Genomic DNA, 57,671 nt, shown 5'->3' on the forward strand with positions numbered 1-57,671 from the left:
ACCGATAGAAAAAGAAGAAAACGGCATTACGATCATTTTTGATCCTGCTGAAAAAATAAAAGCAAGTGAGCTTGAATCAAAGCAAACAGCCATCGCATTATTAAAAGAAAAAGCAGTGATTGCCATTGATGGCCAAATGACAGATATCCCGTATCAGCTGCTTGGTGGGACGCTGACAAAAGACGAACTTGCCCGCGTCACAAATCAGAATCAAGCGATTATTATCCCAGTCATCTGTGTGCTGCTATATCTATCAACTGCGGCTCTCATGTTCATTAGCGCAACTTTCCTTGCGATGCTTGGTACATTTATTAAACGCATGCAGCAAAAAGAGCTGTCTTTCCAAATGCTTTGGAAACTCTCTGCTTATTCACTCACATTAACAACGGTCTTTTTCGCCATCATGAGTGCATTAAACACGCCTGTTGCGAATTCATTTTTATTAAATTGGGTCATTAACTTTATCTTCTTATACCTTGTCGTAAAGGAAATACCCGCTAAACATAAACCACTTGTCAAAAGTTAATGAGTAAATGAAAGCTCCCCCAACTTGGAGGAGCTTTTTATGTATGTTCATGCTCTATGATTCATCTGGATGAATCATCGCAAACAAATAATGATCCTCCCACACGCCATTAATCTTTACTTTTTTACGGTTCAGTCCCTCATTTTCAAAACCTGTCTTTTCAAGCACACGAATGGAACCTATATTACCCGGCTTTACTCCAGCCTCAATACGATGAAGGTGCAGTTCATCAAAGGCATAATCGATGATTAAACGAATGGCTTCTGTCATATACCCTTTCCCGCCATGCTTTTCATCAAGTACATACCCCAGCCAAGCTCCTTCTATTGGGCCTCTTACGACAGAACTTAATGAGATCGTCCCAATTAAGGCATCTGTTTCATTTAAGAAAATACCATGCATGTAAGCTTCATCCCGTGCACATCTTTCCACACTGCGCTGAATTCGTTCAATTTGACGAGATAACGTGAAAAAATCATCTTTGACCAAAGGTGTAAATTGCTGAAAATATGAGCGATTCTCAAGTTCAAGTGTGAATAGTGATTGTGCATCATTTTCTGTTAGCGTTCTCACATATATATGCTGACTTAGTTTCTTCATAAACTCCCCCTTCTTTTATTTTATCATAATGGTCATAGAAGCTTGAAAAAAGCACCGCCAAGCGTAAAACAAAGTGTTTTTTCAATTCATTACAAGACTCACTAGAACTAACTAGAACCACGCTTTCCAGCTTTTCTCCTCATTTTGGTTCTATCATTTCAGGACATGCATAGACTGAAGTAAACTCTTAAAAGCGGTGAGTGAAATGCGGCGTATTATTTTTTTGCTAATCAGTTTGTTTGTCCTTTTTATTATCTTTTTTGATTTAAAAAATGGCACCATCCCTGTTGAAGAAGGTCCAGCTGTCCCTGCAAATGCCTTTCAAACACCTGAGAAAAAAGCATATAAGAATGTGACTGTGAAACAAGGTGAAACCGTCGTCTCTATCGTCCATACAAGCAAGCCACTTGATGAAGTCATTGAAGATTTTGAAGAGCTGAATCAAGGCGTCAAAGCAAACGAAATTCGGGCAGGCAGCACATATAAGTTTCCGGTGTATAAGAGATAAAACGTTAATTCCTTGTCATTCATACAAAGAGACTGTTACAATATGAACTGTAAAACAAGACGTACATGGCAAATGATTGCTTGTACACTAAGGAGCGATTGACAAGTGAGTGAAGTCACACATCGTACTAAAACGCGTCCCGTCAAAGTGGGACCTTTAACTATAGGTGGAAATAATGAAGTTGTCATCCAAAGTATGGCAACAACCAAAACACATGATGTCGAAGCGACAGTAGCTGAAATTAAGCGTCTTGAAGAAGCAGGCTGTCAAATCGTGCGTGTCGCATGCCCAGACGAGCGTGCAGCAAATGCGATTGCGGATATTAAAAAACGAATCAACATCCCGCTTGTTGTCGATATTCATTTTGACTACAAGCTTGCACTGAAAGCCATTGAAGCAGGTGCAGACAAAATTCGAATCAACCCAGGGAACATCGGAAGACGAGAAAAAGTCGAAGCTGTTGTGAAAGCAGCAAAAGAAAAAGGCATTCCAATCCGTATTGGGGTAAACGCCGGTTCATTAGAGAAAAAAATTCTTGATAAATACGGCTACCCAACAGCAGATGGTATGGTCGAAAGTGCACTGCACCACATTAAAATTCTAGAAGATCTAGATTTTCATGATATCATCGTCAGCATGAAAGCATCTGATGTTAACCTAGCAATTGAGGCGTACGAAAAAGCGGCAAAAGCGTTTGATTACCCTCTTCACCTTGGGATTACTGAATCAGGTACATTATTTGCAGGTACAGTCAAAAGTGCAGCTGGTCTCGGCGCTATTTTGAATATGGGGATTGGGAATACACTCCGCATTTCATTAAGTGCTGATCCAGTTGAGGAAGTAAAAGTAGCACGTGAACTGTTGAAATCATTTGGTCTTGCAGCAAATGCAGCCACACTGATCTCTTGCCCAACTTGCGGCCGAATTGAAATCGACCTCATAAGCATTGCAAATGAAGTCGAAGAATATATCTCCACGATTAAAGCACCGATTAAAGTAGCTGTTCTTGGTTGCGCTGTAAACGGTCCAGGTGAAGCGCGCGAAGCTGATATCGGAATTGCTGGAGCTAGAGGCGAAGGCCTATTGTTCCGTAAAGGTGAAATTGTTCGTAAAGTGCCAGAAGAAACAATGGTTGAAGAACTGAAAAAAGAAATCGATAAAATCGCTGAAGAGCATTATGCAAAAATGGAAGCTGAAAAAGAAAAAGCGAACGCATAACAAAAAACGCCTGACGTCACTGTCAGGCGTTTTCCTGTTCTTGTTAAAAGAACGGGGTGATAAATATGCCAAGGATGACGGAAACAATTCCGATCCCGATTGACCATGCGCCAAGCGCATGTGCTCCTTTTCTTCTTGCAATATAACCAACGACGATTGCCGCTACTCCTAATAGCACCGGCAAGACAAATAGTGAGATAATCGCAATTGCGAGTGCTGTATAGCCTATCCCCTTACTGCCTGAATCGTCACCTGCTTGGTCACGTTCTCGTCTGTCTACTCGATCTCTTGAAGCCTGATATGGCTCTGCAATTTCAGCAGCTGTTTCCTCTAGATAGCCATCATCATTACTAAAGTTTGTGTCGATTTCACGATCATTTCTTCTGAAATCTTCGTCTCTTTCCATGATCAATTCCCCCTTTTGGTTAATAGAAAGGAGCTTTTTTAGTATGAGCAAAAATGTCTGTTTCATGTTTGCTAAAACTTGCTGGAATTGTGAATTGATTATGTTACACTTTAAGAGTATAAAAATGAGGAGTGTGGGCATGTTACGTTTAGGAATTGATATAGATGGCACAGTGACGGCGCAGGACACCTTTGTTCCCTATTTAAATAAGTCGTTTCGATGTGCCATGACACTAGATGATATGACAGAATATGATTTGACGAAGCTTTTAAATATTTCTCAAGAAGAATTTTGGGGCTGGATGAATGAGCATGAGCCTCTTATATATAAACAGGCAAAGCCTGCTAAGGATGCAAAAGAGATTCTTGATCAAATGAAACATCAACACAGGCTGATTTATATTACAGCAAGAAGGCAGCATCACGCGGATATCACCTACGAGTGGTTTCACAAACACCACGTGCACTATGATGACATTGAGCTGGTTGGCGGTCATCATAAGCTCGAAGCTGTTCAAAAGCACAAGATTGATGTGTTTTTCGAGGATCATCATGGGAATGCTACGATGATTGCAAAAGAGGCTGACATTCCGGTTATTCTTTTTAACTCCCCTTATAATCAAATGCCCCTTGACGACAGGATTATACGCGTCAACAACTGGCAGGAAGCATCTCAATGGATCAAACAATACGAGCAGCGTTTGGAAACTGCTTATTAATGTAGAAAAGCCGATACTTTAATATATCGGCTTTTGATTGTGGACAAAGAATGCAAGGGTTTGTCTACATGCTGAAACCGATACGTTTAATGTATCGGCTTTTTTGATGGAACAAGCTGACCTTCTTTCATGAGAAAATGGTACAGTGCTCCCTTCATGCCTGCCTGATTCAAGTAGTAGCACGTTTCCAGCTTCACCTGAATGTTCTTCCATGCATGCAGTGCATGTAAATGTTTCTCAATGCTTGATAGTAAATCCGGTCTTGCACTTACGCCGCCGCCTATGAGGATTTTCTCTGGATTAAGGACAGTTGCTACATTGTAAATGCCAATGGCGATTCGCTTATACCACTGATCCACCAGCTTCTCAATGGACGGATCGTGCTTTGCCTTTTCAAAAATTTCTTGACCGTCTATTTGAGTACTTTGCGGAATTCCTTGCTTTTCTTTATAGCTGCGAATTAATCCAGCCGTTGAAGCACTGCTGTTGAGTGTTGTAAATTGTCCATTTTCTGTCTCTGTCAGCATCATGCCAAATTCACCGCCGCGGAAGGAAGCCCCGCGCACAAGCTGACCGCCAGCGAAAAGACCACCGCCAACACCTGTCCCAATCGTCATACAAATAAAGCTGTCACAATCTTTCGCATGGCCACTATATTTTTCTGCAAGAGCTGCACAATTCGCATCATTTTCAACTTCAACACGAAGAGATGTTTTCTCTTCTAGCAGTGTTTTTACATTTTGACCATTTAAGGCGATGATGGCTCCTGCAAATTCTGTATAACCTGTTTCACTGTCCACAAAACCCGGAAGACTAATAGCGATTCCGCTGACATCCGACGTTCTTTGATATTGCTTGACCACATCCGCCATAGCTTCTAAAAACGGTTCAAGCTGCCGGCAGTTCGTTTGATAGTCACCGCTCGTGACCAGCTCCCCATCCTGATCCATTAATCCATGTTTTGTTCTCGTCCCGCCTACATCGAACACGACATAATACGCCACTTTTGACCCCTCCCTTTACTCCAAAAGACGCAAATTGCTGCATCGTACCTTGTTCTCATTTTAATGAAACAGCCGCCCTTTGTAAAACGTTTTCAAAAAGACAAAAGAAAAAGCCAGCTCTGCGGCTGGCTTTTTCATGAGTGCACTTCCTTCGGTTCGCAGGAAGGACACGTTCCGTAGATTTCGAATTTATGTCCGCTAATGTGATAATCCTCTAAATCGGCGTCTAGCTTGTCCATAGGACAGGCATCGATCTCCTTTGTTTTACCGCATGCAAGACAAATAAAGTGATGGTGGTGATGAGAAAATGAGCATTTAAAACGAAAAAGCTTCTCCCCTGACAATTCCGTTGTTTCTAATATACCTAAGTCTTCATATAGCGATAAGTTTCGATATATCGTATCAAAGCTAAGACCTGGGTAGTCTTCACTTAGTGCCGTTAGCACATTTTTAGCGGTCAAATATTTATCAGAATCAGAAAACAATTGAAGCATATCTTCACGTTTGCTTGTATATTTGTAGCCTTTTTCCTTTAATAAATCAAGCGCTTCTTGTACGTTCATGATGATTCCCCCTTCTGAATTTTCCAATACTAATACATCCGATTAAAATCAAAATGGACAGCATCACAATGGTTCCGCCTGGCGCTAAATCTAGATAATAGCTTAAGATTAATCCGGCCAATACAGACAATTCACCGAACAAGATCGAAAGGAAGATCGCCTGTTTAAATCCTTTGGCAATGCGGATACTTGCCGCAACAGGAAGTGTCATGAGCGCGGAGACAAGCAGTGTGCCTACGATACGCATTGATGCCGCAATGACAAGTGCGACGACTAAGATAAAAATAAAATGAATCCATTTCGCTGAAATACCAGAAGCCTTTGCATGCTCTTCATCAAAAGAAAGTAAAAACAATTCTTTATATAAAAGCACGACAACTAACACAACAACGAGTGAAATCCCAACAATAATCCAAAGATCTAATCTCGAAACCGCACTGACACTTCCGAACAAATAACTAAACAAATCGGTATTAAAGCCATTCGCTAGTGAAATGAAGATGACGGAAATCCCGATACCACCTGATAAAATAATAGGAATCGCAAGCTCCTGATAATGCTTATACACGGAGCGCAGACGTTCAATAAACAATGAACCGGCAACAGAAAACGCCATCCCTAAGTACAGCGGGCTCACCCCTGTCAAGAGGCCAAACTTTTTATCAAGGAATAAGCTTGCTGCAATACCGGCAAGTGATACGTGACTGAGGGCATCTGCAATCAGCGAGAGCCTTCTCACGACGATAAATACACCAAGTAAGGGCGCAATAAAGCCGATCAGCATTCCTGCGATAAACGCATTTTGTAAAAATTCATAATGAAAAAATGGAAATAGCATTATTCATGTCCCCCATGATGATGATGGTCGTGATGAATCACTTGAATGTCATGTCCGTAAAATTGAGATAACGCTTGATCATCCATTGAATCAAACGTTTCTGCATCCCCGTGGAAATGAAGTGTCTGATTTAAGCAAGCCACATGGGTGACTTTATCAGAAACGGTGCCAACGTCGTGTGTGACGAGAATTAAAGACATTCCTTTTTCTTTGTTCAATGTTTCAAGCAGCTGATAAAAGCCTTCTACTGTCCGCTGATCTACCCCAACCGTCGGTTCATCTAAAATGAGCAGCTTTGGCTGACTGACGAGCGCACGGGCAATAAAAGCACGTTGCTGCTGACCGCCTGAAAGTTCACCGATGTTTTGGTGCTTTAAATCTTGTATGCCAACTGAGCGAATGGCATCCTCAACTTGCCATTTGTCCTGCTTGCTCATTCGTTTGAATAAACCAATTTTCGCCGTCAATCCACTTGCAACGACCTCGTAAACAGAAGCAGGGAAACCCGTATTAAAACTATTCGCCTTTTGAGAAACAAATCCAATTTGATCCCAGTCTCTAAATTTTGACGCAGGCGTGCCAAATAGCTTTAATTCACCTTGCTGTGGTTTAATGAGCCCAAGCAGGCATTTCAATAAGGTTGTTTTACCAGATCCATTCGGTCCAACAAGTGCTAGAAAGTTCCCTTCCTCTACTGTTAAATGAATGTGATCAATGACATTTCGCTGTCCATACGAGTACGAAATGTCCTTCATTTCAATAATTGGCTTTGCCATGAATCTTTCCACCTTTAATCAATATAAAAAGAATGATTACGATTTATACAACAAAAAGAAAATGGCTTTTGCCATTTTCTCTGTCCATACATACATTTCATTATATAAAAGAAAGATTAAAAAGTAAAATAAAAGCTAATGAATGGCTGTTTTGAACTTACCGCCTTTTGTTTCATGCGTATCCATAATCGTAATAAATGCTTGACCATCAATTTCAAATACAATGGATTTTAGCTTTGTAATTTCAAGTCTTGTGACAACGGCGTAGATGACATCCTTTTCTTCATCTGTATAGCCGCCTTTCCCTCTCAGCTTTGTCGTTCCCCTGCCAAGTCGATGAAGAATCGCATCTGAAATTTCATCATAATAATCTGACACGATAATGACAGCTTTTGTTTCATCAAGCCCTTGAATGACAGCATCAATTGTTTTCATTGCCAAATAATATGTCATGACAGAATACATAGCCTGCTCTGGTCCGAAGACAAAGCCTGCCCAAATAAAAATGAACACATTGACGATCATGACAAACTCACCGACGGAGAAAGGAATTTTTTTCGTCAGAAGAATTCCTAAGATCTCTGTTCCATCCATTGAGCCTCCATTACGGATGACAAGTCCAACACCAAAACCAAGTAATAGCCCGCCAAATACAGTAGCTAAGATCGGCTGATTTGTAAATGCCTCTACATGATGGAGTGAAGATTCAATCACGGCTAAGCTGACAATCCCAATCATTGTGGAAACCAGAAAGGTTTTCCCAATATGTTTGTATCCTGATATCATAAATGGAATATTTAAAATGACAACAATCGTCGCAAAATTGATGAATGGGTTATCTGTAAAGAGATAATCCAAAATAAGCGAAATACCGATGATGCCTCCATCAATAATATTGTTTGGCACTAAAAATAATTCAATGCTGACTGCTGCGCATGCAGCTCCTACTAGAATCAGGAAAATTCTCAAAATAAAATGAGGCACTGATTCCTTTCTATGCTGTTTACTATTTGCCATACGTTCTCCCTTCTACACATGTTAAATTTTCAATGAACATTTTATTCACTTTACTATTTTATCATTTCACAGGATAAAATAAAATTTTTTGCACATTTTCCGTTTTCGCCCATACATTGTTACAGAGGGGAGGAATGGAATTGATTTTAATTCAAAAAATTGTCCTGCAGCGGCTCAATCAGATCACAGCAAATGATCTGTTAAGGTATGCGAAACAGTATGGTGTCAGTTTAACGTCAAACCAAGCTGCCGAGGTGGCCAAACTCATGAATGGGAAAAACGTCAATATTTTTAATGATGCAGAGCGTAACCGGCTTCTTAAGCAAGTGGAAGCGATTACTTCTAAACAGACAGCTCAGACTGTCAATGATCTGTTTAATCAGTTTACAAGTTAAGCAAAAAAGGGCCGCATTAGCGGCACCTCATGATGTTGTATGCTTTTTTACTGACCCTTAATTTTATCTAGTAAGCCTTCGTCAAATTGCTTTTCTTTCAGCATCGCAATTTCGAATTTGTAAGGTGGTTTTTTGTTCTTTTTATCTTCACCTACATAAGGCGTTTCTAAGATTTTGGGCACATCTTGAAGCTGCGGGTGATGCACAATATAGTTCAGTGCATCGAAGCCAATTTCACCAAAGCCGATATTTTCATGTCGGTCTTTTCTTGCGCCTTGTACATTTTTACTGTCATTAATATGAAGAACCTTGATTCGGTCAATACCGACGATTCGATCAAATTCTTCTAACACCCCATCAAAGTCAGTTACAATCGGATAACCAGCATCGTGTGTGTGACACGTATCAAAGCAGACAGAAAGTGCTTCGTTATGTGTCACTCCGTCGATAATTTGGGCAAGCTCTTCAAAGCTTCTTCCGCACTCTGATCCTTTGCCTGCCATTGTTTCAAGTGCAATTTGAACCTTTTGCCCTTTTACGATGACTTCGTTTAAACCTTCAATGATTTTTTGGATTCCTGCTTCTGGTCCTGCTCCGACATGTGCACCTGGGTGGAGAACAATCTGCCCTGCACCTAGCGCTTCTGTACGTTCAATCTCAGAGCGAAGGAAGTCCACGCCAAGCTCAAATGTCGCTGGATTGACGGTGTTCCCAATATTAATAATATACGGTGCATGTACGACGATATCTGTCATACCATGCTCTTTCATATGCGCTTGTCCAGCTTCAATATTGAGGTCTTCAATTTTTTTGCGGCGCGTATTTTGCGGTGCACCTGTATAAATCATAAACGTATTCGAACCATAAGAGGCAGCTTCTTGACTCGCTGCAAGAAGCATATGTTTTCCGCTCATGGATACATGTGAACCAATCTTCAACAATGTTTCCCCCTACTTTCCATTACGCTTTGACTTTCTACGTTCCTGTCTCTTGATTTTGTCCATCTCACGTGTCATTTTCTTTTTATATCCAGGTTTGACGGCTTTCGGTTTTCTCACAAGACGCTTTGCTTTTTCTTCAATTTCATTAGGTGCTTTTTTACGTCTTTGACGCTTCAAGCGGTCATCTGCATCTCGCCATTCGCCATGAACAATGGTTTTGTTTTCAAACACAACGCCCATTTTCTCGATTTGAATGAGTGCATCCTCATCAGCAAGCTCATAAATAGTCATCGCAATTCCAGATGAACCAGCTCGAGCTGTTCTACCAACACGGTGAACATAAAAATCAAGATCAGATGGAAGTTCATAGTTGATCACGTGGCTGACGCCTTTAATATCAATTCCGCGGGCTGCAAGATCAGATGCCACAATATAAGTGAACTCTAAATCATCAATTTGTTTCATTACTTTTTTACGTTCGCGCGGCGTTAATCCGCCATGAAGCACTCCAACTTTCATTCCTTTTTCTTGTAGGAATAATGCGATTTCATCAACGGTTGTTTTTGTATTGGCAAAAATGATGCCTAAATAAGGCTGTACATTCGTCACCATTTCATGAAGCAATTTTAGCTTGTCACGCTGTTTAGATGGGACTAAAATATGCTGAATGTTTTCAGCTGTAATTCGTTTTGGTTCAACATGGGCATATTTTGGATTGTCCATATATTTTTTCAGGAACGGCTTTAGTTTTTCTGGAATAGTTGCTGAGAACACAAGCATTTGCAGCTGTTCTGGCATTTGTGAACCAATACGGTCCACATCTTCTAAAAATCCCATATCCAGCATTAAATCCGCTTCATCAATGACAAGAGATGTCGCTTTGTAAACATTCAGCGCCTGCTCATGAATGAGGTCAGCAATACGTCCAGGTGTACCGACGACCAAATGCGGCTGGGTTTTTAGCTTTTGAATGGATTTCTGCTTGTCCGTTCCGCCAATGTAAAGCTTTGCTTTCATCTCTTCTTCTGGAGAGGCATTCTTTAAAATCGTTTGGGCTTCTTTGAAAATTTGATTGGCTAATTCTCTTGTAGGTGCAGTAATCACAACTTGTACTTGCTCTTTGCTTGGATCAATTGAATGAATAAGCGGCAATAAGTACGCGTGAGTTTTTCCTGTTCCTGTTTGTGATTGACCAATCACGCTTTCTCCTTTTAACACAGCAGGGATGATTCTTTTTTGAATATCAGTTGGCTCATAAAAGCCCAGTTCATGAATAGCATCTATAATAAAAGGCTTTAATTCATATGTCGTAAATTTTGTTTCGTTCATGTTTTCACTCCTTAAGGCAATGCCTTTTTGCTCATCTCCTCATTATAGCTGATTTTCAGCAAAAAAACCATGTCCGCTTTTCTTACAGGAAACCAATTGATGCTTCCTTGCATAACCTATGAAGAGAAAGAGAATGCAGTAAGGGAGGTACAAGTATGTTAGGGCAAAAGCCTATGGGCGATTTTCAGCCGCACCGTCCCTCACGCCGGCATCTTGGAAATGGCGGACAACCCGGGATTTTTCAAAGAGGGCAGCAGCCTCCTATCGAACAGCCTTTTCAAGGGCAAGGCAATCAATTTCAGCAAATGATACCTCGCTCCCCGTCTGTACAGGGAGGCGGTATACGCGGAATGGGCGGAATGCCAGGAGGCGAAAGCCGTGCACTAGGCGGCGGCACAGGAATGAAAGGCATGCTCGCTAAATTTCTTCCTGGCGCAGGGGGAGCAGGGGTCTCTGGAGGTGGTGCGGGATTACAAGGAATCCAGAGCTTCACAAATCCTGCGACCCTCTCAAGCATGTTAGGAAATGTACAAAAAGTGCTCGGTATGGCGCAGCAATTTACGCCAATGATTCAGCAATACGGTCCTTTAGTAAGAAATCTGCCTGCGATGATTAAGCTGTACAGTCAGCTCGGCAGTGCGGATGATGAAACAGGCGAAGATGAAGAACCTAAAGAGATCGGCGAGGAAACAGAAGTGCCGCAAGAAGAAGCAGCACGAGATGATGAAATAGAAGAAAACAAAGAACCAGAGGACATCCTCGTCAAAAAAGCAGCTCCTCACACATCATCTGCTCCTGAAGCAAAACCGAAAAAAAGACCTGGCAGTTCTGTTCCAAAACTATATGTCTAGTGATCTTTTAACGGCGAAGTGTTCACTGCGTATAACAATCTTTGATATATGCGCTTACTTTGGCTATAATGGAAGCTAGAGAATGATAAAAAGCCGTTTTTTACGGCTTTTTATATTGTTCTTCTCTAGAAGCACTTCCCTACAGGAGGACGAATAAATGAATGTAATTAAAATTTCGCCGCGTGGCTATTGCTATGGCGTTGTGGATGCAATGGTCATTGCTAAAAATGCCGCACTTGATAAAAACTTGCCACGCCCAATTTATATATTAGGTATGATTGTGCACAACAAGCACGTGACAGATGCCTTCGAAGAAGATGGGATCTACACACTGGACGGACCAAACCGCATGGACATTTTAAAGCAGGTTGAAAGCGGAACAGTCATTTTCACCGCTCACGGCGTTTCACCTGAGGTTCGTCAAATTGCAGAAGAAAAAGGCCTTATCACCATTGATGCAACCTGTCCCGATGTAACGAAAACACATGAACTCATTTCAGAGAAAACAGCCGATGGATATGACATTATTTATATTGGGAAAAAGGGTCATCCTGAGCCAGAGGGAGCTGTCGGAGTAGCTCCTGACAAGGTGCATCTTGTCGAAACAGAAGCCGACATTGAGGCGCTCGATTTAACATCAGATAAACTGCTCATCACCAATCAGACGACGATGTCTCAGTGGGATGTTCACGATCTAATGGAGCTGATTAAAGAGAAATACCCTCACGTCGAGTACCATCAAGAAATTTGTCTTGCGACACAGGTACGTCAGGAAGCTGTTTCCGAGCAAGCTGGCCAAGCTGATCTTACCATTGTTGTCGGCGATCCAAAAAGTAATAACTCCAACCGTCTGGCACAAGTGTCCATGGAGATTGCTGGAACGCAGGCTTACCGTATTGGTGACCTAAGTGAGCTCAAGCTGGAGTGGCTGCAAGGCGTAAATACCGTTGCCGTTACTGCTGGTGCTTCAACACCAACACCTATTACAAAGGAAGTCATACGTTTCTTAGAAAACTACGAGCCGGATGATGAAGCAACTTGGAAGATTGAACGGTCGGTTCCTCTTTCGAAAATACTACCGCGCGTGAAAACAAAGAAATAAAGAAAACGTCAGAGCATAGCAGCTCTGACGTTTTTTTGTTTACATAAATTGAAATGGGTTTGTGTTCGATTCAGAAACAAAGAGCTGTACATCATACTTTTTATCTGAACATAGCGATTGAAGCTTCGCCTTTACGCCCTCTTTCATAATCTTTTCTGCATAATGCCCTGGGTCCACTACGTTCAGCCCGAGCATCATGGCATCATGGGCGACATGGAAATAAAGATCCCCTGTCACATACACATCAGCACCCATTCTTTTCGCTTGATGAATGTATTTATTTCCGTCTCCGCCAAGCACAGCCACTTTTTTCACAACAGCGTCCTGATCACCTACAAAGCGAGCACCATTTACATCCAGCTTTGTCTTCACAAATCGTGTAAAATCTCCAAGGGTCATAGGCTCTCTTAGCTCCCCTATACGGCCAAGGCCTTTTTGAATAGGAGGAAGATCTGTCGTGTGTACACTATAAGCGACTTCTTCATAAGGATGTGCTTTGATCATTTCACGAATCACTTGTTTTTCTATACTTGCCGGGAAAATGGTTTCAATCCGCACTTCTTTGACAAATTCCAATTGACCGCTCTCACCAATGAACGGATCCGCATCTTCTGATGGCAAAAAGCTGCCTGTCCCCTGATTTGAAAACGCGCAATGGCTGTAGTTGCCAATATGGCCTGCGCCTGCATTTCCTAAAGCTGTACGGATGGCTTCTTCAAATTCCTGCGGGACATACAGGGCAAGCTGTTTGATTTGATCTTCATATGTCGGGACTAACACACTTGTTTCTTCAAGCTCTAAAGCCTCCGCAAGCAAGTCATTGACTCCTCCATCAGCCACATCTAAATTCGTATGTGCCACATATACCGCAATATCATGTTTGATGCATTTCTCAATGATCCGTCCAGCTGGCTGATCTGTCGCTACATGTTTTAACGGACGGAAGATCGGTGGATGGTGAGCAATAATGAGATCCACATTTCTTTCGATCGCCTCATCTACCACATTCTCTAATACATCCAAGGTGATCATGACATTGTTTACCTTTTTATTTAACGTCCCAATCTGGAGACCGATTTTGTCACCTTCTACGGCATATGCCTTTGGTGAAAATTGTTCAAATAATTGGATGATTTCATGTCCGTTTACTGTTTTAGCCAACAGTCAAAACCTCCTTTAGAATCTTTATTTTTACATGCAGCTCTTCAAGGCGCTCCTTATTCTCTTCTGCCCGCGCTGCCTGCTGAATTTGACTTTCTATTTTCTCCATATGCTGAAGCTCTTGCATCCACTTGCGCCGGAAGACGTCGTTTTGCTCTTTCGCAAGAAACGGACCAACTAGCATGCCTGTTTCAATCGACATCCCTTCATAGGCTTTATCTTTGTCGCCTTTTTCTGCGATCATGATTTCGTATATTTTGCCATCCTCTTCTAAAATGACTTCATCCATCAATTCATACCCCTCTTGATAGAGCCATAAACGAATGTGGTGAGCATGGATATTTGGCTGAAGAATGAGCCTCTCATGGCCTGCGAGCTTATGCTTGCCATCATTTAAAATGCTTGCGATGAGTGCTCCGCCCATACCTGCAATCGTGATAGCATTCACTTCGCCCTTTTCAATAACTTCAAGGCCATTGCCTTTTCTGACCGAGATCTGGTCATCTAATTCAAGTCTATGTACTTGCTGCTTCGCCGATTGAAGCGGTCCCTCAGTAATTTCACCAGCAATGGCTTTTACTGCTTTTTGATGCAGGATCGCATAGCATGGCAAATAGGCATGATCTGAGCCGATATCAGCAAAGACGGCCTCATGCGGTAAAAAGTCTGCGACTCTTTTTAATCGTTTTGATAAATTCATTTCATTCATACGTATCACTACTTTTCTTTAATGTTCATACTTGTCTATCTTATATAAATTATGGACTTTTTAAAAGTCGTTTTCAAATGAAAAAAGCTCTTCTGATGAAAAAGAGCTTTTTGCGTAACATTATTTAATTTTGGATACCCATTCCGACATTTCATCGAGCTTTTCATTCGGGATCAGCCCGCCTGGCATCCCGTTGCCGCCTTCTTGAATTTTCTTCTTGATGTCTGCCACTTCAAGCTTGTCTCCAACGCCTTTTAATGCAGGACCTGCGCCGCCTTCATAGTTTTCCCCGTGACAGCTCAGACAGTTTTGCTTATACAATTCTTCCGGCGTCGCATTCGCTGTCTCTTCTTGTTTTTGCTCCTCGCCTCCAGAGGCGATTTTGTCTTCATCTTTCAACCCCTTCATTGATAAGAAAAAAGTGAGTCCAATACCTAAAATGGCAATCAATAAGAATGGTATAAGTGGATTCCGTTTCATTTCTTTCATCCTCCCCTTTGTGAAAACCCCTTTGAGACTATGCAAACAATTCTAATTCTACTTTAATTTTACAAAAAGTAAACGAATTATGATACAAAACTTTGGTCAAGTTCACAGATTAGACAAAAATGATGCAAGATGAGAAATGAAGCCTTCAGCACATTTTGATGTATTTTTTATACATCTTTTCTCTAAGAACGTTGCAAATTCATTTGTTATTCAGTAAAATATAATCAGATTGAAAAAAGCGTTTTCATTTTTGATGAAGAAAGAACGGATCTCTTTCAAGATCCGTCCAGTTTCTACTCTAAGAAGTCTTTTAATCGTTTACTTCTGCTTGGGTGTCTTAATTTACGCAGAGCTTTCGCTTCAATTTGGCGGATACGCTCTCTTGTGACGCCGAACACCTTTCCAACCTCTTCTAACGTACGTGTTCTTCCGTCATCTAGTCCGAAGCGTAGTCTCAGTACATTTTCTTCACGGTCCGTTAGCGTGTCTAATACATCTTCAAGCTGCTCTTTTAACAATTCGTATGCAGCATGGTCAGATGGAGATGTCGCCTCTTGGTCTTCAATAAAATCACCAAGATGCGAGTCATCTTCTTCACCAATAGGTGTTTCTAAAGATACAGGCTCTTGCGCAATTTTAAGAATTTCTCTTACCTTTTCTGGAGTTAAATCCATGTCTTCAGCAATTTCCTCTGGCGTTGGTTCTCTGCCTAGGTCTTGCAGAAGCTGTCTTTGAACACGGATCAATTTATTAATGGTTTCCACCATATGAACCGGGATCCTGATTGTTCTGGCCTGATCGGCAATCGCACGCGTGATCGCCTGTCTAATCCACCAGGTTGCATATGTTGAGAATTTGTATCCTTTGCGGTAATCAAACTTCTCAACTGCCTTCATAAGACCCATGTTTCCTTCTTGAATCAAGTCAAGGAACAGCATACCACGACCGACGTAGCGTTTCGCGATGCTGACAACGAGACGAAGGTTTGCTTCCGCTAATCTTCTTTTTGATTCCTCATCGCCTTCTTCGATCTTTTGAGCATACGTAATTTCTTCTTTAGCAGATAACAAATTGACGCGTCCGATTTCTTTTAAATACATACGAACAGGATCATTAATTTTGACACCTGGTGGTACGCTTAAATCATTCAGGTCAAATTCCTCTTCTGCTTTAGCCAGCTGCTGAACATTTGGGTCTTCTGTCTCTTCGTTTTCACTGATGAGCTCTACACCCTGTTCGCCTAAGTATTCATAGTATTCATCCATTTGGTCTGATTCAATTTCAAAGCTAGACATACGCTCTGCAATTTCTTCGTATGTTAAAACGCCCCGTTTTTTACCCGTTTCAGTGAGCTTATCTCTCACCTGTTCAAAGGTTAATTCAGTTTCGGTTTCGTGGGCTTGTTTATCAGCCATTATGGATCCCTCCTTCCAAAGCTTGCAACGAATTCTAAAGTAACTTGCGATTTGCTTTCGCTCTGCTTTTCTCTCTTTATCAAACAGATGAGCAAATAGGAATAAAATAAATAATGATGAAGGCAAGATGCTTGCGGTCTTATGCTCCTCCCGTAAAGGATTCATTGCCAGCCGTAAGTCTTGTCATAAATATTAGACGTATTACTTCAGCGAACGGTTCAACTGAATAATTTCTTTTGCAAGTGTTGCCGCTTTGAAGAAATCTTTTTGCCTCTCCGCTTCTGCACGTTCTAGTTCTTTTTCCTTTATCATTGACAAATTCCGATGATTCAACACTTTTTTTACATAATCACTTAATTCAGCTTCACTTAGTTCGTCTCCAACTTGAATCATGAATATATCCGTCAGAAGCTGATTGATAATATCATCTTCTATACGGTTCATCAGATGCTGCGGCGTTGGTTCTTTGCCTTCTTCATACAAAGCATAAATGTACGTGGCCAGCGCCCTGTGAGAATCTATATTAAATTCAATACCTACTCTGTCAAGTACTTTTCGGATCACGTCATCACTTTTTAACATATGAGCAAGCAGCATTCGCTCTGCATTTTCATATGCTGGCCGCAGACGCTTTCTTCTTACCTGTGTTGACAGATATGCACGCCGTTTTTCAAGCCCGCTTTCTTCCTGTGTGCTTTTGGCTTCTTGCCGCTGCTGTTTTTCAAACAGCTCCAGTTGTTCTTTTAATGAATCAAGTGAGATCGAGAACTCTCCAGCAAGCTGTTTCATGTAAATCTCTTGTTCCAAGGAACCGTTTAACCGGCTAATTTCTCGGAGTACCTGCTTCATATAAGTAAGCCGGTCTCCTTCGTCAGATAAATTCTTTCCCCTACGGAAAAAGTTCATCTTAAAAGTCATTAATGTCACACTTGCATCTATGATGTCATTCCTAAATTTCTCGCCGCCATATTTACGAATGTAATCATCTGGATCAAGTCCATCTGGTATCATGGCAACGCGAACTTTACATCCTCTTTTTCCAAGCAAATCTGATGCTTTCATGGTGGCTTCATAACCGGCCGTGTCAGAGTCATAGCAAAGAATGATCTCTTCTACGTTACGTCTGAGAAGTTTTACGTGCTCTTCTGTTAGAGACGTACCCATCGTTGCAACACTTTCGCCGACACCTGATGTGACAGCCGAAATGACGTCAGCAAATCCTTCGAAAAGAACCGCCCGTTCGCGTTTTCGTATATGCATACGCGCGTCATGAAAGTGATAAAGCAGCTTACTTTTATGAAAAAGTGGCGTTTCAGGACTATTCATATACTTAGGCTGCTGATCACCAAGCGATCTTCCGGAAAAAGCGACGACTGTCCCATGATGATCATGAATGGGAAACATCACACGATCCCTAAAGCGGTCAAAAAAGCCTGTTCCGTTTTCACGTTGAATCAAAAGACCAGCCTTCTCCATCATCACAGGATCAAACCCTCGTTTTTCTAAAAACTTGGTCACGAAATCCCAAGAGTCAAGAGCATATCCGATCTCAAACTTGGCAATTGTTTCATCCGTAAAGCCTCTCGCCCGTAAATAATCGAGTGCGTTTTGACCTTCCTTTGTATTTACCAGCAAATGGTGGTAAAATTTCTTAAGAAGCTCATGCGCTTCAATCATTTTATGATCTGCAGTGTCCTCTTGCTGTGAGGAGCTGACCTGAGCATTTGCTACATGATCAGGCAAATCAATATGGTACTTATCAGCAACATGTGAAACGGCTTCAATAAATGAGTAGCCTTCCATTTGTCTGAGGAACGAAAATACATTACCTCCTGCACCACAGCCAAAACAATGGAAGATTTGCTTATCTGCTGAAACAGAGAATGAAGGAGTATTTTCACCATGGAATGGACAAAGACCGAAGTAATTTCGACCTTGCTTTCTAAGCTGTACGTATTCTCCAATCACTTCGACAATGTCTGCGTTTTTTTGGATTTGCTCCAAAAGTTCATCTGGTATACGTTTGCTCATCCTATAACACTCCGTCGTACATTATTCGCCTTTTAATTCAAAAATCCTTCATGATTCGACAGGATTTTTTGTAGCTGCGCAATAAATCGCTTTTTATCCTCTTCTAAAAGCTTTTTGGGACCTTTTCCATATACACCTTTTCTTCGCTGTTTACTGGAAACATGTCTGCGTTCCAAATCAAAATCAATTGTTTCGTTTGTGTACATCCGTCCTCTTTCAGACAGTACAATGACCTGTCTTGGAAGCAGTAAGGAGGCAAGACCAATGTCTTGGGTGACGACAATATCATGCGCGGCAGTTGAGTTCGCAATGACTAAATCCGCTGCTTCCTTATGTGTATCTACAAACCGCCAATCTTCAAGTGGAGATCTTTTGGTTTGAAAATGCTCATATGAAGCAATGAACGTCACAGGTACTTGAAATTGAGATGCGACAGAAAGGATTTCGTCTTTTACAGGACAAGCATCTGCATCGACATAAATCGTCCTCTCTTGTTTATGTTCATTCAGGTGACTAATTCTCCATCCCTCCACCTTATTCCTGCTTTAGAGAAGCAAAAAGACCATACTTTCCCCCCATATAGCAAACAACAGTAAAACTCATTTTGTCGAAAAGTTATGTTCAGAATCACTTGACTTCTGCCAATATTAGTTTATTCGTTCTTGACTTAACTTAAACCTAAAATCAATCATTTTATCACAATTTTTTATTATAATACAAATGCAGCAAATATGCCATTGTTTTTGTTTACCCGTTTCCCACCATAGGAAAAACCCAGGAGGAGCATCCTGAGTTTATTCGGAACCTCTTTTGGTCAGCATTTGATGAATGACATTTGCCGTTTCCTCAACTGCTTTATTCGATACATCAACGACTTGACAGTTAATGCGGTCCACCACTTTTTCAAAATACTCTAGTTCTTCTTTAATCCGCTCAATGTTCGCATAAATTGCGCGATCATTTAAACCTAGAGATTTCAAACGCTCTTTACGAATATGATTTAGTTTGTCTGGACTGATTTTTAGACCGATGCATTTTTTTGGATCAACTGAAAATAACTCCTCTGGCGGATCTACTTCAGGAACAATTGGAACGTTCGCTACCTTCAGCCGTTTATGCGCCAAGTATTGAGATAGTGGTGTCTTAGATGTGCGTGATACACCGATGAGCACAATATCAGCCTTTAGAATGCCTCTTGGGTCTCTGCCGTCATCATACTTCACTGCGAACTCAATGGCTTCAACCTTTTTAAAATAGTCCTCATCTAATTGACGTACACGCCCCGGCTCATGTTTCGCTTCATTTCCATAAGCAGTCTCCATTTTATCGATGAGTGGTCCGATGATGTCATAATAAACGACTCCGTTTGCTTCTGCCTCTTCAATTAAGAATTGGCGCATTTCTGGCACAACAAGAGTAAAGCAGACGATTCCGTTATCTGCTTTCGCCAGTGAAATGACTTCTTTAATCGTACCGACATCCTCTACATACGGAATTCTTCTAATATTTGAATGGTCTGATGAGCCGCCATCAAATTGGCTAAGTGCCGCTTTGACCACGAGCTCTGCCGTTTCTCCTACTGAATCTGATACCACAAAAATTACGCGATTACTCATAACATCCCCTCGCAGTCTTCTTTAATTAGATTATTTCATTCTCCGATAAGCTAACAAGTATTTTCGTCATGTTTGTTTTCGTAATTCTGCCGACCACTTCAAAGCCTTTATCCGTATCTTTTATAACAGGAAGTGCATCTATCTGCTTTTCAATCAAGTGCTTCGCCACATCCATAATGAAATCTTCCTTGCGGCAAACGGTGATGTTCGGCATTCTTGTCATAATAATATGGACAGGGATAGATGGAAGCTCCTGTTTTCCTATACTTGCGCGAAGGAGGTCTTTCCTTGACAACACGCCTGTTAAAATAGAGTGATCATCCACAACGAATAATGTGCCCACATCCTCTAAAAACATCGTACAAATCGCATCATAAACTGAAACATTCTCATGTATCACCACTGGAATGGATTGAAAATCTTTTACTTGAAGTTTTTTCAGCTTATCTGCTAGAAGCTGCGTGCCTGTTTTTCCTGTGAAAAAGTAGCCGACCCTTGGTCTTGCTTCTAAAAAGCCTGACATCGTTAATATGGCTAAATCCGGTCTGAGGGTCGCCCTAGTTAAGTTCAGCCGATCGGCGATATGCTCTCCAGTGATCGGACCATTCTCTTTGACAATCTGTAAAATCTGCTCTTGCCGTTTATTTAACTCGATTGTACTCACCACCTTTAAATAGAGAGAGCGAATCTTTACTTTATGTATATCATTTTCATAACTCATCATATTATAGCGCATCTTTGTCCGAATGAAACAAAAATCCACTCAAAAACCGTGAATTAAATGAGTAAAAAACGATTGCCCTTCGAAAAAGGCAACCGTTCTTAGGTATTTATTTTACAATTAAATTGTTCATATTCGCAAATGATTGAATGACTTTGGCTAGTTTGACCATTTGCGCCAAACGATTTCGCTTCAGCTTTTCATCATCCGCATGTACCATTGTGTGATCGAAATAATGAACAATCGGTGTTTTTAACGTATCTAGCGCCTCAAGTGCTGCGCTGTATTGCCCTGCTGCTACATGTTCCTTGACAGCTGTCTCTACTTGTTGATACGCCTCATATAGCTTTTGCTCATGCTCATTTTCAAACAGCTCAGGCTGAATCTCTGCATCTTCCCCTTTTTTACTGATTGAAATGACGCGTCCTAATGCTTCTGCCGTTTCTTTGAAGCTTTCTTGTTTCACGCTCTCTTCAAGAACAGCTGCTTTTTTCACGACTGCATAAGGTTCAATATTTTCAACATCCAGCACTGCATCGACAACATCATGACGGATATGCTCTGCTTGGAGGACATATTTTAAACGGTGTGTCAAAAATTCAATCAGAGCAGCTTCATGTTCTGCTTCTACTTGAGCAAGTGCCAAAAGCTCTTTAAATGAAATATTCCAATGACGATCGAGCAGGATTTGAACGATACCGCTCGCTTGTCTTCTCAGTCCATAAGGGTCTTGAGAGCCTGTTGGAATGACATCAATTGAGAAGAAGGAACAAATAGAATCCAGCTTATCTGCTACTGCCACAATCGCACCAATCAAAGTGGAGGGCGCCTCATCACCGGCAAAGCGCGGCATATAGTGCTCGTTGATGCTCTTTGCCACTTCTTCATGTTCGCCAAGTGCTTTTGCATATTTCTCGCCCATGATTCCTTGTAATTCTGGGAATTCATAGACCATTTGAGTCACAAGATCAAACTTCGAAATACTTGCTGCTCTTGCCACTCGTTTTGTCGTTTCGTCATCTGCATCGACATGCGCTGCTAGGCGGGTCGCAATGTCTGTCACTCTCTTTAGCTTGTCGCCAATTGTGCCAAGTTTCTCATGGAATACAACTTTATCAAGCTTCTTAATATTGTCATCAATGACTAGTTTTTCGTCTTCTTTATAGAAGAATGCAGCATCTGATAAACGTGCACGAAGTACTTTTTCGTTCCCTCTTGCGACATTTTCAAGCGCCTCACTGTTTCCATTTCTGACCGTAATAAAGTGCGGCAATAATTCCCCTTGCTCATTTTTCACAGGGAAGTAGCGCTGATGCTCTTTCATTGTGGTCACTAATACTTCTTCCGGCAATGCAAGGAATTCTTCTTCAAAGGAACCAGATAGTACCGTTGGGTATTCTACAAGATCATTGACTTCTTCTAGAAGCTCAGGATCAACAGGAATGACCCAGCCTTTTTCTGAAGATAGAGCATTTAGCTGCTCAGTAATGGATTGTTTTCTTTTATCTGAATCTGCAATGACAAATTGATCGCGCAATGTTTGCTCATAAGAAGCAGGCGAGTCGATGGTGGCTCCCCTACCAAGGAAACGGTGTCCTCTTGTCTCACGGCCGCTTTTCACCCCGGCAATTTCAACAGGTACAATCTCCTCTCCAAATAAACAAACAATCCATTTAATCGGACGGATATAGCGTAAATCTTTGCTTCCCCATCTCATGTTCTTTGGAAAACTTAATGAGGCAGCAATCTCACCTAACGCTGGCAGAAGGTCTTTGACTTGCTTTCCTTCTTGAAACTTTTGAACATGAACGTAGTCCACTCCTTTGATCTCTTTAAAATAGAGATCAGCTGTTGAGGCACCTTGTCCGCGGGCAAAGCCTTCTGCTGCTTTTGTCCAATTGCCTTCAGCATCTTGCGCAATCTTTTTAGCTGGACCTTTTGCTTCTTCTTTGATGTCTTCTTGTTTTTCTGCGACACCTTTCACGAGTACAGCAAGACGTCTTGGTGAGTTGAATAAAGCAACATCTTCAAATGAAATATTTTGCGTTTCAAACCATGCTTTTACTTTCTCACCTAGCTGCTTTGTGCTTTCCGGCATGAAACGAGCCGGCATCTCTTCTAAGCCAATTTCGAGTAATACATCTTGTTTATTCATGAGAAGCCGCCTCCTCTTTTAGCATAGGGAATCCCAATTTTTCTCGTTCTTCATAATATGTTTTGGCTACTTTTCTGGCTAACTGGCGCACTCTTCCGATATAGCCAGTTCGCTCAGTAACAGAAATCGCGCCTTTTGCATCGAGCAGGTTAAACGTATGAGAGCATTTGAGCACATAATCGTATGCTGGGTGAACAAGCCCTTTGTCCATTTGGCTATGCGCTTCCTTCTCATAGGTCGTAAATAACTCAAACAGCATGTCAGTATTAGATGTTTCAAATGTATAAACAGAGTGCTCATATTCAGCCATTAAGAATAAATCTCTGACCGTAAATCCCTCTGTCCATTCAAGATCGAAGACATTTTCTTTGTCCTGAATGTAGGAAGCAAGACGTTCAATACCGTATGTGATTTCAACGGAAACAGGCTTACATTCCAAGCCGCCGACTTGCTGGAAATACGTGAATTGGGTGATTTCCATTCCATCAAGCCATACTTCCCAGCCAAGTCCTGCACAGCCAAGAGATGGGTTTTCCCAGTTGTCTTCGACAAAACGAATATCATGTTTCAGCGGGTCAATACCAAGCGCTTTCAATGATTCAAGATACAGTTCTTGAATATTGTCAGGTGACGGCTTAATGATCACTTGGAATTGATGATGCTGATACAATCTATTTGGGTTTTCTCCATATCTGCCATCAGCTGGGCGTCTTGAAGGCTCAACGTACGCTACCTTCCACGGCTCTGGGCCAATGCTTCGCAGGAACGTGTATGGACTCATCGTTCCGGCACCTTTTTCTGTGTCATACGCCTGCATTAATACGCAGCCTTCATTTGACCAATGCTTTTGCAGCGTCAAAATCATGTCTTGAATATTCAATGATCGCACCTCCATCTTTTCTACACCATCCGCTATGATATGGCGGGTGGGGATGAGAACCCCGCAAAAGAACACAAAAACTCCCGTCTCTATGCTCGCAAGGCTCCTTGCAAACATAGGGACGAGAGTTTTTCCCGCGGTTCCACCCTATTTGCTGGTGTCGTAGCATCCAGCCGCTTTGTTTTACGTTGCTCAAGAATGCCTTTCGTTACGCCTCCATCCTTAGCTCACACCGCCCTAAGGTCGCTTTTAATGAATTCTGCGTAAGTACTTCTTTCTGTCAATGCAACATATTTTATCTTAGATGATCTTACAAAAAGTCATGGGAGATGTCAACTTTTGTTTTCCCCGCCCATGAGCTTTTTCATGGATTCCATCTGATTCATGAATTTTTTTGATTTCAAATAAAGGCCTGAATACTCTTCATAGTAGTGATCGAGCACTTGACGAATTTCTTGTTTCGTCTGCGGTTTCACATCAACCTGACCGAGCCTTGATAAATCAAAATAATGAAATAAACGGAGCAGCCTTGCAGCTGCTGGGGATAAGGGCAGTTTATACGGATCTTTAGAAAAGCAATTTTGGCAAATGAAGCCGTTATCTCTAATAGAGAAATGAAACTGCCCTTCTTTTTGACCACAATGGACACATTGATCAAGTTCAGGCTTCATTCCCATTACTGATAACATTTTGACCTCTACGATAAATAAGATAATATCAGCATCTGTGCCTTCATTCAGATGACGCAGAGATTGAAGCAGGAGCTCAAACAAATAAGGGTTTGGCTTTTTTTCTTCTGTGCCTTTATCGAGTAACTCTGTCATATATGCGGCATATGCGGTCAAAAATAAATCCTCCCGAATGGTTCGCATACTTTCAATCATTTCGCCTTGCTGGAGCGTTCCAAGTCCTGTTGATGATTGGATCAGAAAGGTTCCGTATAAAAACGGCTGGCTTATGGCTGACAGGCGGCTGTTTGATTTTTTTGCACCTCTTGCCATCACGCCAATTTTCCCATGTTCTCTAGTGAGCAGCGTGACAATTTTGTTTGTTTCGCCATAATCTGTTGTTCTAAGGACGATTCCTTCACTTTTAATGAGCATTTGTCTACACTCCGAGCATTGGAGGGGGTCAAGAATTATAAGATTGGAAAATCAAATCGTGCTATCTCTTCTTCAAGTACATCGGGTCTTTCCAGGTTCTCCTTTTCTAACTCTTTGAAAAGCAGATACGTGTCAACGCTTCCTGTTTGTGAAAATACGTTCCATGTAAAATTCAACATAAAAACCCCACCTTTCTTTATTAGAAGCAGCAACGCTACATCCAACATATTAATTTTATCTTGACCAAGCTACCTCCATTTCATGATAAACAATTTTTACTAATCGAACCGCACCATTGTCAAATTTTATGACAACAGCAGCGATTTTTTAATATTCGTCTTCTCTAAATCCGAAGTCACGAAGGTGAGTGGATTTATTACGCCAGTCCTTCTGAACCTTTACCCAAAGCTCCAGATACACTTTTGAACCGAGAAGTGCTTCAATATCTCTGCGCGCTTTTTGTCCCACTTCTTTTAATAAGCTGCCTCGTTTACCAATGACGATCCCTTTTTGTGAATCACGTTCTACGACAATGGTCGCCGCAACATGGATCTTGCCATTTTCATCTGGCTTAATGGATTCGATCGCAACTGCAATACTGTGCGGGATCTCTTCTCTCGTTAAATGCAGCACTTTTTCACGAATTAATTCAGAAATAATAAACCGCTCTGGATGATCTGTTACTTGATCTGCCGGATAAAATTGAGGGCCCTCAGGAAGATAACCTTCAATCTGCTGAAGAAGCGTGTCAATGTTGTTTCCTTCAAGAGCTGAAATTGGCACAATTTCCTTAAATGGATAACGTGTGCGGTATTCATCAATTAAAAGGAACAGCTCATCTGGGTGAATTTGGTCGATTTTATTGACGACTAGGAATACCGGTGTAGATGTTTGCTTGAGTCGTTCAATGATGAATTCATCACCCTTGCCATAGCCTTCCTGTGCATTGATCATAAACAAGATCAGGTCGACTTCCTTCAGTGTATTTGTAGCCACTCTCATCATAAAGTCACCAAGCTTATGCTTAGGTTTATGAATCCCTGGTGTATCGATAAAGATCGTTTGTGACGTGTTTGTTGTCAAGACACCTTGCACTTTGTTTCGTGTCGTTTGGGGCTTATCACTCATGATGGCGATCTTTTGTCCAATCACACGATTAAGAAAGGTTGATTTTCCTACATTTGGTCTTCCAATAATTGATACAAATCCTGATTTGAAGCTTTCGTTAGTCATTTAAATCCTCCGGTGAAAATGCGCCTGGCAATAGTTCGTTTACTGTTGTTTCGTATATATGTCCTTTTAAGTTCGTTAGAATCACTGGCATATCAGGTGCACACAGCTCTGAAATGACCTGTCTGCATGCGCCGCACGGCGAAACAGGCCGGTCTGTATCAGCCACTACCGCTAGCATTTGAAACGATGTGATGCCTTCTGAATAGGCTTTAAAAAGTGCTGTTCTTTCCGCACAATTACACATGCCATATGCTGCATTTTCAATGTTGCAGCCGCCATACACTTTTCCATCATTCGACAATAATGCTGCACCGACTTTGAATTTTGAATAGGGTACATATGCAAAATCTCTTGCTTTAACTGCTTCTGAAATCAACTCTTGTTTGTTCATTCCTAGTTCCCACTTTCAGAAGAAATGGACCCACTGTCACATTTATATTTTACATAATTCACGTGACATTTTCACGCCCATTTCTAAAAATGTTAATAAATAGTAATATTGTTCTATTGCATGATCTTCGGTAAGAAGATGATCATCCCAATCATAACCGAAATCGCGGCGTAAACGCAAACAGCGCCTGCTGCAGCGTCCTTCGCTCTCTCTGCAAGAAGGTGCTTATCTTCTGTCATCAGGTCCACTGTATGTTCAATGGCTGTATTGACAAGTTCAAGCGCAAACATCCCCCCGCATAAAAGCAAAACGATCATCCATTCGTATGGTTCAATGTGAAACCAAAAGCCGCAGATCACCACGATGATGGCTGCGACTGTGTGAAATCGAAAATTCCGTTCATTCAAGAAAGTTCGCCATATTCCTCTAAATGCATAATAAAAACTCCGAAAAAAACGGGCAAGCGGCCTTCTTTTCTTACGAAGATCTTGAAAGGCCATAATCATCCAAGATCTTTGTCTGTTTGGCGAACATTTCTTTTTCATCTTCTTCTGTCATATGATCAAACCCGAGCAAATGAAGGAACCCATGAATGGTGAGGAATCCAAGCTCTCTCATAAAGGAATGTCCATATTCCTCTGCCTGCTCTTTCGTACGGTCCACACTAATGATGATGTCGCCGAGTACAGGCGGAATATCATCAGCACCAATGATTTCAATTTCCCCTTCTCCTTCTTCCTCAAGTGCAAAGGAGATGACATCCGTTGGTGCGTCTTTCCCGCGGTATTCTTTATTGATTTGATGAATCTCTTCATTCGAGACGATCGTCACTGATACCTCCGCTTGATCTTTGACCTCAAGGGCATCTGCAGCGAACTGAAGAAGCTTTTCCACTTCTTCAAGCTGCTCTTTTGATACTTGTCCTGTTTCATCTATTAAATCGATTAACAATGTCATTTACTTCACCTTCTGCTTCGGGGCATCTGGATATTCAATCCGAGAATGAAAAATCCCCTTTAATGTTGTACAAATCGTTTGACCAATAATATTTAATTCTTTAAATGTCAGATCACATTCACTAAATTGCCCATCCTGCATTTTATCTGAAATAATGCCTTTGACGAGCTTTTCGATTCGCTCTGGATTTGGATTATGCATCGATCGTACTGCCGCTTCAACGCTGTCCGCTACAGAAATAATTGCCGCTTCTTTTGATTGCGGTTTTGGACCAGGATAACGGAATTCTTCCTCTGTCACCTGATCATCACGCTCTTTTGCCTTATAGTAAAAGAACTTTAACAGTGACTTCCCGTGATGCTGTTCTGCAATATCGACAAGCTCTTCAGGAAACTTCTTTTCTCTCAGCATATCAGCTCCATCTGTCGTATGGGCAATAATGATATTTTTACTTAGCTGAGGAGAAAGCTTGTCATGCGGATTATCAATATTCATTTGGTTTTCGATAAAGTATTGCGGTCTTTTCGTTTTCCCAATGTCATGATAATAAGCGCCAACCCTTGCTAAAAGACCGTTTGCGCCGACTGCTTCACATGCAGCATCCGCTAAATTTGCCACCATGACACTATGATGATATGTACCTGGTGTCTCTGTTAAAATCTTTTTGAGCAGCGGATGATTTGGGTTTGATAATTCAATCAGCTTCATTGTTGAAAGGATGCCGAACATACTCTCAAACACAGGCATTAACCCAATGACCAAAATAGATGATGCAAACCCTGACACAAACGCCATCATGAGGTTCACACCGATTTCAAGCCCTGATGGTGAGGAGTTTTGGATCAGCGTAATGGATAGAACCACAAGGACATTCATTAAAGCGACCCAAAGCCCTGCCTGCAATATTTTTGAACGTGCATTATGCTTTCTCAAAAATAAAATGCCCGCCATCCCGTTCACAAGGTAATAAGCACAGATCACATAGTTAAAGACGCCGGTTACTCCTTGATTAAACATCATACTGCCGCAAAGAGCAAATACAAGGCCAGAGAAGATCGCTAGCCGCTCATTGATAAGCAGCTTGATCAGCATCGTGCCAAGTGCCACTGGTACCACATAACCTATCGTCGTATACTTCGTTTCCTGGAAGAGACTGAATACTTCCATGATGACTAAAATAATGGTGAAAATAAGCGAGTAGAGCAGCAACGACTTATTCTTATGAACAAGCGATTTTTTCCTCGTTTCAAGTGAATGAATAATCGCTGCTAAAAACAGACCAATCAATATCATAAGACCGCTTACAGGCTTAATCAAATTGGAGCTGTTTAAGAGGCCTGTCAGTTCTAATTTACGATACACTTCCCGGTCGATAAGTTCTCCTTCTTCGACTAAAATTTGCCCTTGCTTAATCTGAACCGGCTGAATATTATCAGCGGCTTCTTGTCTTTTCTTCTCTGTAGCCACTGGATCAAATACATAGTTTGGAATGATCGCAAATTCACCAATTTCTTTTGCTGCATTTAAGTATTTTGATGGAATTGAATTATTTTCAAGCTCTGTTTTCACTTGTTTTTTCTCATCTTGTAATTTCGCTGCTGTGATTTCTTTACTCATCAGTGAATTCACCACTGTGATGATGGAATCCTTAGTAAAAGAGAGATTTTCGTCACTTGCCTGAAGCAGTGCTTTGATGGATTGGTCTGAAACAGCCTCCTGCATATCTGATGTGAGTTTTTCTTTGACACGCTTGACCATTTCTTTATCTGATGGCGGATTCTCTTTTTCATCAGCTGCTTTCTTCTCTTCTTTAATGGCTTCAAAAAGGGAGGAGATGAGGTCAACACGATTGTCAGAATACGCTTTTTTGAGTGTATATTGATCCTCTACTTGATCTGTTGCTTCTTGCTTCTTTTCTTCTGTCGCTTCTTGATCATCGACGGTTGATGGAGAATAGATGGTCTGTTCGCTCACTGAAAATAAATCTAAGTCGAGCGATTCAGGCTTTACATGGAAGAAGAGCACCACGAATAGAATGGCTGCTAAACCTGCGTATAGCAAAACATTTAAATAACGTGAGCGCTCCATTTTCTGAGGTTCTTTTTTAGACAGTAGTCTTTTGCGCTGACTGTCTTTCTGATTCTTTCTCAAGGAAAGTACCTCCTTTTTTACTTTAAACCACGATCGAAACAAAATGACCCGATGAAGACGATCGGGTCACTAAGTTCATTTTTGCTTTTCGTATGCTCCGATGATCTTCGCCACAAGCGGGTGTCTGACCACATCTGTCTGGTCTAACTCAATAAATGAAATGCCCTTGATCTCTGCAAGCATGTCCTTTGCAGCTGCAAGACCAGACTGCATGCCTTTCGGCAGATCAATCTGTGTAATATCTCCTGTAATGACCATTTTAGAGCCAAACCCAAGTCTCGTCAAAAACATTTTCATTTGGGCAGGCGTTGTATTCTGCGCTTCATCTAAAATAACAAATGCATCATCGAGTGTCCGCCCTCTCATGTAGGCAAGAGGCGCTATTTCAATCACGCCGCGCTCGATTAAACGTTCCGTATGATCACTGCCAAGCACATCATGCAAGGCATCATATAGTGGTCTTAAATAAGGATCTACTTTTTCCTTTAGATCACCTGGTAAAAAGCCAAGACTCTCTCCTGCTTCAACAGCTGGTCTTGTCAGGATAATCCGTTTCACATGTCCATTTTTCAGTGCATGTACCGCGTTGACGACTGCCAAATACGTCTTCCCTGTTCCAGCTGGTCCAATTCCAAAGACCAGGTCATCTTTTTTCATCGCCGCAGCATATTCCCGCTGGCCAATGGTTTTTACCCTGATTGACTTCCCTTTAGCATTTTTCGTAATTTCATCTTCATACATATTTTCAAAATAATTGAGCTTGTCTTTTTGCGCCATTTTAATGGCATAGACGACATCCCGTTCAGAAATCTCAATTCCTTTTCGGATGAGATGTAAGAGAGATGTAATCAGACGGCTCGCTGTTTCTCTTGATGCTTCCTGACCAGAAACATACACTTTTTCTCCGCGCGTAATAATGGAGACATTCAGCTCGTTTTCCATCAGTTTCAGATAAGCATCTTGATTTCCAAATAAAGCAATCGCTTCGTTTGGGCTATCTAATTTTTGTTGAATTTCAAGTAAATGTTCTGTCATTCTCTAGTCTCCCTGAACAATAGGTGTTGGTTGAACAATATCTTCTATTACTTGGTAAAGGATGATTAACTTAACTTTACCATTCCCTGTTGTCTCGTGCAAAACTTTTTCACTTTTCACCTCTCCTGTTTGACCTAGCTTCTCTTCTAATTCTTTTTTACCCATTTTAATCCCTGCTTGAACCGCTTCTTTATTTGTGTATGTCCGATTTATTTTTTCACTTTCGCGTGTCATTTCTTTTTCATAGGAAAATGGGAGCTGGAAGTTTAAGAAATGTAGTGGGTGAACTTCTGTTTCTGTTTTTGGCTGCTTAAAATCATCCTTTTTAAAGGAAATGCCCCAAAATGGCATTGAACCTCCAAATGCGGAGAGCTTGTGCTTTGTCTTCATTTTACCCGTAAAGACATCAAAAGATGTTCGAAGAGGGACAGAAACTTCAGAACGGTACCACGTTTCACCATAAATTTTCGCTCTAGCACCCACCGTTTTTTGCTGGTCTTCGCTGCCGATGAGGCCAGAGACGAGCATCTGCCCTTTCTTCACATGTTCGTCAACCGCGGCAAGCGGCTCCCCTTTTTCCACATACATTCTCGTGATGACAGCCTTCTTCTTGGCAACGATGTGCTGAGGACTCGTATATTTCTCTTCTTCCGGCTCATTTTTTTCCACAACTTTCATTTGAAATGTTGTACCGTTTAGTTCAACGCCGACCCATGTAATGCTTTGAATATTGGCGGTCAGTGATTTTTGAATTTTCTCAGGTGTTCCCATTAGAAACTGAAAACGGCCTTTTTGCACTCCAATCTCGTCTAAATGCTTTCTCATCTGATGTTCAGTTTCTGGATTGGCTCCTTTAATATCAATTTTCCACACCATGTTTGAAAGCGCCAATATCGTCGCTAGAAAACACACAATCCCAAGGGTAAACCCAATATTCTTCCTTGACCATAGGAGAAGAAACGGAAATCCCTTCTTTTGATGAAATGAACATGTCACTTCATGATGTCTTTGTACTTTTCTGAAGGCATGTACATCTGATAAGCGAATAAATAAGCGCACGCTGTCTTGACGGCGGCTCACTTGAAACATTGTGATCCCCTGTCTCGTGCACTCATTGATGAGCCGCTCAATGCCGTTTCCCTTGATCTCCACTTCCACTCTACCAATAAAATAGGCGAACCATTTATTCTTCACACTTCTCCCCTCCGTCAGTTAAGAATCAATATAACGGACCTCATCGATTTTCCCTTCTAATAAGATCTCTTCTGGCAAAATCGTTTTAATCACAAAATCTTTCCCTGAAATAATGCATTGTCCTTGTTTGAGCATCAGCCTTACCTCTTGATCACTGAAAAGCAAAAGCCCTTTATGGTTCTCTATGTAAATGTGGAGTCTGCCAACCATCGTAATACGGGGAAGATCCATCATGACGTCTGGAGGGATTTCAAGTGTTCTTGTCAGCCATGCTTTAAGTCGATTTTTTCTTTTTCCCATTCAATAAGAACCCCTTCCCGCCCCATGTGTATGAGATCAAACTGAAAGATGGTGAGACTGATGAGAAAGCCTCTATATCATCCTATTCCTCAGCGGTTCAGATCATGCTAATGAATCCCGCAAAACAGCCGTTTCATCATTTTTACTGCGAGAAATCTCCATCAGGAAAAACAAAAAAGCCCCTTTATATAAAGGGACTTTCTTCTTTATCTTTTATATGGCCGTTTCATCGTTCTGTGCGGCTTTTTCGCGCGCGGCTCTCCAAATACTTCTCCAAGAAGCATGCCTTGAACAACAGTATTTTGGTTAAGCCTGTTAATGACGTGCGGCTTCATTTCCGCAGCAGAAGCTTTCGGTCTGGTCAGCTGCCTTTCAAGAGATTTGAACTCTTTATTCAGCTCGCTTTTTCTTTCTTCCATTTCAGCTAGTGTAGCGGTATAACGATCCTGTAAGGACTGTGAACCTTGTTTCTTCATCCCGCCATGATCATGTACATCGCCGAAATCGTCCAACTGGTCTGTTTTGACTGGGTTCGGGCTGGTTTGTTCTGCTTTCTTTTGAGGCATAGGCTTATTCTGAGGAGCCGGCTTATGTTGCTGGTTGTTTTGTTCCTTCTCCTCTTGTTTGCCGATTTTCCCAAATACAGCAGAGATGATACCGATGATAATCGCAATTAGTAACGGATTTTCAAATAGAATGTCCATTGGGCTCCCTCCTTAAAGCGTGAGAGGATGCTTATTTGTTTTCATTATCAGATGGACCTTTTGTCATTTTACCAAATGAATCTCTCATATCCGTATCAGCATCGATATTCTTAATGTTCATGTAGTCCATGACTCCAATATTACCTTCGCGTAATGCTTCAGCCATTGCAAGTGGTACTTCAGCCTCTGCTTCTACGACTTTCGCGCGCATTTCTTCAACTCTTGCACGCATTTCTTGTTCTTGGGCAACAGCCATTGCGCGGCGTTCTTCCGCTTTCGCTTGTGCGATGTTTTTGTCTGCTTCTGCTTGGTCCGTTTGCAGAATCGCCCCGATGTTCTTACCGATATCCACATCTGCGATATCAATCGAGAGAATTTCAAACGCAGTACCTGAATCTAATCCTTTACCAAGAACCGTTTGAGAAATCATATCTGGATTTTCTAAAACCTTTTTATGATTATTTGATGAACCGATTGTAGAGACAATTCCTTCACCTACACGAGCAATGATTGTTTCTTCCCCTGCACCACCGACAAGTCGTTCGATGTTTGCGCGAACTGTAATACGTGCTTTGGCTTTTACTTCAATCCCGTCCATTGCCACACCAGAGATAAATGGTGTTTCAATGACTTTAGGATTTACACTCATTTGTACAGCTTCAAGTACGTCACGGCCTGCTAGGTCGATCGCTGCACAACGTGCAAAGTTCAATTCGATATTCGCACGTTGAGCCGCGATTAATGCGTTCACAACACGGTCAACGTTACCACCTGCCAGGTAGTGACTTTCTAATTGGTTAATCGTCACATCAAGACCTGCTTTATGTGCTTTGATGAGCGGATTGACCACTCGGTTTGGAATGACTCGACGAAGTCTCATTCCTACAAGTGTAAAAATGCTCACTCTTACGCCAGCCGCTAAGGCAGAAATCCACAGCATCACCGGTACAAAGGTGAAGAAGATCGATAGAACGATCAGACCTGCTGCGATAATCACAAATAATAGTAAAGTAGATGGATCCATTTTATTCCTCCTATAAAATCAGTTATCTATACTTTCCTCACGACAATGCGTGAGCCTTCCGCTTTGACGATTTTAACCTGTTCATCCTTGTCAATAAACGCACCTTCTGACACAACGTCAATGCGCTCATCTCCGAGTACAGCCGTCCCAGATGGGCGAAGCGCTGTTAATGTAACAGCGATCTGTCCAACAAGATCCTCTCTTGTTTCATTTGAGACATAACCGCTTTCTTTATTGGTTGAATCGGTTAAAATGAACTTTTTAAAAAATTTCATACGTTTCCCCAACACCTTTGTCAATAAAATAACTGCTATGATTGAAACAGCAGTGGCAATCAAGATGGAAATCGCCATTTCTGTAAAGCTTCCAGCTGCTAAAAATAAGCTGGCAACAACACAGATCAGTCCAATGACACCTACGATTCCCCCCGGCAAAAACAATTCCAGAATAATGAGCAATATCCCTGCTAAGAACAGGAACAACGTCTCATATCCTGCAAAACCAGCCACGAGATGTCCATAAAAGAATAAAAGAAGCGCTGTCACTCCCATGGTGCCTGGAACCCCAAAGCCAGGAGAATAGAGCTCAACAATTAACCCTAAGCTTGCGATGGATAAAAGGATTGGAATGACGATTGGGTGCGTGAGAAAGCGCGCAACCTTTTCAGCAAAGCTCACTTCATCGTATTGAACAGAAGCGTCTGCTAATTTCAGCTTCTGAAGCAAGTCATCTAAATTCTTCACTTCACCTTCTGCGTAACCAAATTGAAGCGCTCGATCCGTATTAAAGGTGAGCAGTTCTCCTTTTGGTGCACCAGCATCCTTCGCATCTATGTCTGGATCAGCCATCGCAAGCGCATATTTCGGATCACGCCCCTGCTTTTCGGCAGCATCACTCATTTCAGCAAGCCATAGCGATTCAGATTTTTGATCGGCAGCATTGCCTTCCCCATCAATGATCGCAGCAGCTCCCATCTTTCCATTTGGGGTCATATAAATCTCGTCGGCATTTAGTGCAAGGAATGCCCCGGCTGAAAGCGCTCTATGATTCACAAATGCTGTCACAGGGATATCAGACGCACGAATGGTATCTGCAATCTCAAGCGCCGCATCGACTGCACCACCTGGTGTATTGATGTCTAGAATGATATGTTTCGCTCGTTCGGACTTTGCCTGCTCAAATGATCGTTCAATAAATTTAGAAAGTCCTTTTTCTACTGTATCTTCAATTGGGATAACATGAACTTTCTGATCTACTGATTTCGCGGTCAATTGAACCCCTAATAACAAGCATATTATAAAACAACTGAAGAGAGCAATAGAAATTTTTATTTTTTTCATCTATTTGGTGATCCCTCCTCTCTATCTTCCATTTTACCGTTCCTTTACATACGTTACAAATGTATCATAGGTTTCATTTTTATATGACAGAATGATGAAGGTATAAAAAAAGTACCCTTCTAACAATAGAAGGATACTTTTTTATTGAGACAGTTGCTCGCTGACAAGTCTGTTAATGACAGCACCATCAGCTTTACCTTTTACTTTTGGCATAATAGCGCTCATGACTTTACCCATATCAGCCTTCGATGAAGCACCTGTTTCAGCGATCGTTTCTTTCACGATCGTTTGCAGTTCTTCTTCAGAAAACTGTTCAGGTAAATAAACGTCTAAGATGTCAATCTCTTTTTGAACTTTATCTACTAAATCTAAGCGATTAGCTTTCGAAAATTCATGGAGGGAGTCTTTACGTTGCTTAATCTCGCGGGAAAGGACGGTTAGTTCCTCATCGCCGGTCAAACTGTCTTTCTTAAGCTTAATTGCTTCATTTTGGAGCGAAGCCTTTACCATACGAATGACAACAAGCTTGTCTTTCTCACGGTTTTTCATAAAAAGCTTCATATCAGTATTTAATTGCTCAAGAAGACTCATAAAATCCACCCTCTTTAGAATTTACGTTTTCTAGCAGCTTCAGACTTTTTCTTGCGCTTTACGCTAGGCTTTTCATAAAATTCACGCTTTCTTGCTTCTTGCAATGTTCCAGTTTTGGATACACTGCGTTTAAAGCGACGAAGAGCATCTTCAAGCGATTCGTTTTTTCTAACGACCGTTTTTGACATTCTCTTTCCCTCCCTCCGAATACACCAATCGACTGCATTAAAAAAAGATATACATGCAAAACATGTACCTAGACATTATAATATAAGCCTAGTGTGAGGTCAACTAAGTGATTTGGAAATATATTTTCGTCATGAGCAGGTAGACAAGTCCATATATTCATTGGTAAGAGGAGGACTTTTCTATGATGGCGATCATTTATTTTTGTGCACTTATTTTCATTTTTTTATGGTCAATGGGTTTGCTGAGAAAAGGATTAATGGCGCTTGCGTCGTCTCGTATTGAGAAATCACTTCTTCTCTTTACAGATCACCCAATAAAAGCATTCTTGGTCAGCATCGTATTTACAGGGATTCTTCAAAGCAGTTCAGCGTTTATGGTCATCGTGATCGGCTTTGTCAGTACAGGCATTCTCTCTTTTAAAAAATCCATTCCAATGATTCTTGGCACCAATATTGGCTCCACGTTTACAACAGAATTTATTGCCATTAAAATGGATGTTTTCATGTGGGTCTTAATCCTAGCTGGTCTGATATGCATCATGTTAGGCAGGAAATCTTTTAGGCATGCAGGAAAAAGTATATTTGGGCTCGGGATGATCTTTTTTTGTATTCAAGGCTTTTCTAAAATTGCAGGTATGATGACAAGTCAGCCTGAGACATTGCGCTTTCTTGAAATGATGCAGCATTCTGACTGGACGGCGCTGCTTTCGGGTACCATTTTCACAGCGATTGTTCATTCGAGCTCCGTCTGTATCGGCATTTTAATGGGGTTTATGAATGAAGGAACTGTTGGGCTTCAGGAAGGCATAAGCTTTGTGTTAGGGTCAAATATCGGGACATGTATTACAGCCGTAATGGCTGCCATATCTGGCGGCTATGCAGCACGTCAAACCGCTTATGCACACGTTTTGTTTAATGTGCTCGGCGTGCTTTTATGTCTCCCATTTCTCGCCATGATGACGGAATTCGTCGCCCTTCTTGCAAACGCTCCAGCCCAGCAAATTGCGCACTTCAGCCTGCTGTTTAATGTGGCAAGCTCTTTGCTTTTCTTCCCGTTCATTCATCCATTTCACACATTGATCTTATGTCTTTTACCAAATCAGTCAAAATAAAAAAACCAGCTTGCCCTTTTGGCAGCCGGTTTTTTTATCTATTATGAGGTCATTCTCACTTTGTCTGTTTGCACATCATCACTGATACGAACGAATTGTCCTTCGTTATAAGGATAACCCGCTTTCATGATTTTCACTTTGACCAAACGGCCGATCATGTCCTCTGTTCCTTCAAAAACAACCTTCATATAGTTATCTGTATATCCCACATAAAGATTGTGCTTTCCTTCTTGTTCTTTGAAGGATTCTTCCGGAATAATCTCTAGGACATCTCCTTCATAAGCTGATGCATATTCTTTCGCAAGCTGGTCAGAAAGAGCAATCAAGCGGTGGACGCGTTCGTTTTTCACATTTTCATCCACTTGATCTTCCATTCTTGCAGCTGGCGTACCTGTACGTTTGCTGTAAGGGAATACGTGTAGTTCAGAGAATTGATGGTCTTTGACAAAATTGTACGTTTCCAAAAACTCTTCCTCTGTTTCCCCAGGGAATCCAACAATCACATCAGAGGTGACAGCAAGGCCTGGCAATGCTTTTTTCAGCTTTGTTAAACGCTCTGCAAAGAATTCCATCGTATATTTACGGCGCATTCTTTTCAGGACTGTATTCGAGCCAGATTGAAGCGGGATGTGCAAGTGTCTGACAATCTTATCTGACTGATCAAGCACTTCAATCACTTCATCTGTAATTTGGCTTGCTTCGATAGATGAAATACGGATTCGTTTTAAACCGATGACACGTTCATCTAATTCTTTCAGAAGCTTTGCAAAGTTATAATCCTTTAAGTCTTCTCCGTATCCGCCTGTGTGAATACCTGTTAATACAATTTCTTTATAGCCGGCATCCACAAGCTGCTGCGCTTGGTTGATGACCTCTTCTGGATTACGAGAACGAAGAAGTCCGCGAGCCCAAGGAATAATGCAGAATGTACAGAAATTGTTACAGCCTTCTTGGATTTTTAATGAAGCGCGTGTTCTGTCTGTAAATGCAGGAACATCGAGTTCTTCAAACACACGTGCTTTCATGATATTGCCAACCCCATTAATCGGCTGTCTTTCTCTGCGATATTCTTCAATGTAACCGAGTAATTTATGTCTGTCTTGTGTTCCAACGACAATATCAACACCAGGAATCGCCATAATTTCTGCTGGAGATGTTTGCGCATAACAGCCTGTTACACAAATGACACCATCCGGGTTATGACGAATGGCTCTTCTAATAACTTGGCGGCTTTTCTTATCGCCTGTATTCGTGACCGTACATGTATTAATGACATATACGTCTGCTTTTGATTCATACTCTTTTCTTTCATAGCCTGCTTCTTTAAACAGCTGCCAGATCGCTTCTGTTTCATAGTGATTGACCTTACAGCCAAGTGTATGGAACGCTACTGTTCCCATCATGATTCACCTCTTAATAACTCTGTTTGATAAGATATAGCAGAAAGCGCGTAAAGAGGAGCTGTTTCCGTTCTTAAAATGCGTGGTCCGAGCCCGCAAATGACTGCACCAAGCGTTTCAAGCTCGTCAATCTCCTTTTCTGCCAAACCGCCTTCAGGGCCAAAAACCACGAGCAAGGTTTGTCCGCCTTTCATCTGTTGGAGCACAGTTTGAAAGCGGCTTTGCTCTCCTTCTTTCGATGATTCTTCGTATGCAACGACACATTTATCGAATTCACCAGCTAATTGAGTCAGCTCTTTAAACGTTGATACTGGATCAACACGAGGAATGATATTCCGGTAGGACTGCTCAGCTGCTTCTTTCGCGATTTTCTCCCAGCGTTCTCGTTTTTTATGTGACTTCTTTTGGTCAAGCTTTGTAATGGAACGAGCCGCTTGAAACGGGATAAATGCACTTGCGCCAAGCTCTGTGCCTTTTTGGATAATCAGCTCAAGCTTATCTCCTTTTGGGAGACCGCTCGCAATTGTTACTTTTACCGGAAGCTCTCTGTCCTGATTTGTCCAGCCTTCAACGTGACAAATGACTTCTTCCTTTGTTATTGTATCAATTTTACTGAGCGCTTCAAAGCCGTCTGTCGTTAAGCAAAGGATTTCCTGCCCTGCTTTCATGCGCATGACGTTGGAAAGGTGATGTACATCTTCACCTTTTATGACGATAGATCCCTTTGCGATCACTTCTTCTTTCGTGAGGTCGATAAAATATCGTTGCATACGTGTCCTGACACCTACTCGCTTTATTTTTTCGCTATAATGCTGACCCAATCTTCCATTGACAGCACTTCAACAATGTCAAAACCTGCTTCTTCTAGTGCTGTTTTGACTTGTAATTTCTTTTGTCCAATGATGCCTGATGTAATGAAATAGCCATCTTTCTTCAATAAGTCATAGGCTTGATCTGTAAAGCGCAAAATCACTTCTGCGAGAATGTTGGCGACGATCACATCACGTTCACCTGAAATCCCATCAAGTAAGTTGTTTTGCTTGACCGTCACTTGTTCGCTTACACCATTTAGTTCGATGTTTTGCTTCGCACTTTCAACCGCAACGGTGTCGAGATCAAAGGCTTGAATGTCCTTTGCACCAACCATCGCTGCTGCCACACTTAAAATCCCGGAGCCTGTTCCAACATCAATCACCGTATCGTTTTCCTTCACATAGCGCTCAAGCGCCTGAATACAAAGAACGGTTGTTGGATGTGTCCCTGTTCCAAATGCCATTCCTGGGTCCATTTCAATAATCAGTTCATCAGAATGAACCGGAGTATATTCTTCCCATGTTGGAACGATGGTGAATTTTTCAGAGATTTTCACAGGATGATAGTATTTCTTCCATGCGGTGGCCCATTCCTCTTCATTTACTTCACAAATAGACAGCGTGTTTCGTCCAAGGTCAATATCGTATAGAAGAAGATTGTTGATGGCTTCTTTGATCTCATCTACCGTTTCCATCAAAAAGCTGTTCATTGGAAGATAGGCTTTGACGATGACCCCTTCATCAGGATAGTCATTCGGATCGAGCTGGTAGATCTCACCGTATACATTTTCACGTTCCTTGACTAAATCAAGCGGGTCCTCAATCACGACACCACTTGCACCTGCTTCATGCAAAATATTGGTGATCGGTTCCACCGCTTCATTTGTTGTATGGACGCTAATTTCTGACCACTTCAATACTACCAACTCCTTATCCGTCTTACTCGCCTTTAAATGCGCGTTTCACCTTATCGAAGAAGCTCATTTCTTGTTCGTCCGGTTTATTTCCGCTCACTTCAGCAAATTTTCTAATGATATCTTTTTGATTATCCGTTAAATTTGTCGGTGTGACGACTCGTACAACGATATGCTGATCGCCTTGGCCATAGCCGCGTACATTTTTCACACCTTTTCCTTTGAGTCTAAACTTCGTGCCAGTTTGCGTGCCAGCAGGGACTTTCAATTTTACTTTACCGTGTAATGTCGGCACTTCAATTTCGTCACCTAATGCAGCCTGTGCAAAGGTTAGCGGCATTTCGCAGTAAATGTCATCTCCGTCACGTTCGAAGAATTCATGCGAACGCACATGGAACACAACAAATAGATCGCCTGGAGGCCCTCCATTTACACCTGGTTCCCCTTGACCAGACACTCTGAGCTGCTGACCATCGTCAACACCTGCTGGAATCGTCACATTGATTTTCTTACGCTTACGCACTTTACCAGAGCCGCCACATGTAGAACATTTGTGATCGATTTGTTTTCCTGTTCCGCTACAGTAGTTACATACTCTGCGGTTGACCACTTTACCAAACGGAGTTGACTGCTCAACATTTAATTGACCAGAGCCGCCGCAATGTGAACAAGTCTTTGCTTCTGTCCCAGGCTTTGCCCCTGATCCATGACATGTTTCACATGATTCCTCGCGAGGGATTTCAATCGTTGCTTCTTTCCCAAATGCTGCTTCTTCAAATGAAAGCGTCATTGTATATTGCAAGTCTGCTCCTTGACGCGGTGCATTTGGATCTCTTCTTCTGGCTCCGCCGCCAAAAATACTAGAGAAAATGTCATCAAAGCCGCCGAAGCCGCCAAAGTCTCCTCCTCCGCCAAAACCGCCGCCGCCAAAGCCTTGGTTTGGATCGGTATGACCGAACTGGTCATATTGCGAACGTTTTTGATCGTCAGAAAGGGTTTCATAGGCTTCTTTTACTTCTTTGAATTTCTCATCTGAGCCAGCTTCTTTATTAATATCAGGGTGATACTTTTTTGAAAGCTTGCGGTATGCCTTTTTGATCTCGTCTTTTGAGGCGCTCTTACTCACGCCAAGCACTTCATAGTAATCACGCTTACTCATCTCTTCACACTCCCGATTTCTCACATAAATACGATTGTATCATTTTGATTTGACCTTTTTCAATTGCTTTCATCATTGGAAAGAAAAAAAGTCAAAGCCAAGAGATCCTGACTTTGACTTTCTGACGAGTACGTTTCAGCAGTCTTTTTCAAAAGTAAAGGTGATTATTTTTTCTCTTGATCGTCGTTTACTTCTTCGTATTCTGCATCCACTACATTGTCATCTGCTTTTTGAGCACCTTCAGCGCCGCCTTCTTGCTGAGCTTGTGCTTGTTTTGCAGCTTCTTCATAGAGCTTTGTCGTTAGTTCTTGAACGATTGTTTGCAGCTCATCTTTTTTCGCTTTGATGTCTTCAAGCTCGCCTTTTTCGATCGCAGCTTTTAGTGCATCTTTCGCGTCGTTTGCTTTTTTCACTTGCTCTTCATCGATTTTGCCTTCTAGATCTTTTAATGTTTTTTCAGTTGTAAACACTAATTGATCTGCTTCATTGCGCACTTCGATTTCTTCTTTTTTCTTCGCATCTGCTTCAGCATTTTCTTCTGCTTCTTTTACCATTTTTTCGATCTCATCATCAGAAAGACCTGAAGAAGATTTGATTGTGATGTTTTGCTCTTTGCCTGTACCCATATCTTTCGCACGTACGTTGACAATACCGTTTTTATCGATATCAAAAGATACTTCGATTTGTGGTACGCCGCGTGGTGCTGGCGGGATGTCAGTCAATTGGAAACGGCCTAATGTTTTGTTATCTGATGCCATTGGGCGCTCACCTTGCAGGACATGAATGTCTACCGCTGTTTGGTTGTCAGCAGCCGTTGAGAATACTTGAGATTTACTTGTTGGAATGGTTGTATTACGTTCAATCAGCTTCGTGAATACGCCGCCCATTGTTTCAATTCCTAAAGAAAGTGGTGTTACGTCAAGAAGAACAACGTCTTTGACATCTCCTGTGATGACTCCACCTTGGATCGCCGCACCAAGAGCAACCACTTCATCAGGGTTTACACCTTTATGAGGCTCTTTGCCTGTTTCTTTTTTGATTGCTTCTTGTACTGCAGGAATACGAGTTGATCCACCAACAAGGATGACTTTATCAATCTCGCTAGCAGATAAACCAGCATCTTTCAAAGATTGACGTACAGGTGTCATTGTGCGCTCTACAAGATCTGCAGAAAGCTCTTCGAATTTAGCACGCGTCAGCGTTAATTCAAGGTGAAGAGGACCTGCTTCTCCAGCTGTGATAAATGGCAATGAGATTTGTGTAGAAGATACACCTGAAAGATCTTTTTTCGCTTTTTCAGCAGCATCTTTTAAACGCTGAAGCGCCATTTTATCTTTAGAAAGGTCAATACCATTTTCTTTTTTGAATTCAGCTACTAGGTGATCAATGATGACTTGGTCAAAATCGTCTCCACCAAGACGGTTGTCACCAGCAGTTGAGCGTACTTCAAAGACCCCGTCTCCAAGCTCAAGGATTGATACGTCAAATGTACCGCCGCCAAGGTCGTATACAAGAATCGTTTGATCTTCTTCTGTTTTATCTAAACCATACGCAAGTGCAGCTGCTGTTGGTTCGTTGATGATACGTTCTACTTCAAGACCAGCAATTTTACCAGCATCTTTTGTCGCTTGGCGTTCTGCATCGTTGAAGTAAGCAGGAACTGTGATTACAGCTTTTGTTACTTCTTCGCCAAGATAGCCTTCAGCATAAGATTTAAGGTGTTGAAGAATGATTGCAGAGATTTCCTGCGGTGTATAGTTCTTGCCTTCAACTTCTACTTTATAATCTGTACCCATATGTCTTTTAACAGACATGATTGTGTTCGGGTTTGTAATTGATTGACGTTTCGCTACTTCACCAACTTGGCGCTCTCCGTTTTTAAAAGCGACAACTGATGGTGTTGTACGTGCTCCTTCAGCGTTTGCAATAACTTTTGGCTCTCCGCCTTCAAGTACTGCAACACATGAGTTTGTTGTTCCTAAGTCAATCCCAATGATTTTACTCATAATCGATGACCTCCCATTATGTAGTTATTGATTTACTTTTACCATTGATGGACGAATAACTCGGTCTTTGAGTTTATAGCCCTTTTGCAATTCTTCTACTACGATATTTGAATCGACATTTTCATCTTCAACTTGCATGACGGCTTGATGAAGGTTTGGATCGAACTCTTTGCCGACAGCTTCAATCGGTTCAACGCCTTCATTTTTCAACGCTTCTACCAGCTGGCGGTAAACCATTTGCATTCCTTCTAACAAACTTTTCGTCTGCTCATTGTCTGGATCAATTCCAAGCGCTCTTTCAAAGTTGTCAAGAGCTGGGAGAAGATCGCTGACAACATGTTGAGAACGATATTTTTGCACGGTCTCCACTTCAGTTCGAGCACGGCGTTTATAGTTTTCAAAATCTGCTTGAACACGCAGAATTTTGTTTTCTTTTTCATCTAGAAGCTGCTGCAATTCATCGATTTTCTCTTGGAAGGCAGACTGTTCATCATGTGTTACTTCCTCAGTATCTGCTTGAACTGCTTCTTCTTGTGCTTCAACCTCTGCTTCTTGCTCAGGTGTCTGTTTTTCTTCTGACATTGTGTTCACCTCCCTCAAAAGATTCAAGAATACGAAGGGGCAATGCCCCTATCTTTTATCACCCTACTCATCATACAAATTGGAAAGTGCGTTTGACAAGTCTTTTGATACATGATGCAAAAGACTAACGACTCGCCCGTAATCCATGCGGGTTGGACCGATGATGGCAATGGAGCCAAGTGATTTTTGATCAATCGAATAAGTGGCTGTGATCAAACTGCAGTTCTCCATTGCTTCCAAATTGTTTTCTGAACCGATTTTAATGGTGATTCCTTGCTGATTTGGATGAAACAGCTGCATGACATCATTCTTTTGCTCAATCAGCATCATGAGTGAGCGAATGCGGTCGATGTCATGAAACTCTGGCTGATTCAACATATTAATCTTCCCGCCAAAGAAAAGTTTTGATTCATTTTGTGTCGATGTAAATGTGCTGCCCAGCGCATCTAAAATGTGATCATAATCTTTTAAATGTGTGCGCAGAAGCATGACCACTTCTTTATACATCCTGTCCTTCAGCTGGTCCATTGGAACGCCAGCTAATCTGCTGTTCAAAATATTCATCAGCTTCTCAATATCGGAGACATCGAGATGCTCAGAGAAGGTAATGGTTTTGTTTTCAACATGCCCGCTGTCTGTAATCATGATCGCTACTGCTTTGTTTGGCTGAACGGGGACAAGCTGAATTTGCTTTAATCGATTTTCACTTAGCTTTGGACCAAGCACAATCGATGTATAGTTTGTGAGATCTGATAAAATTTCCGCCGATTTTTGAACTGTTTTTTCCAGCTCAAAAATTTTCTCCTGAAAAGCCGACTGGATGAGCACAAGCTCTTTAGACGACAGTTTTCGCGGAGAGAGCAAATGATCTACATAATAACGATATCCTTTTTCTGAAGGAATTCTTCCAGATGAAGAATGGGTCTTTTCAATAAAACCAAGTTCCTCCAAATCAGCCATTTCGTTTCTAATCGTCGCAGAGCTGAATGTGATGTCCTCTTTTTTAGAAAGAGTCCTTGACCCAACTGGCTGCGCCGAACGAATAAAGTCATTAATGATGACTTGCAGAATCAAAAGCTGACGATTTGTTAACATCATCATCACCCCTGTTAGCACTCTCTTTCAACGAGTGCTAATTGTATAAACAAAATTACCAAACTCAAATTAAAATGTCAATTATAACTCACCGAGAAACGCTTGAAATACTTCATTTCCTAACAATTTCCCTTTTCTTGTTAAACGAATGCCGATGTCATCTTTTACAATGAGACCTTTTTCTTCTAATTCTTCAAGAACAGTGGAAAAAAGAGCTTCTGGTGCAACACCATATTTGGCTTGGAAGTCGGCACTTTTCACCCCTTCGATCTTTCGAAGGCCTAAGAACATTTCTTCTTCTATCTGCTCTGCTTTTGTGACCTGATGAGTTTCCTTATACGGGAACCCAGTTTGCTCAATCAGTTCCAAGTAATGCTTCACAGGCCCTGCGTTCACATTTCGGATGCCATCTACATACCCGTGTGCTCCTGCACCGAAACCGAAGTAGTCTTCATTGCTCCAATAGGTCAGGTTATGCTGGCTTTCAAAGCCAGGTTTTGCGTAATTGCTAATTTCGTATTGCTTTAATCCATGTCGCTCCATTTCATCCATCACAAGCTCATACATTTCAGCCTCACGTTCTTGCGGCGGTAAATGCAGTTTGCCTTTTTGCATTAAGTTGTAAAAAACTGTTTTCGGCTCCACAATCAGTGAGTAGACAGAATAATGCTCTGCCCCTAATGAGAAAGCTGTCTCAAGTGAATTCATCACATGATGCTTTTCTTGATGCGGCAATCCAAACATGAGGTCGAGGCTAATGTTGTCAAACCCAACCGCTCTTGCTCGCTGGAAAGACGTGAGGACATCTTTCTTTTGATGAACTCGTCCGATTTTTTTGAGTAAATCGTCTTCAAAGGTTTGCACCCCAAAGCTTAGCCGATTGACGCCGGCTGCTTTTAATACATGCAGCTTCTCGAGTGATAATTCATCTGGGTTCGCTTCCACTGCAAATTCAACCAGATGCTTTGCCGGTTTTAACACACGGTGAATGCTGTTCATGAGCTGGTCTAGCTGGCTGACGGTCAGTGATGTCGGCGTTCCCCCGCCAATAAAGATCGTCTTTAGTTCTTGCTCGCCCTTTTGCTCGATCGTGTGCTGCATCTCTTTTTCAAGAGCCGCTAAGTATTCATCGACTGGCTGCGTTTTAATGAAAAATTTATTAAAATCACAATAGTGGCAAATGTGCTCACAAAATGGAATATGAATGTATGCTGCTTTCATTTGATGACACCTTCTTTACAGGTAAAGAGCCGCAGTTTATCGCTGCGGCACCTTTGTTTGTTTTCGACTATAAACGCCAAGGCTGACATTGTAAAGCAGGTTGCCTTGAGGGTGTTATTTTTTTGGTGTGCTGTCGTCCATCTTCAGCACAGCCATAAATGCCTCTTGCGGGACTTCAACAGAGCCCACTTGTTTCATGCGCTTTTTCCCTTCTTTTTGCTTCTCAAGAAGCTTCCTTTTCCGGGAAATGTCTCCACCATAACATTTAGCAAGTACGTTTTTACGCATCGCTTTAATGGTAGAACGAGCCACGATTTTTTGTCCAATCGCTGCTTGAACTGGTACTTCAAAATGCTGGCGTGGAATGAGTTCTTTCAGCTTTTCTACGATGATTTTGCCTCGTTCATATGCGTAATCGCGGTGAACAATAAAGGAAAGGGCATCGATTTTTTCGCCATTCAGCATGATATCCATTTTCACTAGAGTAGATGGGCGGTAGCCAATCAGCTCATAATCAAAGGACGCATAGCCTTTTGTGTTGGACTTGAGCTGATCAAAGAATTCGTACACGATCTCCGCCAAAGGAATTTCGTACACAATGCTCACTCGGTTTGCATCAAGGTATTGCATATCAATGAAATTGCCGCGCTTTCCTTGGCAAAGCTCCATGACAGAGCCTACATAATCATTCGGCACCATCATTGTTGCTTTCACGTATGGTTCTTCAATTTTCTCAATCTTTTGCGGATCAGGCAGATTCGACGGGTTATCTACGACGATTTTTTCTCCGTCTGTCATATACACATCGTAAATAACACTTGGTGCTGTCGTAATAAGATCGATTTTGAATTCACGTTCAATCCGTTCTTGGATGATTTCCATATGAAGCATTCCAAGAAAGCCGCAGCGGAAACCGAAGCCAAGTGCTTGGGACGTCTCTGCCTCATATTGAAGGGAAGAATCATTTAATTCAAGCTTTTCTAAGGCTTCACGTAAGTCATTATATTTCGCTGTGTCAATTGGATAAAGTCCGCAGTACACCATTGGGTTCAGCTTTCTGTATCCTGGCAGCGCTTCTTTCGCTGGGTTCTCCGCACTTGTGATCGTATCCCCCACACGTGTATCACCGACATTTTTAATCGCTGCTGTTAAGTAGCCAACATCTCCAACAGTGAGTTCATCTGTCGGCATCGCTTTTGGTGTGAATACGCCGACTTCAAGCACTTCAAATTCTTTGCCCGTCGCCATCATTTTGATTTTCTGACCTGGTCTGACGGTTCCTTCAACAATTCGTATGTACGCAATAACGCCGCGATACGCATCGTAGAGAGAATCAAAAATAAGAGCTTGAAGCGGTGCTTCTGGGTCTCCAGCAGGTGCCGGGACCTTTTCGACGATTTGTTCTAAAATATCTTCGATCCCAATACCCGCCTTAGCAGAGGTGAGAACAGCTTCAGACGCATCCAACCCGATGACATCTTCAATTTCTTCTCTTACACGCTCAGGCTCTGCACTTGGTAGATCGATTTTATTGATAATCGGAAGAATCTCTAAGTTGTTATCAAGAGCTAAATAAACGTTCGCAAGTGTCTGTGCTTCAATTCCTTGTGCTGCATCTACTACAAGAATCGCACCTTCACAGGCAGCAAGGCTTCGAGATACCTCATAGGTGAAGTCGACATGCCCTGGTGTATCAATCAGGTGCATAATATATTCTTCTCCATCCTTCGCCTTATATTTCAGCTGGACAGAGTTTAATTTAATCGTTATGCCGCGTTCACGCTCTAAGTCCATGGAATCAAGTAATTGTTCTTTCATTTCTCGCTGAGTAATCGCCGCTGTTTTTTCCAAAATACGGTCCGCCAATGTGGATTTCCCATGGTCAATATGGGCGATAATAGAGAAATTTCGAATTCTTGATTGCCGTTCTAATCGTTTTTCTTTATCTGTCACAATCTATCACTCCTACTATAAAACGCGGGTTGCGCTAGCTTAGATTATATCAATAGGGCTGTAAAGATTCAATCGAAATCAAGAAAAGCCGCTCATCGGTCAGCGGCTTTAGTCATATAGTATTGATTTGTTTATTTCCCATTCATCCAATCATAAAGAGAACGGGCTGCATGTGTCATGCCATCAGACAGCGCTTTTCCTGCCTTGGAGAAGGCATTAAAGCTCTCTATTTCCTCAAGCTGCTTTTGTTTTTCGGCAAGATCCTTTTCTGTAACAGCCGTTCCTAAGATAGAGGCTTCTCGTTCTTCATCTTCGTTCATTTGGATGGAGAACGCGCCTTTTAATTGCGGGTCATGGTAACCCTTCATTTGCAGCATGCCATTATTCGCCTGCTGCATTCCTAAAAAGACGCCAAATAGCAAGACTAGTCCTAAAATAATGGTTTTTCCAATAAATGATCCCATGCACCGTCACCACCTTAAGAGCGTTTTTTCTCATCCTTTGCTTTGCCGTTTACCTTTTCCGCGTCCCAGAAAATGTCGCTGAAGACATCAGCTGCTGCATTGGATGCATTTTTCAATTCTTCCATATTATTATCCACTCCGCCAAATTCTAAAAGAAGGGCTTTGTCGGATAAATCTTGATTATAAATTCCATTATCGCCAATTTCTCCTTTGGCAAACACACCGACACTAAGACCTTTATATTTTTTCTCCATCAAATGGTGGAACTCCGTCGCAAGCTTGAGGTTTTTCTCATAGCTTTGATTCTTCTTCCCTACAACAAACGCAATTCTCGCATATTTTTTCCCTTTGATCTCGACAGTGGTGTCTTTCTTTCTTCTTGAGTCACGGTGGATATCAATTAAATATTCGAGGTCATCATTTTTCGCTAAGGCTTCTTTTACGACCAATCTTGATTCATTATAAGACTGGGGATACTTTAATCCTTTTTGTAGAAGCCTTTTTTCAACTTCCGTTTTGTCGACCGTATTCCCGATGCCTTGCTGATCAAGCGCCTTTCCGAACATGTCGCCGACAAGGGTGACATTCACTTTTGAGTGCCGTGCATTGTTTGGATTCGTTTCTCCTTTTAAAAATGGTAAATATGATTCCGTATTATGCGTGTGGTAAATGTACACGGCTTTTCGTTTTCCTGTCGACCGGTCCGGCTCTTTCGCAGGCTTTTTCGGCACATCTTTGTCGAGCTTGTCCAGCTCTGCCAAATTTGCTTCTTTTTCATCTTGGATGACTTCACTTGGCGGCGGCGATTCCATTGGCATGTTGGTATAGTCTGTTCCTTCACCCGCTAAGATGATTTTTGTATCAAAATGTTCAAAACCTGGAAGTTCTCTCCCTAGAAAACTACGCGGGTCTTCTAAATTGATACTAGTCGCAAGCTTGAGTGACAGTCCAGAGAAATGAAACCCTTTTTGATCTTTCGGGACTGCTGAGGCGAAATATTGATTTTCCATACCCATTAATGTAGCGAAGAAGGCTCCGGAAAGCTCATCTGCTACACCATATAGTGAGGCTTGCGGCCTCAGCTCTGGCTTTAAAGATGTCAACGCCCCTGACATCACAAACACCACAACAAGCGAGGCTATAAATAAGAAAATGCTTTTCACTACTTTTGTTCCATTAATCGCAACGACCAACTGTCGAGGACGGCGGGGTCTTTTTTTCATGATTTACTCCCTCCAGCACGCTTTCTAGTAATTACACTATGAGCGAGCTAGAGAAAGTAGAACCGATTAATGATTATAAGAACCCATGTTATCTTGAGAGATTTTTTGATGGAGTGCTGTATTTAATCCATTGGCGAGTACGTTTGCCATATCATCAATGAATGTATCCACTTCCTTAGGCGTGACCATTAAATTTTGCCCTAGCGGCGCAAGTACTTCATGGATCAGCTGCCGTTTCTCTTCTTCCGGAAGAGTCCCTACGATACCTAAAAATGATTGACGCGTTTCCTCATCTGGTAAGTCTTCTTCGTTTAGCACTTTTTTCTTCCCAAAAGTCAAACCAGCCGGCACAAGAGAGCGGGACGGCCGGTCATCTTTCAGTTCTCTACCAAAATGCTTTAAGACATAATCAATTGTGTCACTTGCAATGGTTACTGCATCTACCACTGTTGGAACGCCAATCGCAATCACTGGAATTCCCAACGTTTCTTTGCTTAATTCTTTCCGCTTATTCCCTACACCTGAACCGGGATGGATGCCTGTATCAGAGATTTGAATCGTGGTATTCACCCGTTCCACTGCACGAGCAGCAAGAGCATCGATTGCAATGACAAAATCAGGTTTGGACCGCTCGATTACACCTTGTATAATGTCGCTTGTTTCAATACCGGTCAGTCCCATCACTCCCGGTGATAAAGAGGACACTGGGCGATACCCTTCCTGTACATTTTCCGGCTGCAATTCAAAGAGATGCCGGGTCACAAGCAGGCTTTCAACCGTGAGCGGGCCTAGCGCATCTGGCGTGACATTCCAGTTTCCTAGTCCTACTACAAGACAGCTCGCATCAGCCTGAATGCCTCGGTCTTTTAAAAACTGAGCAAAATGACGCGCAAATACTTCGACGACTTTTTCCTGCATCTCAGAATCTTTCTCCCGAATGCCCTGCGCCTCAAGCGTCAAGTATGTTCCTGCCTTTTTGCTGGTCAGCTCCTCCCCTTCTTTCGTGATCTCCACTGTGCGTATACGGATGCCGTGCTCCTCTTTTTCCTTTTCGACAATCCCTTGAATTCCGTCCTTTTTGACGACATTCGGATCGTTCTCTTGTTCTAGTATCTCTTTTGTTTCAACAGCCAAGTCTGTCCGGATTTGATAAGCACTTAAATCAAGTTTCTGTTTCTCCATAAAAAGACTCCTTCCACCAAGTAATTAACAGTAGTCTTTCCATCTCTTTAAAGAAACATTCGAGCGCTTCATCAATGAAAAATACTTTACATTTATATTGCATTCTAAAGGTGTGTTTGATAGAATACAACTTGTTCTATTGTGAAGATTTAACCTTAAGACAATTGTGTTTAGGTTGTATCTTAGGAGGTGAAACACATGCCAAATATTAAATCAGCGATCAAACGTACAAAAACGAATAACGAACGCCGTGCACACAACGCAACAATCAAGTCTGCGATGCGTACTGCGATTAAACAAGTTGAAGTTTCTGTAGCTAACAACGATGCTGAGCAAGCAAAAGCTGCTCTTTCTTCTGCTGCAAAACGCATTGACAAAGCCGTTAAAACTGGTCTTGTACACAAAAACGCAGCTGCGCGTTACAAGTCAAGACTTGCTAAACAAGTAAACGGACTTTCCGCATAATGCTTGCAACGCCTCAGTGATGAGGCAACTGTTTAACTGTACGTCCGTCCTGACCGGCTCAGCCATTAGGACAGACTGGCAATTATACATCTAAACAAAAACGACCCTCTTTTTAGAAGGTCGTTTTTTTATGTTCAAGCGCCCAATAGTCGAAGCAGGAACAATTCTAACAATAGCTGCTTGTCCTTTTTACCGGTTTTCATTTCATAATCGATCGTTGATAGCTCTTTGACAATCTGCTTGAGCTCTTCTTCTGAAAACAGCCTTGCCTGATCCATAGCAAGTTTGACGCGGAATGGGTGGACTTTTAGATTTGAAGCAATTTGTTTTTGCCCATATCCTTGCTGAGCGAAATACTTCGTCTGCAAAATCAATCGAAATTGAGTTGATATGAGTGCTAATATTTTAATGGGTTCCTCATTTTGTTTCAGCAAATCATAAAACATCTGCATGGCCTCAGAGCGGCGTCTGTTGACAATTTGGTTAATTAATTCGAAAATATTCTGCTCTAAGCTTCTTGCAACGAGCTGATTGACATCCGCTAATTCAATTTCTTCTCGTTCTTCAATATATGTACTCAGCTTCCTGACCTCTTGAAACAATGAGGATAGACTCCCACCGCATAGCATCACAAGCTGCTCAGCCGCTTCAGATGTCATCGCCTTTCCTTCTGTTTTCACCAGTGTAATGGTGAAATCCGTTGTTTCTTTTGGGTTTAACTCTTTTGCATCAACCATAGCCGCTTTCTTTTTTAGCAATTTGGTGATTTTCTTCCGTTCATCCAGCTTTTCATATGGTGCTAATAACACGAGAATAGTATAAGGCGCCGGCTTTTCTAAATAAGCTTCTAACACAGAAAGCTCATGCTCAATCTTCTCCTTTTTCTTTTCCGCTGTAAGAAAATAAGGGTTCTTGATCACAACGAGCCGCCTTTCTCCCATAAACGGAAAGGTTTCTGCATCCGTCACAGCCTGTTCAAGCGGCACCTCTTCCATATCAAAGACGGAGTAATTAAAATCCTTCGTCTCCTCGTCTACTACAGCTTGTCTTAATTTAGCTGCTGTTTCTTGCAGTAAATACGTTTCTTTTCCATATAAGCAATAAACGGGATGGATATCCCCTCTTTTTAAATTGTTCCAAACTTCAAAGACCATAAATTGAATCCCTCTCTTTCACTTCCTCCTCTATCCTAAAGTGTGTGAAGACATTAGTAAAGAGGAAGCTGAAAGTGCCGCCTCCTCATTTATAGTAAACGTCTGGTGCAAGCTCCCGGGTCAGCTCGCTGTCAGACGATATTCATAAAATGATCATGAAAAAGGAAAACGGTTACTTTACCTTCTAGCAATTCCAAATGAGTTCAAGTATACTAAAATTAGCCAGGAGGGATGAAAATGAATGAATTTGAAAAAAATGTTCAAAGCAAGCGGAATGATGTGACCGACTCAGCCGTTGGTTTTATCGTCACATTCGGATTTTTCGCCTCAATGTTTATTTTGGCAACAATTATACACCTCGTTGGATCTTAACTTCATGATTGCTAAATGACTGCCGTTTTGGCAGTTTTTTTATTGATTTTGTAAGATATCATATGGAGGTTGCGTGTAAAACGTTCCTTTCTTCTCAAGAAATTCATAGGTCACACTCCCGTCTCGATCTGTGCGGTACACCTCCATTTGATGATCCTTTAGTTTTTTCAAAACTTCCTGATGAGGATGCTGATAACGATTGCGTTCACCAGCCGAAATGAGTGCATAGGACGGCTCCAGATGTCGAAGCCACTCCTCACTTGTTGACCCTTTACTCCCATGATGCCCAACCTTTAAGACATCCGCTCGCAGGTGGGGATAGGCTTCTATGATGTCTCGTTCCCCTTCTTGTTCAAGGTCTCCAGTGAACAGAAAACGTTTTCCGCCAAGAGTAAAAGCCAGAACGAGTGAATCATTGTTCTTACTTGTCACCCGGTCTTGCGAAGGGTGCAGAACCTCAAATATGTGCTCTCCAACTCGGAGCTGATCTCCTCTTTCTAATTCATCAATAAATATCCCTTTTTTAGCTGCTTCTTTTAGCAGCTTTGCGTCCTCTGGACTTCGGGCAAAGCCTTTTGGTATGGCCAGCCGCTTTACTTTATTTCGGTTGATTAAACGAACCGCTTCTCCCATGTGATCTTGATCCGCATGCGTGAGAATCAGCACATCAAGTTTTGCTATACCTTTAGAATGCAGAAACGGGATCAGCGTTTGATCACCGATCGTAGATACTTTACGTCTTTTTTTCCACGGTTCCTCTTCAAAAGAAAGTCTACCTCCTGTATCCACAAGCAGATGCCCCTTTCGATAGGGCAGTTGAATAAACAAACTATCCCCCTGCCCTACATCCAGCATCGTGACCTCCCCTTTTTGGAGAAAGTTCTGAGTAAAAAAGTGTACACTCAAAACACCAATGAAAAAAAGAATTGGCACAGAATAGGATTTCACAGAAGCTTTGCACTCCATCACAAACAGCAGAAAAACAATGGCACTCACTTCCAGAAGAATATGCCACCAAGTAGATTTCATAAAAATCAAGTTAAACCCATCAAAAACTGCCATATGTGCTGACAACTGATGACTTAGCTGGATGACCGAATCAAGCAGCTGGAACAATGCTTGTCCAAGAGGGAGATAAATGATGGACAAAAGAAAAAAGAGTAAGGACAGAGGCAGGACAACCGTCGTATAAAAAGGGACAAACATCATATTCAATGGGATGCCCAGCAAAGAAAATTGCTGAAAATGATATAAAAGAACAGGAAGCGAGGCAAGCTGCGCAACAAAGGATATAAGGAATAACTGCATCACTGCACTTTTCGCTTGTGATAAGATTTTGGTCGATAACAAAATAAAGAACGTTACCACGAATGAAAGCTGAAATCCGATATCAAATAGATATAGAGGATGAATCGCTAATAAGAGTAAAAACGTTGTGCTTAATACGACAGCAGAAGGCTGTTTCATTTCTTTCGGCAGGCTCGTCATCACTAAATAGATTCCTGCCATGAGACAAGCTCTTAAAACCGATGGTGCAGCACCTGTCAAACAAGCATAAACAGGAAGAAAGAATAATAGAAGAATACGTGCTGTCTCTCTTGTCACACCGGCACGAAGCAGACACCAAAATAAACAGGCAAGAAGCGTTTGGACATGCAGTCCTGAGATCGCTAACAGATGAATAATGCCGAGCATTTGATAGTCTCTTAATGTGTCAGGATCAATCAACTCACGATCACCAAAAATAAGGGCCTGTACAATGCCTACAGAGTTTTTCGGCACATGATCTTCTAAGAATTTTAAGCCCTTTTGTCTCATCGCTTGAAGATAATAGGAAGGTCTGTCTTTTTTTGTACAGCCTTTGATTGACTGCGGTAAGAAAATGGCGCTAATGCCTTTTGATTTTAGAAATTGATCGTATTGAAACCCGTTAGGAATGGTTGCGTGTTTAGGCGGCCGAACATCACCTGTCATATGACAGCTCATACCTGGCTCTACATCTTTTAGCGCCTCTTTTTCACGCTCTGTTTGAATGGTATAGAAAGCGGCTAGCCGTTCATGTTCTGTTGACACAGTTGCTGAAAAACGATTGCCATCTGTTTTCGGAATACTTTCAATCACAACGGAGCCGGAAAGAAATTTTTCTTGTACAGGTTGATCCGTTTCAAAAAACTCATGAACCATAAAAATAAGAGTATAAACAGCTCCACATAGGCTGACCATTAGAAAGAGCCGGGGAATTTTTTTCAGTAGGCTGAGAAGTAATATGATGAGAAGAAAGAGAAGGAAATACATATGAAGATGATATGCAGCCAGAGCAATTCCAACAGCTGCTGAAATTGCCCCAAACGGCAAATAATTAAACATAGGAAGTAAATAATTGATTCGCCTTCTCATGCATAACGCGAATTTCTGTTTCACTAAGTCCTGATTCACTTAACTTGCCAATTAAATCTGCAACAAAGGCCAATTTTTCTTGATTTTTTAAGTCGATGATCATTTCATCCAGTTCAACTTGTTCCGTTTGAACACCTGCCTGCTCAAATAAATCAACGGCATATGGGTGATTTTTATAATCCTTTGCATAGTACACGGTTCGAATACCCGCTTGAATAATGGCTTTACAGCACTGCAAACAAGGAAAATGCGTGACATATATTTCAGCATCCGCTGTAGGTGCACCAAATTTGGCACATTGTAAAATAGCGTTCATTTCCGCATGGATGGTGCGAACGCAGTGATGATCAATGACATAGCATCCCACATCTGCACAATGGACATCACCAGCAATTGAGCCATTATATCCCCCTGCAATGATACGCTTGTCTCTGACGATGGTCGCCCCAACAGCTAACCGCTCACAGGTGCTTCGTAAAGCAAGCAAATGGCTTTGTGCCATAAAATATTGATTCCATGAAATTCTTTCCACGAGCTGATCCCTCCAGAATGATGGTTGGTATTAAGTGTACATGCCTTTCTTCTATACCGTCAATTCTACTTAACGGTCAATTCACTTTTCAGCCGTTCAATGGTCTTCTCCCCAAAACCTGAAATGTTCCGCAAATCTTCAATTTGTTGAAATTCCCCGTGTTCCTCTCTGTACGTAATGATGGCTTCTGCTTTAGCTGGCCCTATTCCGTTAATGGTTTGCAATTCCGCCGCATCAGCCTGATTGACATTGACACCTTGACTCTTTTCATTACCCGATGGAGCGTCAGCAGCTGCTATTTGCGTCTGCCTCTCCGCTTCTCCCTGCTTCCGGACATAAATCATCATACTGTCCTCTAATTTTGCTGCTTGATTGATTTCAATCGTGTCTGCTTTACTAGTAAAGCCCCCTGCTCTCCGGATCGCTTCTTCTACCCGTGCATCAGATTGAAACTTATAAACACCTGGTTTTTTCACAGCTCCTTTGACCTCTACAAAAATGGGAGATGATTCATGATCGGTCTTTTCTTGTTTGTCTTCTAATGTGACTTGTATGTCTTTATCTTCCTTCAATACACTTGGCTCTCTGCTGCTCTCCCTATTTCCTGCGAAAAGGAAAAAAGTGATGATGATCACGACCATGAGCCCAGCTCCGATATAAAGACTGTATTTTTTCAATGGAATGAGTCGCTTCACGTGCTCACGCTTCTTTCAATCATATTTTTCTATTGCTCAACATACTGTTTAGAAGATAACAGATCCTATGCGTCTAAGGAGGGAGAACGTTTGAATATAGGGATAATCGGTACAGGAAACATGGGTACCATACTTACTGAGGCATTTATTGAATCAAAGGCAGTCAATCCCTCATCCATCACCATCACAAACCGGACCATTGAAAAAGCGTTCAATATAAAAAAGAACCACCCAGAGCTTGAAGTTACGAAACAGCTTACAGGAGCTGTCACGAATAAAGATTTTATCTTTGTTTGTGTCAAACCGCTTGATATTTATCCACTTTTAAAAGAGCTGAGCCCTCTTTTAACAGAGCACCAAACCATTGTCATCATCACAAGCCCGGTACATCCTGAACAGCTTCAGGATATCGTTCCTTGTCAAACAGCACGGCTGATTCCAAGCATTACGAACCGCGCTTTATCAGGGGCGTCACTTTTAACATTTGGATCGTCATGCAATGTCGCGACGAAAACAGCGTTAAGACAGTTAGCTTCCTGCATTTCAACACCCGTTGAGATTCATCATTCGATTACAAGAGCGGCGTCAGATATCGTCAGCTGCGGTCCTGCCTTTATCAGCTTTCTCGTTCAGAAAATGATTGAAGCAGCTGTCGAAGAAACAGATATTTCTAAAGAAGAAGCCACCACCTTATCAGAAGATATGCTTGTAGGACTTGGCCGTTTGATTGAAAAAAGAGTCTATACCCTTCCG

The 57,671-nt window shown here is 41.8% G+C and carries 61 protein-coding genes (2 of these 61 cut by a window edge); 11 read left to right on the forward strand and 50 right to left on the reverse strand.

All coding sequences use genetic code 11. The features are described 5' to 3' along the window. A protein-coding gene (locus C6Y03_RS10330; RefSeq protein WP_060596678.1) for a DUF1189 domain-containing protein crosses the window boundary here: on the forward strand, positions 1 to 526 show its 3' portion. It extends 245 nt beyond the left edge of the window; 526 of the gene's 771 nt are visible here — the last part of the coding sequence; the start codon falls outside the window, past its left edge; it ends in the stop codon at positions 524 to 526. A gap of 54 nt (positions 527 to 580) precedes the next feature. On the opposite strand, the gene C6Y03_RS10335 is transcribed toward C6Y03_RS10330, so the two are convergent. Beyond that, entirely contained in the window at positions 581 to 1,126 is a 546-nt protein-coding gene (locus C6Y03_RS10335; protein ID WP_060596677.1) for a GNAT family N-acetyltransferase, read from the reverse strand. 205 nt (positions 1,127 to 1,331) lie between these two features. On the opposite strand from C6Y03_RS10335, the gene C6Y03_RS10340 reads away from it, so the two are divergent. Both C6Y03_RS10340 and ispG read left to right on the forward strand, forming a co-directional pair. Beyond that, positions 1,332 to 1,634 carry a hypothetical protein gene (locus tag C6Y03_RS10340; protein WP_003217371.1) on the forward strand — a complete coding sequence of 101 codons (303 nt, stop codon included), beginning with the start codon at positions 1,332 to 1,334 and terminating at the stop codon, positions 1,632 to 1,634. A gap of 105 nt (positions 1,635 to 1,739) precedes the next feature. Then, positions 1,740 to 2,852: a flavodoxin-dependent (E)-4-hydroxy-3-methylbut-2-enyl-diphosphate synthase gene (gene ispG, locus C6Y03_RS10345; protein WP_106039259.1), complete on the forward strand. Its 1,113-nt coding sequence runs from the start codon at positions 1,740 to 1,742 to the stop codon at positions 2,850 to 2,852. Between the two features lie 43 nt (positions 2,853 to 2,895). Here the strand turns inward: ispG and C6Y03_RS10350 are convergent, their stop codons facing one another. After that, positions 2,896 to 3,258, reverse strand: a complete 363-nt coding sequence (locus C6Y03_RS10350) for a DUF308 domain-containing protein (protein ID WP_060596674.1) — start codon at positions 3,256 to 3,258, stop codon at positions 2,896 to 2,898. A gap of 139 nt (positions 3,259 to 3,397) precedes the next feature. Between C6Y03_RS10350 and C6Y03_RS10355 the strand changes: the two genes are divergently transcribed. Continuing rightward, complete coding sequence (locus tag C6Y03_RS10355; protein WP_106039260.1) at positions 3,398 to 3,976, forward strand: 5' nucleotidase, NT5C type; 579 nt, start codon at positions 3,398 to 3,400, stop codon at positions 3,974 to 3,976. An 86-nt stretch (positions 3,977 to 4,062) separates the two neighbouring features. Here the strand turns inward: C6Y03_RS10355 and C6Y03_RS10360 are convergent, their stop codons facing one another. The 5 genes from C6Y03_RS10360 to C6Y03_RS10380 all read right to left on the reverse strand — a co-directional run bounded on the left by C6Y03_RS10360 (position 4,063) and on the right by C6Y03_RS10380 (position 8,174). Beyond that, the gene (locus tag C6Y03_RS10360) at positions 4,063 to 4,980 is read right to left on the reverse strand and encodes an ROK family protein (protein WP_106039261.1); all 918 of its coding nucleotides are present in this window, start codon (positions 4,978 to 4,980) and stop codon (positions 4,063 to 4,065) included. Between the two features lie 134 nt (positions 4,981 to 5,114). Further along, positions 5,115 to 5,543: a zinc uptake transcriptional repressor Zur gene (zur, locus tag C6Y03_RS10365; protein ID WP_012010595.1), complete on the reverse strand. Its 429-nt coding sequence runs from the start codon at positions 5,541 to 5,543 to the stop codon at positions 5,115 to 5,117. After that, positions 5,521 to 6,381 (reverse strand): metal ABC transporter permease, encoded by an 861-nt coding sequence (locus tag C6Y03_RS10370; protein WP_060596671.1) that lies wholly within the window; start codon positions 6,379 to 6,381, stop codon positions 5,521 to 5,523. The genes zur and C6Y03_RS10370 overlap by 23 nt, the downstream gene beginning before the upstream one ends. Continuing rightward, positions 6,381 to 7,157: a metal ABC transporter ATP-binding protein gene (locus tag C6Y03_RS10375; protein WP_095285396.1), complete on the reverse strand. Its 777-nt coding sequence runs from the start codon at positions 7,155 to 7,157 to the stop codon at positions 6,381 to 6,383. The genes C6Y03_RS10370 and C6Y03_RS10375 overlap by 1 nt, the downstream gene beginning before the upstream one ends. Positions 7,158 to 7,292: 135 nt before the next feature. Continuing rightward, the gene (locus tag C6Y03_RS10380; protein ID WP_034661326.1) at positions 7,293 to 8,174 is read right to left on the reverse strand and encodes a YitT family protein; all 882 of its coding nucleotides are present in this window, start codon (positions 8,172 to 8,174) and stop codon (positions 7,293 to 7,295) included. Positions 8,175 to 8,314: 140 nt separating this feature from the next. Here C6Y03_RS10380 and C6Y03_RS10385 point away from each other — a divergent pair, with 140 nt between their 5' ends. After that, positions 8,315 to 8,569 carry a DUF2624 domain-containing protein gene (locus C6Y03_RS10385; protein ID WP_060596669.1) on the forward strand — a complete coding sequence of 85 codons (255 nt, stop codon included), beginning with the start codon at positions 8,315 to 8,317 and terminating at the stop codon, positions 8,567 to 8,569. Positions 8,570 to 8,616: 47 nt separating this feature from the next. On the opposite strand, the gene C6Y03_RS10390 is transcribed toward C6Y03_RS10385, so the two are convergent. Then, positions 8,617 to 9,510 (reverse strand): deoxyribonuclease IV, encoded by an 894-nt coding sequence (locus C6Y03_RS10390; protein WP_106039262.1) that lies wholly within the window; start codon positions 9,508 to 9,510, stop codon positions 8,617 to 8,619. Between the two features lie 9 nt (positions 9,511 to 9,519). After that, a complete protein-coding gene (locus tag C6Y03_RS10395; RefSeq protein ID WP_106039263.1) occupies positions 9,520 to 10,839 on the reverse strand; it encodes a DEAD/DEAH box helicase in 1,320 nt (439 codons plus the stop codon). 155 nt (positions 10,840 to 10,994) lie between these two features. On the opposite strand from C6Y03_RS10395, the gene vrrA reads away from it, so the two are divergent. Then, positions 10,995 to 11,690: a VrrA/YqfQ family protein gene (vrrA, locus tag C6Y03_RS10400; RefSeq protein ID WP_066030649.1), complete on the forward strand. Its 696-nt coding sequence runs from the start codon at positions 10,995 to 10,997 to the stop codon at positions 11,688 to 11,690. A 157-nt stretch (positions 11,691 to 11,847) separates the two neighbouring features. Then, positions 11,848 to 12,792 (forward strand): 4-hydroxy-3-methylbut-2-enyl diphosphate reductase, encoded by a 945-nt coding sequence (locus tag C6Y03_RS10405; RefSeq protein WP_034661333.1) that lies wholly within the window; start codon positions 11,848 to 11,850, stop codon positions 12,790 to 12,792. Between the two features lie 39 nt (positions 12,793 to 12,831). Here C6Y03_RS10405 and C6Y03_RS10410 read toward each other — a convergent pair whose 3' ends face one another. The 25 genes from C6Y03_RS10410 to rpsU all read right to left on the reverse strand — a co-directional run bounded on the left by C6Y03_RS10410 (position 12,832) and on the right by rpsU (position 36,180). Then, entirely contained in the window at positions 12,832 to 13,953 is a 1,122-nt protein-coding gene (locus tag C6Y03_RS10410) for a Nif3-like dinuclear metal center hexameric protein (RefSeq protein WP_106039264.1), read from the reverse strand. Continuing rightward, on the reverse strand, positions 13,946 to 14,662 hold the full coding sequence (locus C6Y03_RS10415) for a tRNA (adenine(22)-N(1))-methyltransferase (protein ID WP_106030984.1): 717 nt from the start codon (positions 14,660 to 14,662) through the stop codon (positions 13,946 to 13,948). Before C6Y03_RS10415 ends, C6Y03_RS10410 begins: the two co-directional genes overlap by 8 nt. A 120-nt stretch (positions 14,663 to 14,782) precedes the next feature. Then, positions 14,783 to 15,142: a cytochrome c550 gene (gene cccA / locus C6Y03_RS10420; protein ID WP_003217503.1), complete on the reverse strand. Its 360-nt coding sequence runs from the start codon at positions 15,140 to 15,142 to the stop codon at positions 14,783 to 14,785. Between the two features lie 302 nt (positions 15,143 to 15,444). After that, entirely contained in the window at positions 15,445 to 16,566 is a 1,122-nt protein-coding gene (gene rpoD, locus C6Y03_RS10425; protein ID WP_008342392.1) for an RNA polymerase sigma factor RpoD, read from the reverse strand. A gap of 201 nt (positions 16,567 to 16,767) precedes the next feature. Next, complete coding sequence (gene dnaG / locus C6Y03_RS10430; RefSeq protein ID WP_106039265.1) at positions 16,768 to 18,597, reverse strand: DNA primase; 1,830 nt, start codon at positions 18,595 to 18,597, stop codon at positions 16,768 to 16,770. A gap of 32 nt (positions 18,598 to 18,629) precedes the next feature. Further along, complete coding sequence (locus C6Y03_RS10435) at positions 18,630 to 19,130, reverse strand: YaiI/YqxD family protein (RefSeq protein ID WP_106039266.1); 501 nt, start codon at positions 19,128 to 19,130, stop codon at positions 18,630 to 18,632. 261 nt (positions 19,131 to 19,391) lie between these two features. Then, positions 19,392 to 20,213, reverse strand: a complete 822-nt coding sequence (locus C6Y03_RS10440; protein WP_008342399.1) for a pyruvate, water dikinase regulatory protein — start codon at positions 20,211 to 20,213, stop codon at positions 19,392 to 19,394. 25 nt (positions 20,214 to 20,238) lie between these two features. Further along, a complete protein-coding gene (gene ccpN, locus C6Y03_RS10445) occupies positions 20,239 to 20,877 on the reverse strand; it encodes a transcriptional regulator CcpN (protein ID WP_024423017.1) in 639 nt (212 codons plus the stop codon). Positions 20,878 to 21,043: 166 nt separating this feature from the next. Continuing rightward, positions 21,044 to 23,089 carry a glycine--tRNA ligase subunit beta gene (glyS, locus tag C6Y03_RS10450; RefSeq protein ID WP_106039267.1) on the reverse strand — a complete coding sequence of 682 codons (2,046 nt, stop codon included), beginning with the start codon at positions 23,087 to 23,089 and terminating at the stop codon, positions 21,044 to 21,046. After that, a complete protein-coding gene (gene glyQ / locus C6Y03_RS10455) occupies positions 23,082 to 23,969 on the reverse strand; it encodes a glycine--tRNA ligase subunit alpha (protein WP_106039268.1) in 888 nt (295 codons plus the stop codon). The genes glyS and glyQ overlap by 8 nt, the downstream gene beginning before the upstream one ends. Before the next feature lie 332 nt (positions 23,970 to 24,301). Next, entirely contained in the window at positions 24,302 to 25,072 is a 771-nt protein-coding gene (recO, locus tag C6Y03_RS10460; protein ID WP_034661344.1) for a DNA repair protein RecO, read from the reverse strand. Positions 25,073 to 25,107: 35 nt separating this feature from the next. After that, positions 25,108 to 25,251, reverse strand: coding sequence for a YqzL family protein (locus tag C6Y03_RS10465; protein ID WP_003217288.1), 144 nt, complete (start codon positions 25,249 to 25,251; stop codon positions 25,108 to 25,110). Between the two features lie 148 nt (positions 25,252 to 25,399). Continuing rightward, entirely contained in the window at positions 25,400 to 26,305 is a 906-nt protein-coding gene (era, locus tag C6Y03_RS10470) for a GTPase Era (protein ID WP_060596663.1), read from the reverse strand. Beyond that, a complete protein-coding gene (locus C6Y03_RS10475) occupies positions 26,298 to 26,696 on the reverse strand; it encodes a cytidine deaminase (RefSeq protein ID WP_034661347.1) in 399 nt (132 codons plus the stop codon). The genes era and C6Y03_RS10475 overlap by 8 nt, the downstream gene beginning before the upstream one ends. 113 nt (positions 26,697 to 26,809) lie before the next feature. Then, complete coding sequence (locus tag C6Y03_RS10480; RefSeq protein WP_106039269.1) at positions 26,810 to 27,196, reverse strand: diacylglycerol kinase family protein; 387 nt, start codon at positions 27,194 to 27,196, stop codon at positions 26,810 to 26,812. After that, positions 27,174 to 27,653 carry an rRNA maturation RNase YbeY gene (ybeY, locus tag C6Y03_RS10485; RefSeq protein WP_012010615.1) on the reverse strand — a complete coding sequence of 160 codons (480 nt, stop codon included), beginning with the start codon at positions 27,651 to 27,653 and terminating at the stop codon, positions 27,174 to 27,176. Before ybeY ends, C6Y03_RS10480 begins: the two co-directional genes overlap by 23 nt. Then, complete coding sequence (locus C6Y03_RS10490) at positions 27,654 to 29,765, reverse strand: HD family phosphohydrolase (protein ID WP_374955736.1); 2,112 nt, start codon at positions 29,763 to 29,765, stop codon at positions 27,654 to 27,656. It abuts the gene before it with no gap. Between the two features lie 114 nt (positions 29,766 to 29,879). Further along, the gene (locus C6Y03_RS10495; protein WP_060596660.1) at positions 29,880 to 30,839 is read right to left on the reverse strand and encodes a PhoH family protein; all 960 of its coding nucleotides are present in this window, start codon (positions 30,837 to 30,839) and stop codon (positions 29,880 to 29,882) included. Positions 30,840 to 30,842: 3 nt separating this feature from the next. Beyond that, positions 30,843 to 32,033 carry a sporulation protein YqfD gene (gene yqfD, locus C6Y03_RS10500; protein WP_106030980.1) on the reverse strand — a complete coding sequence of 397 codons (1,191 nt, stop codon included), beginning with the start codon at positions 32,031 to 32,033 and terminating at the stop codon, positions 30,843 to 30,845. A gap of 18 nt (positions 32,034 to 32,051) precedes the next feature. Next, entirely contained in the window at positions 32,052 to 32,333 is a 282-nt protein-coding gene (gene yqfC / locus C6Y03_RS10505; protein ID WP_012010618.1) for a sporulation protein YqfC, read from the reverse strand. Between the two features lie 206 nt (positions 32,334 to 32,539). Beyond that, on the reverse strand, positions 32,540 to 33,037 hold the full coding sequence (locus C6Y03_RS10510) for a hypothetical protein (RefSeq protein WP_060596658.1): 498 nt from the start codon (positions 33,035 to 33,037) through the stop codon (positions 32,540 to 32,542). A 31-nt stretch (positions 33,038 to 33,068) separates the two neighbouring features. Then, positions 33,069 to 34,061 (reverse strand): flotillin-like protein FloA, encoded by a 993-nt coding sequence (gene floA, locus C6Y03_RS10515; RefSeq protein ID WP_034661354.1) that lies wholly within the window; start codon positions 34,059 to 34,061, stop codon positions 33,069 to 33,071. A gap of 26 nt (positions 34,062 to 34,087) precedes the next feature. Further along, positions 34,088 to 35,401: an NfeD family protein gene (locus C6Y03_RS10520; protein WP_060596657.1), complete on the reverse strand. Its 1,314-nt coding sequence runs from the start codon at positions 35,399 to 35,401 to the stop codon at positions 34,088 to 34,090. 141 nt (positions 35,402 to 35,542) lie between these two features. After that, on the reverse strand, positions 35,543 to 35,992 hold the full coding sequence (locus C6Y03_RS10525) for a GatB/YqeY domain-containing protein (protein WP_060596656.1): 450 nt from the start codon (positions 35,990 to 35,992) through the stop codon (positions 35,543 to 35,545). Between the two features lie 14 nt (positions 35,993 to 36,006). Then, entirely contained in the window at positions 36,007 to 36,180 is a 174-nt protein-coding gene (rpsU, locus tag C6Y03_RS10530) for a 30S ribosomal protein S21 (protein WP_003152957.1), read from the reverse strand. A 182-nt stretch (positions 36,181 to 36,362) separates the two neighbouring features. Between rpsU and C6Y03_RS10535 the strand changes: the two genes are divergently transcribed. After that, positions 36,363 to 37,292, forward strand: a complete 930-nt coding sequence (locus C6Y03_RS10535) for a Na/Pi symporter (protein ID WP_060596655.1) — start codon at positions 36,363 to 36,365, stop codon at positions 37,290 to 37,292. Between the two features lie 41 nt (positions 37,293 to 37,333). Here the strand turns inward: C6Y03_RS10535 and mtaB are convergent, their stop codons facing one another. From mtaB to gpr, 12 genes are all read right to left on the reverse strand, one after another. Then, a complete protein-coding gene (gene mtaB / locus C6Y03_RS10540) occupies positions 37,334 to 38,692 on the reverse strand; it encodes a tRNA (N(6)-L-threonylcarbamoyladenosine(37)-C(2))-methylthiotransferase MtaB (protein WP_034661359.1) in 1,359 nt (452 codons plus the stop codon). Next, positions 38,692 to 39,462: a 16S rRNA (uracil(1498)-N(3))-methyltransferase gene (locus C6Y03_RS10545; protein WP_060596653.1), complete on the reverse strand. Its 771-nt coding sequence runs from the start codon at positions 39,460 to 39,462 to the stop codon at positions 38,692 to 38,694. Before C6Y03_RS10545 ends, mtaB begins: the two co-directional genes overlap by 1 nt. Before the next feature lie 23 nt (positions 39,463 to 39,485). After that, complete coding sequence (gene prmA, locus C6Y03_RS10550; protein WP_060596652.1) at positions 39,486 to 40,421, reverse strand: 50S ribosomal protein L11 methyltransferase; 936 nt, start codon at positions 40,419 to 40,421, stop codon at positions 39,486 to 39,488. 22 nt (positions 40,422 to 40,443) lie between these two features. Beyond that, positions 40,444 to 41,577 carry a molecular chaperone DnaJ gene (gene dnaJ, locus C6Y03_RS10555; RefSeq protein ID WP_003217525.1) on the reverse strand — a complete coding sequence of 378 codons (1,134 nt, stop codon included), beginning with the start codon at positions 41,575 to 41,577 and terminating at the stop codon, positions 40,444 to 40,446. A 164-nt stretch (positions 41,578 to 41,741) separates the two neighbouring features. Further along, complete coding sequence (dnaK, locus tag C6Y03_RS10560) at positions 41,742 to 43,583, reverse strand: molecular chaperone DnaK (protein WP_106039270.1); 1,842 nt, start codon at positions 43,581 to 43,583, stop codon at positions 41,742 to 41,744. Between the two features lie 24 nt (positions 43,584 to 43,607). Then, entirely contained in the window at positions 43,608 to 44,165 is a 558-nt protein-coding gene (gene grpE / locus C6Y03_RS10565; RefSeq protein ID WP_034661362.1) for a nucleotide exchange factor GrpE, read from the reverse strand. 63 nt (positions 44,166 to 44,228) lie between these two features. Next, positions 44,229 to 45,260, reverse strand: coding sequence for a heat-inducible transcriptional repressor HrcA (hrcA, locus tag C6Y03_RS10570; protein ID WP_034661363.1), 1,032 nt, complete (start codon positions 45,258 to 45,260; stop codon positions 44,229 to 44,231). Between the two features lie 81 nt (positions 45,261 to 45,341). Next, complete coding sequence (hemW, locus tag C6Y03_RS10575) at positions 45,342 to 46,481, reverse strand: radical SAM family heme chaperone HemW (RefSeq protein WP_066030641.1); 1,140 nt, start codon at positions 46,479 to 46,481, stop codon at positions 45,342 to 45,344. Positions 46,482 to 46,595: 114 nt separating this feature from the next. Further along, positions 46,596 to 48,434 carry a translation elongation factor 4 gene (lepA, locus tag C6Y03_RS10580; RefSeq protein ID WP_060596649.1) on the reverse strand — a complete coding sequence of 613 codons (1,839 nt, stop codon included), beginning with the start codon at positions 48,432 to 48,434 and terminating at the stop codon, positions 46,596 to 46,598. Positions 48,435 to 48,565: 131 nt separating this feature from the next. After that, entirely contained in the window at positions 48,566 to 48,898 is a 333-nt protein-coding gene (locus C6Y03_RS10585; protein ID WP_060596648.1) for a YqxA family protein, read from the reverse strand. Between the two features lie 14 nt (positions 48,899 to 48,912). Next, positions 48,913 to 50,121: a stage II sporulation protein P gene (locus C6Y03_RS10590; RefSeq protein WP_034661367.1), complete on the reverse strand. Its 1,209-nt coding sequence runs from the start codon at positions 50,119 to 50,121 to the stop codon at positions 48,913 to 48,915. A gap of 66 nt (positions 50,122 to 50,187) precedes the next feature. Continuing rightward, positions 50,188 to 51,303: a GPR endopeptidase gene (gene gpr, locus C6Y03_RS10595; RefSeq protein ID WP_034661368.1), complete on the reverse strand. Its 1,116-nt coding sequence runs from the start codon at positions 51,301 to 51,303 to the stop codon at positions 50,188 to 50,190. 198 nt (positions 51,304 to 51,501) lie between these two features. Here gpr and rpsT point away from each other — a divergent pair, with 198 nt between their 5' ends. Continuing rightward, complete coding sequence (gene rpsT / locus C6Y03_RS10600; protein ID WP_008342485.1) at positions 51,502 to 51,768, forward strand: 30S ribosomal protein S20; 267 nt, start codon at positions 51,502 to 51,504, stop codon at positions 51,766 to 51,768. Positions 51,769 to 51,902: 134 nt separating this feature from the next. On the opposite strand, the gene holA is transcribed toward rpsT, so the two are convergent. Continuing rightward, the gene (gene holA, locus C6Y03_RS10605) at positions 51,903 to 52,922 is read right to left on the reverse strand and encodes a DNA polymerase III subunit delta (RefSeq protein ID WP_106039271.1); all 1,020 of its coding nucleotides are present in this window, start codon (positions 52,920 to 52,922) and stop codon (positions 51,903 to 51,905) included. A 237-nt stretch (positions 52,923 to 53,159) separates the two neighbouring features. On the opposite strand from holA, the gene C6Y03_RS10610 reads away from it, so the two are divergent. Continuing rightward, positions 53,160 to 53,294, forward strand: a complete 135-nt coding sequence (locus C6Y03_RS10610; RefSeq protein WP_012010638.1) for a YqzM family protein — start codon at positions 53,160 to 53,162, stop codon at positions 53,292 to 53,294. Between the two features lie 39 nt (positions 53,295 to 53,333). On the opposite strand, the gene C6Y03_RS10615 is transcribed toward C6Y03_RS10610, so the two are convergent. The 3 genes from C6Y03_RS10615 to C6Y03_RS10625 form a co-directional block, all read right to left on the reverse strand. Beyond that, the gene (locus C6Y03_RS10615) at positions 53,334 to 55,661 is read right to left on the reverse strand and encodes a DNA internalization-related competence protein ComEC/Rec2 (protein ID WP_106039272.1); all 2,328 of its coding nucleotides are present in this window, start codon (positions 55,659 to 55,661) and stop codon (positions 53,334 to 53,336) included. Next, entirely contained in the window at positions 55,654 to 56,223 is a 570-nt protein-coding gene (locus tag C6Y03_RS10620; RefSeq protein ID WP_034661371.1) for a ComE operon protein 2, read from the reverse strand. The genes C6Y03_RS10615 and C6Y03_RS10620 overlap by 8 nt, the downstream gene beginning before the upstream one ends. A 65-nt stretch (positions 56,224 to 56,288) precedes the next feature. Next, entirely contained in the window at positions 56,289 to 56,918 is a 630-nt protein-coding gene (locus tag C6Y03_RS10625) for a helix-hairpin-helix domain-containing protein (protein ID WP_106039273.1), read from the reverse strand. Positions 56,919 to 57,008: 90 nt separating this feature from the next. On the opposite strand from C6Y03_RS10625, the gene comER reads away from it, so the two are divergent. Beyond that, positions 57,009 to 57,671, forward strand: the 5' portion of a protein-coding gene (comER, locus tag C6Y03_RS10630) for a late competence protein ComER (RefSeq protein ID WP_060596644.1). Its footprint extends 186 nt past the window's final position; 663 of the gene's 849 nt are visible here — the first part of the coding sequence; the start codon lies at positions 57,009 to 57,011; its stop codon lies beyond the right edge, outside the window.

Origin of the sequence: Bacillus sp. LNXM65 (assembly GCF_002998575.1) — a bacterium.
Lineage (GTDB): Bacteria > Bacillota > Bacilli > Bacillales > Bacillaceae > Bacillus.

Coding starts and splice junctions, on each gene's coding strand:
- vrrA (WP_066030649.1), top strand. CDS start 10,995: ATGTTAGGGCAAAAGCCTATGGGCGATTTTCAGCCGCACCGTCCCTCA.
- floA (WP_034661354.1), bottom strand. CDS start 34,061: ATGGATCCATCTACTTTACTATTATTTGTGATTATCGCAGCAGGTCTG.
- dnaG (WP_106039265.1), bottom strand. CDS start 18,597: ATGAGCAAACGTATACCAGATGAACTTTTGGAGCAAATCCAAAAAAAC.
- C6Y03_RS10610 (WP_012010638.1), top strand. CDS start 53,160: ATGAATGAATTTGAAAAAAATGTTCAAAGCAAGCGGAATGATGTGACC.
- C6Y03_RS10355 (WP_106039260.1), top strand. CDS start 3,398: ATGTTACGTTTAGGAATTGATATAGATGGCACAGTGACGGCGCAGGAC.
- C6Y03_RS10535 (WP_060596655.1), top strand. CDS start 36,363: ATGATGGCGATCATTTATTTTTGTGCACTTATTTTCATTTTTTTATGG.
- C6Y03_RS10545 (WP_060596653.1), bottom strand. CDS start 39,462: ATGCAACGATATTTTATCGACCTCACGAAAGAAGAAGTGATCGCAAAG.
- C6Y03_RS10440 (WP_008342399.1), bottom strand. CDS start 20,213: ATGAGTAATCGCGTAATTTTTGTGGTATCAGATTCAGTAGGAGAAACG.
- C6Y03_RS10480 (WP_106039269.1), bottom strand. CDS start 27,196: ATGGCCTTTCAAGATCTTCGTAAGAAAAGAAGGCCGCTTGCCCGTTTT.
- rpsU (WP_003152957.1), bottom strand. CDS start 36,180: ATGTCAAAAACGGTCGTTAGAAAAAACGAATCGCTTGAAGATGCTCTT.
- rpoD (WP_008342392.1), bottom strand. CDS start 16,566: ATGGCTGATAAACAAGCCCACGAAACCGAAACTGAATTAACCTTTGAA.
- rpsT (WP_008342485.1), top strand. CDS start 51,502: ATGCCAAATATTAAATCAGCGATCAAACGTACAAAAACGAATAACGAA.
- yqfC (WP_012010618.1), bottom strand. CDS start 32,333: ATGGGAAAAAGAAAAAATCGACTTAAAGCATGGCTGACAAGAACACTT.
- era (WP_060596663.1), bottom strand. CDS start 26,305: ATGACTAACGAAAGCTTCAAATCAGGATTTGTATCAATTATTGGAAGA.
- C6Y03_RS10350 (WP_060596674.1), bottom strand. CDS start 3,258: ATGGAAAGAGACGAAGATTTCAGAAGAAATGATCGTGAAATCGACACA.
- C6Y03_RS10380 (WP_034661326.1), bottom strand. CDS start 8,174: ATGGCAAATAGTAAACAGCATAGAAAGGAATCAGTGCCTCATTTTATT.
- dnaJ (WP_003217525.1), bottom strand. CDS start 41,577: ATGAGTAAGCGTGATTACTATGAAGTGCTTGGCGTGAGTAAGAGCGCC.
- C6Y03_RS10415 (WP_106030984.1), bottom strand. CDS start 14,662: ATGAATGAAATGAATTTATCAAAACGATTAAAAAGAGTCGCAGACTTT.
- C6Y03_RS10405 (WP_034661333.1), top strand. CDS start 11,848: ATGAATGTAATTAAAATTTCGCCGCGTGGCTATTGCTATGGCGTTGTG.
- ybeY (WP_012010615.1), bottom strand. CDS start 27,653: ATGACATTGTTAATCGATTTAATAGATGAAACAGGACAAGTATCAAAA.
- recO (WP_034661344.1), bottom strand. CDS start 25,072: ATGCTCATTAAAAGTGAAGGAATCGTCCTTAGAACAACAGATTATGGC.
- C6Y03_RS10615 (WP_106039272.1), bottom strand. CDS start 55,661: ATGTTTAATTATTTGCCGTTTGGGGCAATTTCAGCAGCTGTTGGAATT.
- grpE (WP_034661362.1), bottom strand. CDS start 44,165: ATGTCAGAAGAAAAACAGACACCTGAGCAAGAAGCAGAGGTTGAAGCA.
- C6Y03_RS10495 (WP_060596660.1), bottom strand. CDS start 30,839: ATGACAGAACATTTACTTGAAATTCAACAAAAATTAGATAGCCCAAAC.
- zur (WP_012010595.1), bottom strand. CDS start 5,543: ATGAACGTACAAGAAGCGCTTGATTTATTAAAGGAAAAAGGCTACAAA.
- hrcA (WP_034661363.1), bottom strand. CDS start 45,260: ATGTTAACAAATCGTCAGCTTTTGATTCTGCAAGTCATCATTAATGAC.
- C6Y03_RS10335 (WP_060596677.1), bottom strand. CDS start 1,126: ATGAAGAAACTAAGTCAGCATATATATGTGAGAACGCTAACAGAAAAT.
- C6Y03_RS10395 (WP_106039263.1), bottom strand. CDS start 10,839: ATGAACGAAACAAAATTTACGACATATGAATTAAAGCCTTTTATTATA.
- C6Y03_RS10475 (WP_034661347.1), bottom strand. CDS start 26,696: ATGAACAAACAAGAGTTGATTTCAGAAGCAGTTAAAGCAAGAGATTTT.
- hemW (WP_066030641.1), bottom strand. CDS start 46,481: ATGAAAGCAGCATACATTCATATTCCATTTTGTGAGCACATTTGCCAC.
- C6Y03_RS10590 (WP_034661367.1), bottom strand. CDS start 50,121: ATGAAAAAAAGACCCCGCCGTCCTCGACAGTTGGTCGTTGCGATTAAT.
- glyS (WP_106039267.1), bottom strand. CDS start 23,089: ATGAATAAACAAGATGTATTACTCGAAATTGGCTTAGAAGAGATGCCG.
- dnaK (WP_106039270.1), bottom strand. CDS start 43,583: ATGAGTAAAATCATTGGGATTGACTTAGGAACAACAAACTCATGTGTT.
- C6Y03_RS10510 (WP_060596658.1), bottom strand. CDS start 33,037: ATGGACATTCTATTTGAAAATCCGTTACTAATTGCGATTATCATCGGT.
- C6Y03_RS10465 (WP_003217288.1), bottom strand. CDS start 25,251: ATGTTGAATTTTACATGGAACGTATTTTCACAAACAGGAAGCGTTGAC.
- mtaB (WP_034661359.1), bottom strand. CDS start 38,692: ATGGGAACAGTAGCGTTCCATACACTTGGCTGTAAGGTCAATCACTAT.
- cccA (WP_003217503.1), bottom strand. CDS start 15,142: ATGAAACGGAATCCACTTATACCATTCTTATTGATTGCCATTTTAGGT.
- C6Y03_RS10375 (WP_095285396.1), bottom strand. CDS start 7,157: ATGGCAAAGCCAATTATTGAAATGAAGGACATTTCGTACTCGTATGGA.
- C6Y03_RS10370 (WP_060596671.1), bottom strand. CDS start 6,381: ATGCTATTTCCATTTTTTCATTATGAATTTTTACAAAATGCGTTTATC.
- C6Y03_RS10585 (WP_060596648.1), bottom strand. CDS start 48,898: ATGGGATCATTTATTGGAAAAACCATTATTTTAGGACTAGTCTTGCTA.
- holA (WP_106039271.1), bottom strand. CDS start 52,922: ATGGTCTTTGAAGTTTGGAACAATTTAAAAAGAGGGGATATCCATCCC.
- C6Y03_RS10520 (WP_060596657.1), bottom strand. CDS start 35,401: ATGAAAAAAATAAAAATTTCTATTGCTCTCTTCAGTTGTTTTATAATA.
- C6Y03_RS10525 (WP_060596656.1), bottom strand. CDS start 35,992: ATGAGTCTTCTTGAGCAATTAAATACTGATATGAAGCTTTTTATGAAA.
- gpr (WP_034661368.1), bottom strand. CDS start 51,303: ATGGAGAAACAGAAACTTGATTTAAGTGCTTATCAAATCCGGACAGAC.
- C6Y03_RS10340 (WP_003217371.1), top strand. CDS start 1,332: ATGCGGCGTATTATTTTTTTGCTAATCAGTTTGTTTGTCCTTTTTATT.